Annotated in this window: 50 protein-coding genes and 1 tRNA gene (1 of these 51 running past the window's edge); 27 read left to right on the top strand and 24 right to left on the bottom strand. The window is 71.1% G+C overall.

Annotated elements, in window-relative coordinates; genetic code table 11:
* Positions 1–156: hypothetical protein (locus tag ACZ4AA_RS29495; RefSeq protein ID WP_467609488.1), on the top strand; the 156-nt coding region annotated here is incomplete at its 5' end.
* Between the two features lie 296 nt (positions 157–452).
* Positions 453–5,471 carry a DUF3320 domain-containing protein gene (locus tag ACZ4AA_RS29490; RefSeq protein WP_467609470.1) on the top strand — a complete coding sequence of 1,673 codons (5,019 nt, stop codon included), beginning with the start codon at positions 453–455 and terminating at the stop codon, positions 5,469–5,471.
* Between the two features lie 304 nt (positions 5,472–5,775).
* On the opposite strand, the gene pgl is transcribed toward ACZ4AA_RS29490, so the two are convergent.
* Genes pgl through tkt form a run of 5 tightly spaced genes read right to left on the bottom strand, consistent with a single transcriptional unit; the run spans position 5,776 to position 12,381 of the window.
* Entirely contained in the window at positions 5,776–6,558 is a 783-nt protein-coding gene (gene pgl / locus ACZ4AA_RS29485) for a 6-phosphogluconolactonase (protein WP_467609468.1), read from the bottom strand.
* Positions 6,555–7,616 carry a glucose-6-phosphate dehydrogenase assembly protein OpcA gene (gene opcA / locus ACZ4AA_RS29480; RefSeq protein ID WP_467609466.1) on the bottom strand — a complete coding sequence of 354 codons (1,062 nt, stop codon included), beginning with the start codon at positions 7,614–7,616 and terminating at the stop codon, positions 6,555–6,557. Before opcA ends, pgl begins: the two co-directional genes overlap by 4 nt.
* On the bottom strand, positions 7,613–9,139 hold the full coding sequence (zwf, locus tag ACZ4AA_RS29475; protein WP_467609486.1) for a glucose-6-phosphate dehydrogenase: 1,527 nt from the start codon (positions 9,137–9,139) through the stop codon (positions 7,613–7,615). The genes opcA and zwf overlap by 4 nt, the downstream gene beginning before the upstream one ends.
* Before the next feature lies 1 nt (position 9,140).
* Positions 9,141–10,259, bottom strand: a complete 1,119-nt coding sequence (gene tal / locus ACZ4AA_RS29470) for a transaldolase (protein ID WP_467609464.1) — start codon at positions 10,257–10,259, stop codon at positions 9,141–9,143.
* Between the two features lie 34 nt (positions 10,260–10,293).
* Entirely contained in the window at positions 10,294–12,381 is a 2,088-nt protein-coding gene (gene tkt / locus ACZ4AA_RS29465; RefSeq protein WP_467609462.1) for a transketolase, read from the bottom strand.
* A gap of 353 nt (positions 12,382–12,734) precedes the next feature.
* Between tkt and ACZ4AA_RS29460 the strand changes: the two genes are divergently transcribed.
* From ACZ4AA_RS29460 to ACZ4AA_RS29450, 3 genes are all read left to right on the top strand, one after another.
* Entirely contained in the window at positions 12,735–13,688 is a 954-nt protein-coding gene (locus tag ACZ4AA_RS29460) for a heme o synthase (RefSeq protein WP_467609484.1), read from the top strand.
* A 93-nt stretch (positions 13,689–13,781) separates the two neighbouring features.
* Positions 13,782–14,138, top strand: coding sequence for a hypothetical protein (locus tag ACZ4AA_RS29455; protein WP_467609460.1), 357 nt, complete (start codon positions 13,782–13,784; stop codon positions 14,136–14,138).
* A gap of 128 nt (positions 14,139–14,266) precedes the next feature.
* On the top strand, positions 14,267–15,373 hold the full coding sequence (locus tag ACZ4AA_RS29450; protein ID WP_467609458.1) for an amidohydrolase family protein: 1,107 nt from the start codon (positions 14,267–14,269) through the stop codon (positions 15,371–15,373).
* 52 nt (positions 15,374–15,425) lie between these two features.
* Here ACZ4AA_RS29450 and ACZ4AA_RS29445 read toward each other — a convergent pair whose 3' ends face one another.
* The 4 genes from ACZ4AA_RS29445 to ACZ4AA_RS29430 are packed head-to-tail and all read right to left on the bottom strand — an operon-like array spanning position 15,426 to position 19,080.
* Positions 15,426–16,433 carry a COX15/CtaA family protein gene (locus ACZ4AA_RS29445; protein ID WP_467609456.1) on the bottom strand — a complete coding sequence of 336 codons (1,008 nt, stop codon included), beginning with the start codon at positions 16,431–16,433 and terminating at the stop codon, positions 15,426–15,428.
* Between the two features lie 57 nt (positions 16,434–16,490).
* Entirely contained in the window at positions 16,491–17,306 is an 816-nt protein-coding gene (locus ACZ4AA_RS29440) for an ABC transporter permease (protein ID WP_467609454.1), read from the bottom strand.
* Positions 17,303–18,226, bottom strand: a complete 924-nt coding sequence (locus ACZ4AA_RS29435) for an ABC transporter ATP-binding protein (RefSeq protein WP_467609452.1) — start codon at positions 18,224–18,226, stop codon at positions 17,303–17,305. The genes ACZ4AA_RS29440 and ACZ4AA_RS29435 overlap by 4 nt, the downstream gene beginning before the upstream one ends.
* Before the next feature lie 11 nt (positions 18,227–18,237).
* A complete protein-coding gene (locus ACZ4AA_RS29430) occupies positions 18,238–19,080 on the bottom strand; it encodes an AAC(3) family N-acetyltransferase (RefSeq protein WP_467609450.1) in 843 nt (280 codons plus the stop codon).
* Between the two features lie 161 nt (positions 19,081–19,241).
* On the opposite strand from ACZ4AA_RS29430, the gene ACZ4AA_RS29425 reads away from it, so the two are divergent.
* The 8 genes from ACZ4AA_RS29425 (at position 19,242) to ACZ4AA_RS29390 (ending at position 25,912) form a co-directional block, all read left to right on the top strand.
* Positions 19,242–19,985: a helix-turn-helix transcriptional regulator gene (locus ACZ4AA_RS29425; RefSeq protein WP_467609448.1), complete on the top strand. Its 744-nt coding sequence runs from the start codon at positions 19,242–19,244 to the stop codon at positions 19,983–19,985.
* Positions 19,982–21,403, top strand: coding sequence for a Fe-S cluster assembly protein SufB (sufB, locus tag ACZ4AA_RS29420; protein ID WP_467609446.1), 1,422 nt, complete (start codon positions 19,982–19,984; stop codon positions 21,401–21,403). The genes ACZ4AA_RS29425 and sufB overlap by 4 nt, the downstream gene beginning before the upstream one ends.
* Positions 21,404–21,466: 63 nt before the next feature.
* Positions 21,467–22,648, top strand: a complete 1,182-nt coding sequence (sufD, locus tag ACZ4AA_RS29415) for a Fe-S cluster assembly protein SufD (protein WP_467609444.1) — start codon at positions 21,467–21,469, stop codon at positions 22,646–22,648.
* Entirely contained in the window at positions 22,648–22,971 is a 324-nt protein-coding gene (locus tag ACZ4AA_RS29410; protein ID WP_467609442.1) for a bifunctional 3-phenylpropionate/cinnamic acid dioxygenase ferredoxin subunit, read from the top strand. Before sufD ends, ACZ4AA_RS29410 begins: the two co-directional genes overlap by 1 nt.
* 8 nt (positions 22,972–22,979) lie before the next feature.
* Complete coding sequence (sufC, locus tag ACZ4AA_RS29405; protein WP_467609440.1) at positions 22,980–23,765, top strand: Fe-S cluster assembly ATPase SufC; 786 nt, start codon at positions 22,980–22,982, stop codon at positions 23,763–23,765.
* Positions 23,762–25,018 carry a cysteine desulfurase gene (locus ACZ4AA_RS29400; protein WP_467609438.1) on the top strand — a complete coding sequence of 419 codons (1,257 nt, stop codon included), beginning with the start codon at positions 23,762–23,764 and terminating at the stop codon, positions 25,016–25,018. Before sufC ends, ACZ4AA_RS29400 begins: the two co-directional genes overlap by 4 nt.
* Before the next feature lie 16 nt (positions 25,019–25,034).
* On the top strand, positions 25,035–25,499 hold the full coding sequence (sufU, locus tag ACZ4AA_RS29395; RefSeq protein WP_451408222.1) for a Fe-S cluster assembly sulfur transfer protein SufU: 465 nt from the start codon (positions 25,035–25,037) through the stop codon (positions 25,497–25,499).
* A gap of 92 nt (positions 25,500–25,591) precedes the next feature.
* Entirely contained in the window at positions 25,592–25,912 is a 321-nt protein-coding gene (locus ACZ4AA_RS29390) for a metal-sulfur cluster assembly factor (protein WP_339135400.1), read from the top strand.
* Between the two features lie 88 nt (positions 25,913–26,000).
* Here the strand turns inward: ACZ4AA_RS29390 and ACZ4AA_RS29385 are convergent, their stop codons facing one another.
* Positions 26,001–26,963, bottom strand: a complete 963-nt coding sequence (locus ACZ4AA_RS29385; RefSeq protein ID WP_467609436.1) for an AbfB domain-containing protein — start codon at positions 26,961–26,963, stop codon at positions 26,001–26,003.
* Positions 26,964–27,350: 387 nt separating this feature from the next.
* On the opposite strand from ACZ4AA_RS29385, the gene ACZ4AA_RS29380 reads away from it, so the two are divergent.
* On the top strand, positions 27,351–27,716 hold the full coding sequence (locus ACZ4AA_RS29380; protein WP_467609433.1) for a VOC family protein: 366 nt from the start codon (positions 27,351–27,353) through the stop codon (positions 27,714–27,716).
* Here ACZ4AA_RS29380 and ACZ4AA_RS29375 read toward each other — a convergent pair.
* Positions 27,705–28,796: a DUF7847 domain-containing protein gene (locus ACZ4AA_RS29375; protein ID WP_467609430.1), complete on the bottom strand. Its 1,092-nt coding sequence runs from the start codon at positions 28,794–28,796 to the stop codon at positions 27,705–27,707. The two genes, ACZ4AA_RS29380 and ACZ4AA_RS29375, sit on opposite strands and share 12 nt — an antisense overlap.
* Positions 28,797–28,977: 181 nt before the next feature.
* Here ACZ4AA_RS29375 and ACZ4AA_RS29370 point away from each other — a divergent pair, with 181 nt between their 5' ends.
* From ACZ4AA_RS29370 to dapD, 3 genes are all read left to right on the top strand, one after another.
* The gene (locus ACZ4AA_RS29370) at positions 28,978–29,298 is read left to right on the top strand and encodes a DMT family transporter (protein WP_326788478.1); all 321 of its coding nucleotides are present in this window, start codon (positions 28,978–28,980) and stop codon (positions 29,296–29,298) included.
* Positions 29,299–29,329: 31 nt separating this feature from the next.
* Complete coding sequence (locus ACZ4AA_RS29365) at positions 29,330–29,893, top strand: TetR/AcrR family transcriptional regulator (protein ID WP_467609426.1); 564 nt, start codon at positions 29,330–29,332, stop codon at positions 29,891–29,893.
* Positions 29,894–30,009: 116 nt separating this feature from the next.
* Positions 30,010–30,999 (top strand): 2,3,4,5-tetrahydropyridine-2,6-dicarboxylate N-succinyltransferase, encoded by a 990-nt coding sequence (gene dapD, locus ACZ4AA_RS29360; protein WP_467609424.1) that lies wholly within the window; start codon positions 30,010–30,012, stop codon positions 30,997–30,999.
* An 88-nt stretch (positions 31,000–31,087) separates the two neighbouring features.
* Here the strand turns inward: dapD and ACZ4AA_RS29355 are convergent, their stop codons facing one another.
* Positions 31,088–31,585, bottom strand: coding sequence for an HAD domain-containing protein (locus ACZ4AA_RS29355; protein WP_467609422.1), 498 nt, complete (start codon positions 31,583–31,585; stop codon positions 31,088–31,090).
* A gap of 138 nt (positions 31,586–31,723) precedes the next feature.
* Between ACZ4AA_RS29355 and ACZ4AA_RS29350 the strand changes: the two genes are divergently transcribed.
* Positions 31,724–32,293 carry a SigE family RNA polymerase sigma factor gene (locus tag ACZ4AA_RS29350; RefSeq protein WP_467609420.1) on the top strand — a complete coding sequence of 190 codons (570 nt, stop codon included), beginning with the start codon at positions 31,724–31,726 and terminating at the stop codon, positions 32,291–32,293.
* Positions 32,290–33,528 (top strand): WD40 repeat domain-containing protein, encoded by a 1,239-nt coding sequence (locus tag ACZ4AA_RS29345; protein WP_467609418.1) that lies wholly within the window; start codon positions 32,290–32,292, stop codon positions 33,526–33,528. Before ACZ4AA_RS29350 ends, ACZ4AA_RS29345 begins: the two co-directional genes overlap by 4 nt.
* Positions 33,529–33,566: 38 nt before the next feature.
* Here the strand turns inward: ACZ4AA_RS29345 and dapA are convergent, their stop codons facing one another.
* Positions 33,567–34,550, bottom strand: a complete 984-nt coding sequence (gene dapA / locus ACZ4AA_RS29340; RefSeq protein WP_467609416.1) for a 4-hydroxy-tetrahydrodipicolinate synthase — start codon at positions 34,548–34,550, stop codon at positions 33,567–33,569.
* Between the two features lie 166 nt (positions 34,551–34,716).
* Positions 34,717–35,901 (bottom strand): YihY/virulence factor BrkB family protein, encoded by a 1,185-nt coding sequence (locus tag ACZ4AA_RS29335; protein WP_467609414.1) that lies wholly within the window; start codon positions 35,899–35,901, stop codon positions 34,717–34,719.
* A 136-nt stretch (positions 35,902–36,037) separates the two neighbouring features.
* On the opposite strand from ACZ4AA_RS29335, the gene ACZ4AA_RS29330 reads away from it, so the two are divergent.
* Together ACZ4AA_RS29330 and ACZ4AA_RS29325 are read left to right on the top strand one after the other, a co-directional pair.
* Positions 36,038–36,766, top strand: coding sequence for an ArsR/SmtB family transcription factor (locus ACZ4AA_RS29330; RefSeq protein WP_467609412.1), 729 nt, complete (start codon positions 36,038–36,040; stop codon positions 36,764–36,766).
* Positions 36,767–36,847: 81 nt separating this feature from the next.
* Entirely contained in the window at positions 36,848–37,579 is a 732-nt protein-coding gene (locus ACZ4AA_RS29325) for an SRPBCC family protein (protein WP_467609410.1), read from the top strand.
* Between the two features lie 61 nt (positions 37,580–37,640).
* Here ACZ4AA_RS29325 and ACZ4AA_RS29320 read toward each other — a convergent pair whose 3' ends face one another.
* Entirely contained in the window at positions 37,641–39,467 is a 1,827-nt protein-coding gene (locus ACZ4AA_RS29320) for an endonuclease/exonuclease/phosphatase family protein (RefSeq protein WP_467609408.1), read from the bottom strand.
* A 373-nt stretch (positions 39,468–39,840) separates the two neighbouring features.
* On the opposite strand from ACZ4AA_RS29320, the gene ACZ4AA_RS29315 reads away from it, so the two are divergent.
* The 4 genes from ACZ4AA_RS29315 (at position 39,841) to ACZ4AA_RS29300 (ending at position 45,078) form a co-directional block, all read left to right on the top strand.
* Positions 39,841–41,265, top strand: a complete 1,425-nt coding sequence (locus ACZ4AA_RS29315; RefSeq protein ID WP_467609406.1) for a hypothetical protein — start codon at positions 39,841–39,843, stop codon at positions 41,263–41,265.
* 261 nt (positions 41,266–41,526) lie between these two features.
* Positions 41,527–42,984, top strand: a complete 1,458-nt coding sequence (locus ACZ4AA_RS29310) for an alkaline phosphatase PhoX (protein WP_467609404.1) — start codon at positions 41,527–41,529, stop codon at positions 42,982–42,984.
* Between the two features lie 68 nt (positions 42,985–43,052).
* A tRNA-Ile gene (locus ACZ4AA_RS29305) sits at positions 43,053–43,122 on the top strand.
* Positions 43,123–43,488: 366 nt separating this feature from the next.
* Positions 43,489–45,078 carry a vWA domain-containing protein gene (locus tag ACZ4AA_RS29300; RefSeq protein WP_467609402.1) on the top strand — a complete coding sequence of 530 codons (1,590 nt, stop codon included), beginning with the start codon at positions 43,489–43,491 and terminating at the stop codon, positions 45,076–45,078.
* Between the two features lie 359 nt (positions 45,079–45,437).
* Here ACZ4AA_RS29300 and ACZ4AA_RS29295 read toward each other — a convergent pair whose 3' ends face one another.
* The 7 genes from ACZ4AA_RS29295 to ACZ4AA_RS29265 form a co-directional block, all read right to left on the bottom strand.
* Positions 45,438–46,634 carry a TerD family protein gene (locus tag ACZ4AA_RS29295; RefSeq protein WP_467609480.1) on the bottom strand — a complete coding sequence of 399 codons (1,197 nt, stop codon included), beginning with the start codon at positions 46,632–46,634 and terminating at the stop codon, positions 45,438–45,440.
* 195 nt (positions 46,635–46,829) lie between these two features.
* Positions 46,830–47,819 carry a zinc-dependent alcohol dehydrogenase family protein gene (locus ACZ4AA_RS29290; RefSeq protein WP_467609400.1) on the bottom strand — a complete coding sequence of 330 codons (990 nt, stop codon included), beginning with the start codon at positions 47,817–47,819 and terminating at the stop codon, positions 46,830–46,832.
* Complete coding sequence (locus tag ACZ4AA_RS29285; RefSeq protein WP_467609398.1) at positions 47,816–48,667, bottom strand: carbohydrate ABC transporter permease; 852 nt, start codon at positions 48,665–48,667, stop codon at positions 47,816–47,818. The genes ACZ4AA_RS29290 and ACZ4AA_RS29285 overlap by 4 nt, the downstream gene beginning before the upstream one ends.
* Positions 48,664–49,602 (bottom strand): carbohydrate ABC transporter permease, encoded by a 939-nt coding sequence (locus ACZ4AA_RS29280; RefSeq protein WP_467609396.1) that lies wholly within the window; start codon positions 49,600–49,602, stop codon positions 48,664–48,666. Before ACZ4AA_RS29280 ends, ACZ4AA_RS29285 begins: the two co-directional genes overlap by 4 nt.
* Positions 49,599–50,969 carry an ABC transporter substrate-binding protein gene (locus tag ACZ4AA_RS29275; RefSeq protein WP_467609394.1) on the bottom strand — a complete coding sequence of 457 codons (1,371 nt, stop codon included), beginning with the start codon at positions 50,967–50,969 and terminating at the stop codon, positions 49,599–49,601. The genes ACZ4AA_RS29280 and ACZ4AA_RS29275 overlap by 4 nt, the downstream gene beginning before the upstream one ends.
* A 132-nt stretch (positions 50,970–51,101) precedes the next feature.
* Positions 51,102–51,872, bottom strand: coding sequence for a DeoR/GlpR family DNA-binding transcription regulator (locus ACZ4AA_RS29270; RefSeq protein ID WP_467609391.1), 771 nt, complete (start codon positions 51,870–51,872; stop codon positions 51,102–51,104).
* A gap of 336 nt (positions 51,873–52,208) precedes the next feature.
* Complete coding sequence (locus ACZ4AA_RS29265; RefSeq protein WP_467609387.1) at positions 52,209–53,018, bottom strand: NAD-dependent epimerase/dehydratase family protein; 810 nt, start codon at positions 53,016–53,018, stop codon at positions 52,209–52,211.
* A 254-nt stretch (positions 53,019–53,272) separates the two neighbouring features.
* On the opposite strand from ACZ4AA_RS29265, the gene ACZ4AA_RS29260 reads away from it, so the two are divergent.
* Together ACZ4AA_RS29260 and ACZ4AA_RS29255 are read left to right on the top strand one after the other, a co-directional pair.
* Positions 53,273–54,214: a 5-dehydro-4-deoxyglucarate dehydratase gene (locus tag ACZ4AA_RS29260; protein ID WP_467609383.1), complete on the top strand. Its 942-nt coding sequence runs from the start codon at positions 53,273–53,275 to the stop codon at positions 54,212–54,214.
* Positions 54,211–55,389 carry a hypothetical protein gene (locus ACZ4AA_RS29255; RefSeq protein WP_467609380.1) on the top strand — a complete coding sequence of 393 codons (1,179 nt, stop codon included), beginning with the start codon at positions 54,211–54,213 and terminating at the stop codon, positions 55,387–55,389. The genes ACZ4AA_RS29260 and ACZ4AA_RS29255 overlap by 4 nt, the downstream gene beginning before the upstream one ends.
* A gap of 15 nt (positions 55,390–55,404) precedes the next feature.
* On the opposite strand, the gene ACZ4AA_RS29250 is transcribed toward ACZ4AA_RS29255, so the two are convergent.
* Positions 55,405–56,076 carry a DUF4097 family beta strand repeat-containing protein gene (locus ACZ4AA_RS29250; RefSeq protein ID WP_467609378.1) on the bottom strand — a complete coding sequence of 224 codons (672 nt, stop codon included), beginning with the start codon at positions 56,074–56,076 and terminating at the stop codon, positions 55,405–55,407.
* A gap of 259 nt (positions 56,077–56,335) precedes the next feature.
* Positions 56,336–56,530: the end of a serine hydrolase domain-containing protein gene (locus tag ACZ4AA_RS29245; protein WP_467609376.1), read on the bottom strand. 1,029 nt of this gene lie beyond the right edge of the window; only the last 195 of its 1,224 coding nucleotides appear in the window; its start codon lies beyond the right edge, outside the window; it ends in the stop codon at positions 56,336–56,338.

Raw genomic sequence — 56,530 nt, 5'->3', positions numbered from 1 at the left:
TGGAACATCGACTCCTTCGACCAGTGGGGCGTCGAACTCGGCAAGGTGCTCGCCAAGCGCGTCGAGCCCGCCCTCACCGAGGGCGCGGACGTCCCAGGACTGGACGCGTCGACCCAGGCCCTCGTCGCCAAGTACCGCGCCCTGCGCGGTCGTTGAGCCTGTCTGAGGGGAAGCGGGCGGCGGGAGTCCGCCCGCTTCCCGTACCTCCCCGATCGCCGAGGCGGCGATCGCCCCAGGGGGCGGGGGCGGACGGGTCGGGTGAGCGATGTGTCAAGTGAATCGAACGTGAGGGCGTACACCCCCACATCATGTGTTCGATTTCTTCACAACGGGCGCATATCTTGTCGACGATCTCTGGCGTGCCGCTACGGGTGAGCTGATAGGGAGTTACCTCCAGGGGGGCCTGTGAGGTGGCGACCCCTGCGCACCGACGCCCAGGAGGTATTCGCCGTATGCCCGATCAGTCCCGCACCGTGTACGCCGCCGAGGATCCAGGTCTCGACCGGCTGAAGGCCGTTCTCGATGGATGGCGCAACTCTCTGCTGGACATGGGCGGGCGCAACCGGCTGCTGAACTTCAAGCACACCAGAACGGCGACCCTGGAGATCACCACGCCGTCCGCGGACGCGCTTCTCGCCGATCTCGCCAAGGGCTGGGAGTTCGCCCCCGTCGTCGAGACCGCTGACGCCGAGGAGCCGGGGGACGAGCGGACGGGTGGCGAGCAGACGGGTGGCGAAAGGCCCGTGTCCGGCGGGCGACGGCCCCGGGCCGGACTGGTCACGCAGAAGGCCACCCAGGCCTCACTGGACAGTTCGCTGTACCAACTGCGGCAGAAGTCCGGCCAGATGTACAACGACTACGGCCTGTGGGTGCTGTGGCTCGGCGTCGGCATGCTCGACTGGCGCGAGGCCGGCGCCGATCAGGGCAGCGCCGCCCCCCTGCTCCTCGTCCCGGTCGAACTGCGCAGGGACAGCAACCGGCGCTGCCGCCTCCACCTGGCCGACGACCAGGACCGTATCCACAATCCGGCGCTCGCCGTGAAACTGGAACGGCTCGGTGTCGACTGGAGCCGGGTCACCGCCGCCGACGTCACGGACCCGTCCGCCGTGATGGCCGCCGCCCGGTCGGCCGCGGTCGGCCAGAAGGACTGGTCCGTGGAGGAACGGGTGGTGCTCGGCCTGTTCGCCTCGCACCGGGAGGCCATGTACCAGGACCTCCAGCAGAACGAGGAGCAGGTGCTCGGCCATCCGCTGGTCCGTGCCGTCGCCCTCGGACCCGACTCCGGTCTGCCCGACGACCTGATCGCCTTCGAACCGGTCGACCTGGATCGCATCGACGACGTCCAACTGCCCGAGCGGACCCCTCTGGTCCTCGACGCCGACGCCTCACAGCGGCAGTGCATCGCCGCCGCCCTCGACCAGCGGTCCTTCGTGATGAGCGGCCCGCCCGGCACCGGCAAGAGCCAGACCATCACCAACATGATCGCCGCGCTCATGCACGCGGGGCGCAGCGTGCTGTTCGTCAGCGAGAAGGCCGCGGCGCTCGACGTCGTACGCAACCGGTTGCGCGGTGTGGGACTCGGGGACTTCGTGATGGCGCTGCACAGCGGTGACACCAGCAAGAAGGCGGTGGCCACCGAACTCGCGCGGGTGCTGACCACCGAGGTCCGGGTGACCGGCGCCGCGGAGCATGAACTGGAGCGGGCCCGCACCCTGCGCGAAGAGCTGTCCGCCTACGCCGCCGCCATGAACGAGACCCGCGAGCCCCTGGACCGCAGCCTGCACGACGTCCTCGGACGGCTCGTCCTGCTGGAGCGGTCCCACACGCCCCGGCTGCCGCTCGCCGCCGAGAACGCCGGAGCCGTCCGTGACCTGACCGCCGGTGCCCTCCAGGAACTCGCCACCGCCTCCCGGACGGTCGGCCGCGCCTGGCGTCCGGCCGTCGAGGGCGATTCCTTCCCCTGGCGCGGACTGACCGGCGCCTCCCCCCATCAGGTGGTCTCCGAGGCCGCCGACGCCCTCGACGCCCTGGTGACCGCGACGGGTCGGCGTCCCTTCGCGGCGACGCAGGACGAACCCCGCTCGGTCCACGAAGTCCGCGCCCTGGTCCGCTCCTTGCGGGCGGGGCTCCCGGACCCGGAGGGGACGGCGCCCGCGGACGGCGGCCTCCCGGACGACGTGTCGGCCCACGTCGCGCAGCTGGCCGACCTGTTCGGTCTGCCCAAGGCAGACCGGGCGGAGGCCGCGTTCGCCCTGTGCGAGCTCGCCGATCTGACGGACCACAGCCATCTGCCGCCACGCGGCTGGTTCGAACAGGACGCCCTGCACCGGGCGCACACGGCGGCGGCGGAGCTGCGCCGTGCCCTGGAAGCCGAGGCCACGGCCCGTGACCGGGCCTCGGACGTCTTCGGCGAGCAGGTGCTCGCCTGTGCCGAACTGCGGGAACTGGCGGACCGGTTCGCCGGTCGCCACCGCGGACTGATGGGGCGCTTCTCGGCCCAGTACAAGGAGGACCGCTCGGCCGTGGCCGCGCTCGCACGCGACAGCCTCTGGGACAGATCACTGCCCGGGCGACTGGAGGACGCGCTCGCCTGGCGCGGGGCCGCCGCCGAACTCTCCCGGCTGACCGAGCGCCACACCGCTCTCCTCGGCCGCTATCTTCCGCGCACGGGGGAGGCCCTGGCGGACCTCGGCCTCGCGCTGTCCACGGCCGACCGCATCGCCGTCCTCGGCCAGGACGCCGGCCACCGCGAGACGCTCGCCGAGCGGCTCTCCTGCGACGCCGACACGGACCGGCTCCCGCGGCTGCTCGCCGAGAACATCCGGCAGTCGCTCACCGCCTGGTGCGCCACGGTCGCCGCCCGGGCCGACCGCTGGACCCGGTCCGCCGAGGATCTGCTCGCTCTGTTCGACACCGCGCGCCGCACCCAGCTCTCGGCCGGTCTGCTGGGCCTCTTCGACCAGGCCCACCAGTCGATCGCGGTCCTGCGGGGCGACGAGCAGGGGCCGGAGATCTGGCACGCCCATGTCGACGGCCTCGCCGTGCTCGCCCGCCACGGTGCGGACGACCTCGTGAGGAGCGCGGCCGAGCGGGGTGTCGAACCCGGCCGGCTGTCCGATGTCGTCGAACAGGCGGTGCTGCGCGCCTGGGCCGACGGCATCCTCGCGAGCGACACCCGCCTGCGCCGATCCCGCTCCGACGACCTCGACGCGCGGGTGAGCGACTTCCAGGACGCCGACCGCCGGCTGATCGCCGCCGCGGGCGGCGCCGTCATCGAGGCCTGCAACAAGCGGCGCCCGCGCCGGTTCGCCGGGGGAGCGGGTGCCGTCATCGTCCGGGAGGCGGAGAAGAAGACCCGGCACATGCCGGTGCGGGAACTGCTCGGCAGGACCCGGGACGTGGTCCAGTCGATCAAGCCCTGCTTCATGATGAGCCCCTTGACGGTCAGTCAGTTCCTGCCTCCGGACTTCCACTTCGACGTCGTGGTCTTCGACGAGGCGTCCCAGGTCCGGCCCAGTGACGCGGTCAACTGCGTCTACCGGGGGCGCACGCTCGTCGTGGCCGGTGACGACAAACAGCTGCCGCCCACCTCGTTCTTCGACTCCTCGGTGGACGACGACTCGGACGAGTACACGCAGGACGTCCCGGACTCCTTCGAGTCCCTGCTGCACGCCTGCAAGGCCGGCGCCATGCGTGAACTGCCGCTCCGCTGGCACTACCGCAGCCGTCACGAGAACCTGATCACCTTCAGCAACCGGGAGTTCTACGGCAACGCGATGGTGACGTTCCCCGGAGCACTGGACGAGGGCAACGACGTCGGCGTGGCCTTCCTCCGGGCCGACGGCGTGTACGACCGCGGCGGGCGGAGCGACAACCGCCTGGAGGCGGACTTCGTCGCCCGGCGCGTCCTGCACCACTTCGACACCCGGCCCGGCAGGACGCTGGGCGTCGTCGCGCTCTCCCAGGCCCAGGCCTCGGCCATCGACCAGGCCGTGCAGCAGGCGAGGCTCGCGCGCCCCGATCTCGACCACTGCTTCACCGAGGACCGTCTCGACGGCTTCTTCGTGAAGAACCTGGAATCCGTCCAGGGCGACGAGCGCGACGTGATGATCATGTCCGTGGGGTACGGCCCCGATGAACACGGCAAGCTGGGACTGAACTTCGGGCCCGTCAACAAGGGCGGGGGCTGGCGCCGCCTCAATGTGGCGGTGACCCGCGCCCGTTACCGCATGGAGGTCGTCTCGTCCTTCCGGGGCACGAGCCTGTCCGACAGCTCCAACGAGAGCGTGCAGTACCTGAAGCGCTATCTCGAGTACGCGGAGAACGGGCCCTCCGTCCTCGCTCGCGACGTCGTCCAGGCGGACGCCGAGCCGGACAGCCCGTTCGAGGAGTCCGTCCTCGCCGTCCTGCGGGACTGGGGCCACCAGGTGCAGCCGCAGGTCGGCGTCGCCGGCTACCGCATCGACATCGGCCTGCGCCATCCACGACTGCCCGGTGCCTACGCGCTCGGCATCGAGTGCGACGGTGCCATGTACCACTCCTCCCGGGCGGCCAGGGACCGGGACCGGCTGCGGGAGCAGGTCCTGAACGGACTCGGCTGGCGGCTCCACCGGATCTGGGGCACCGACTGGTACCGCGGGCGCGCGGCCGCCGAGCTGCGACTGCGGGAGGCGGTCGACGGGGCGATCGCCCAGGGGCCTCTTCCCGCGTCCGTCCCGGCGCCGGCCGCGCCGCCGTCGTTGTCGGCGGGGGAACGGACGAGGGCCGGCTCCCCGGAGGGGCCGTCCTCCGGGGAACCGGCCGATGATCCGGCCGCGCCGATGCCGGTGGCCGGTGTGGGTGTGCCGGCCACCGCGCCGATCCTGCCGGGGCCGGCGGAGCCTGCGTACGAGCGGGTGCCGGTCGACGGTGACGCGGAACGTGACTGGAGCACGGTGTACCGGACCGAGACGGTGGTGCTGCGGCCGAGCCACGAACTGCACACGCCCGAGGCCCGCCCCGCGTTGCGCAGGCTCCTGGCACGGGTCATCGAGGTCGAGGGGCCCATCCACGAGGACCTGCTGGTGCAGCGGGCGCGCGAGGCGTGGGGGGTCGCCAGGGCGGGCAGCCGTATCCGGGACAACGTCCGGGAGGTGGCGCGCACGCTGGTGTCCTCGGGGCGCGTGGCCGTGGACGGGGCGTTCTTCGCCACGGAGGGCCACGCCGTCGTCGGCGCCCGGCGTCCGGAGGGCGGTGACTCGGCCCGCAAGGTCCTGCACATCGCCCCCGCGGAGCGGTACGTGGCGCTGTGCGAGCTGGCCGCCGAGTGCCCCGGCATGTCCGAGGACGAGCTGATCAAGCAGGCCTGCGAGTTCTTCGGATGGCGCCGTACGGGCAAGGACATCCGCGACCGCCTCGCGGCCGACATCGCGGAACTGCGCCGACGGGGCCGGCTGGAGGGCGACCTCGGCCGCGTCAACTCGGCCCGCTGACGGGGCCGTTGTGGCGGGGCACGGCCACTCGGTCAACTGGCGGGGGCCGTTGTGGCGGGGCACGGCCACTTGGTCGGCTGACAGGGGCCGTTGGGGCGGGGTGCAGCCGCCGGACCCCCACCCGCCCGGCGGCGGGACCCGCCCCGCCCGCGGGCGGGGAGGCCGCGTCGCGAGCCGTGCGGTGGGGTGGAACGTGCCGGGGCGGCAGGGTCTCGTGACCCTGCCGCCCCGTTCAGCGGTTCCGTGGCTCAGCCGCTCAGCCGCTCAGCCGCTCAGCCGCTCAGCCGCTCAGCCGTTCAGCCGTTCAGGCGGACGCCGGTGGATACAGCGCCCGCGGCAGCTGGGACGCCGCCGCCGCGTCCAGGAGCCACAGGGTGCGGGAGCGGCCGTACGCCCCGGCGGCCGGGGCCTGGATCTCGCCCGCGCCCGACAGGGCGATCGCGGCCGCCTCCGCCTTGTCCTCCCCGGCCGCGAGCAGCCACACCTCACGGGCGGAGCGGATCGCGGGCAGGGTCAGCGAGATCCGGGTCGGCGGCGGCTTGGGCGCGCCGTGCACGCCCACCACCGTCCGCTCCGTCTCCCGCACCGCGGGCAGCTCCGGGAAGAGCGAGGCCACGTGCGTGTCCGGGCCGACGCCCAGCATCAGCACGTCGAAGGCCGGGACCGGACCGTGGTTCTCGGGCCCGGCGGCCTTCGCGAGCTCCGCCGCGTACGACTCCGCCGCCGCCTCGACGTCGGCGCCGTAGGGACCGTCGGACGCGGGCATCGTGTGCACCCGCGCCGGGTCCAGCGGCACCGCGTCGAGCAGGGCCGCGCGGGCCTGCGTGTCGTTGCGGTCGGGGTCGCCCTCGGGGAGGTAGCGCTCGTCGCCCCACCACAGGTCCAGACGCGCCCAGTCGACGGCGTCCCGGGCGGGCGCGGACGCGAGCGCCGCGAGGAGCCCGTTGCCGTTGCGCCCGCCGGTGAGCACGATCGACGCGGAGCCGCGCGAGGCCTGCGCGTCCACGATCTTCGTGATCAGCCGTGCCGCCGCGGCCTCGGCCATCAGTTCCTTGTCGCGGTGGACGACGAGCTGCGGAGTGTTCACTCGGCGGCCGCCTTGCCCGCCGCCTTCTTGGCGAGCCTCTCGGCCACCCCGGCGGGGGAGTCCTTGGCGACCGGGGCCGCCTTCGTGGCGGTCGCGGTGCCGCCCGAGGACGTGGACCCGGCGGTGTCCGCCGGGGCGTTCAGCCGGTCCACGCCGAAGCGCAGCGCCGAGGCGTAGGTGTCGTCCGGGTCGAGGCGGCGCAGCTCCTCCGCCATCAGCTCGGCCGTCTCCCGGCGCTTGAGCGCCACCGCGCGGTCGGGCTGCCCCTGGATGGACAGCGTGGCGAGGGTGCCGTCGGCGCGGTCCAGGACGATCGGGCCGCAGCTCGTGTCCAGCCGGACCGCGGTGAGGCCGGGACCCGAGGACAGCGACCGCTTGACGGGGACCTCCAGCCGGTCCGCGAGCCACATCGCGAGCAGCTCGCAGCTCGGGTTGAACTCCTCGCCCTCCACCTCGACCGCGTCCACGTCGCAGGTGACCTGGTCCAGGGCCGCGGCCAGCATCGAACGCCACGGCGTGATGCGGGTCCACGACAGGTCCGTGTCGCCCGGGGTGTAGGCCTCGGCGCGGGCGTTGAGCTCCCGTACCGGGGCCTCGGCCGCGTAGGTGTCGGTCACCCGGCGCTGCGCGAGCGCGCCGAGCGGGTCCTTCGCCGGGTCGAGCGGCGCGTTGACCGGCCACCAGACGACGACGGGGGCGTCCGGCAGCAGCAGCGGCAGCACGACCGACTGGGCGTGGTTGATCACCTCGCCGTACAGGCGCAGCACCACCGTCTCGCCGGTGCCCGCCTCCGCCCCGAGCCGCACCTCGGCGTCGAGCCGCGACGTCGTGCGGTCGCGGGGCGAGCGGGAGACGCGCTTGATGACCACGAGGGTACGCGAGGGGTGCTCGCGCGAGGCCTCGTTGGCGGCCTTCAGGGCGTCGTAGGCGTTCTCCTCGTCGGTGACGATGACGAGGGTGAGCACCATGCCGACGGCGGGTGTGCCGATGGCGCGGCGGCCCTGGACGAGCGCCTTGTTGACCTTGCTGGCCGTGGTGTCCGTGAGATCGGTCTTCATGGGCGACGCCAGCTCCGTCCGTCTCGTTCGAGCATCTCGTCCGCCTCGACGGGTCCCCAGGTGCCCGAGGGGTACTGCGCGGGCTTGCCGTGCTTGTCCCAGTACCGCTCGATCGGGTCGAGGATCTTCCAGGACAGCTCGACCTCCTCCGTGCGCGGGAAGAGGTTCGAGTCACCGAGCAGCACGTCGAGGATCAGACGTTCGTACGCCTCCGGGCTCGACTCCGTGAAGGACTCGCCGTACGCGAAGTCCATCGAGACGTCCCGGATCTCCATGGAGGTGCCGGGGACCTTGGAGCCGAAGCGGACCGTGACGCCCTCGTCGGGCTGGACGCGGAAGACGATCGCGTTCTGGCCCAGCTCCTCCGTCGCCGTGTGGTCGAAGGGGGAGTGCGGGGCGCGCTGGAAGACGACCGCGATCTCGGTGACGCGCCGGCCGAGCCGCTTGCCGGTACGCAGGTAGAACGGGACGCCCGCCCAGCGGCGGTTGTCCACCTCCACCTTGATCGCGGCGAAGGTGTCGGTCTTCGACTTGGGGTCGATGCCGTCCTCCTGGAGGTAGCCGACGACCTTCTCGCCGCCCTGCCACCCCGCCGCGTACTGGCCCCGGACCGTGCTCTTGCCCAGGTCTTTCGGGAGCCTGGTCGCGCTGAGCACCTTGGTCTTCTCCGCCGCGAGCGCGTCCGCGTCGAAGGAGGAGGGCTCCTCCATGGCGGTCAGCGCCATCAGCTGGAGCAGGTGGTTCTGGATGACGTCACGGGCGGCGCCGATGCCGTCGTAGTAGCCGGCGCGGCCGCCGATGCCGATGTCCTCGGCCATCGTGATCTGCACGTGGTCGACGAACGACCGGTTCCAGATCGGCTCGAACATCGTGTTGGCGAAGCGGAGCGCCAGGATGTTCTGGACGGTCTCCTTGCCGAGGTAGTGGTCGATGCGGAAGACCTGGTCAGGGGCGAATACCTCGTGCACGATCGCGTTGAGGTCCTCGGCGGACGCGAGGTCGTGGCCGAAGGGCTTCTCGATGACGGCGCGGCGCCAGGAGCCGCCCGACTGCTCCGCCAGCTTGTGCTTCTTCAGCTGCTGGATGACCACCGGGAACGCGGACGGCGGCACGGACAGGTAGAAGGCGAAGTTGCCGCCCGTGCCCTGCGCCTTGTCCAGTTCCTCGATGGTGGAGCGCAGCCGGTCGAAGGCGTCGTCGTCGTCGAAGGTGCCCTGGACGAAGCGCATCCCCTGGACGAGCTGCTGCCAGACCTCCTCGCGGAAGGGGGTGCGGGAGTGCTCCTTGACCGCGTCGTGGACCTCCTGGGCGAAGTCCTCGTGGGCCCACTCGCGGCGGGCGAACCCGACGAGCGAGAAGCCCGGCGGCAGCAGACCCCGGTTGGCGAGGTCGTACACCGCGGGCATCAGCTTTTTACGTGACAAATCGCCCGTGACGCCGAAGATGACCAGGCCCGACGGCCCCGCGATACGCGGGAGCCGTCGGTCTGCGGGGTCACGCAGCGGGTTGCTGCTCGACAAGATTTCAGCCCTCCGAAGGGGCGAGGCGCCGGAGCTCCGCCTCGGTCGACTTGAGCAGGTCGTTCCAGGCGGACTCGAACTTCTCGACGCCCTCGTCCTCAAGGAGCTGGACCACGTCGTCGTACGAGATCCCGAGCTTCTCGACGGCGTCGAGTTCGGCGCGGGACTGCTCGTACGTACCGGCGATGGTGTCGCCGGTGATCTGCCCGTGGTCCTCGGTGGCCTCCAGCGTGGCCTCCGGCATGGTGTTCACGGTGTTCGGTGCGACGAGCTCGTCGACGTACAGGGTGTCCTTGTACGCGGGGTCCTTGACGCCGGTCGAGGCCCACAGCGGACGCTGCTTGTTGGCCTGCGCCCGGTCGAGGACGGCCCAGCGGTCCGTCGAGAAGACCTCCTCGTACGCCTGGTAGGCGAGCCGGGCGTTGGCGACGCCCGCCTTGCCGCGGGCGGCCTTGGCCTCGGGGGTGCCCTGGGCGTCGAGGCGCTTGTCGATCTCGGTGTCCACGCGGGACACGAAGAAGGACGCCACGGAGTGGATCTTCGAGAGGTCCAGGCCGCGCTCCTTGGCCTTCTCCAGGCCCGCCAGATAGGCGTCCATGACCTCGCGGTAGCGCTCCAGCGAGAAGATCAGCGTGACGTTGACGCTGATGCCGAGGCCGATGACCTCGGTGATCGCCGGCAGACCCGCCTTGGTGGCCGGGATCTTGATGAGGGTGTTGGGGCGGTCGACCAGCCAGGCGAGCTGCTTGGCCTCGGCGATCGTCGCCGTGGTGTTGTGCGCCAGACGGGGGTCGACCTCGATGGAGACCCGGCCGTCCTGGCCGCCGGACGCGTCGAAGACGGGCCGCAGGATGTCGGCGGCGTCGCGGACGTCCGCCGTGGTGATCATGCGCAGGGCCTCTTCGACGGTGACCTTGCGGGCGGCGAGCTCGGTGACCTGCTGCTCGTAACCGTCTCCGCTGCTGATCGCCTTCTGGAAGATCGACGGGTTGGTGGTGACGCCGACGACGTGCTGCTGGTCGATCAGCTCGGCGAGATTGCCGGACGTGATCCGCTTGCGCGACAGGTCGTCCAGCCAGATCGCGACGCCTTCCTCGGAGAGGCGCTTGAGTGCGTCTGTCATGGAAATTGCATCTCCTACGTGTCGTATGTCGGCGTCAGCGCTGGGCTGCGGCGATCGATTCCCGGGCGGCTTCCGCGACGTTCTCGGCGGTGAAACCGAATTCGCGGAAGAGCACCTTGGCGTCGGCCGAAGCACCGAAGTGCTCCAGCGAGACAATGCGTCCGGCGTCTCCGACGAACCGGTGCCAGGTGAGACCGATTCCGGCCTCGACCGAGACACGGGCCTTCACGGAGGGCGGCAGGACGCTGTCCCGGTACCCCTGGTCCTGCTCGTCGAACCACTCCACACACGGCATGGAGACGACCCGCGTGGGGATGCCCGCGGCCTGGAGCTGCTCACGCGCCTCGACGGCCACGTGCACCTCGGAGCCGGTGCCGATCAGGATGACCTCGGGCGCGCCGCCCTCGGCCTCGAACAGCACGTAACCGCCCTTGGCGGCGTTCTCGTCCGCCTCGTACGTCGGCACGCCCTGCCGGGTCAGCGCCAGACCGTGCGGGGCGCCCTTGCCGAACACCTTGGTGTAGCGCCTGAGGATCTCGCGCCAGGCGATGGCCGTCTCGTTGGCGTCCGCGGGGCGGACGACGTTCAGGCCGGGGATGGCGCGCAGCGAGGCGAGGTGCTCGACCGGCTGGTGGGTGGGGCCGTCCTCGCCGAGGCCGATCGAGTCGTGCGTCCACACGTACGTCACCGGCAGGTGCATCAGGGCCGACAGGCGGACCGAGTTGCGCATGTAGTCGGAGAACACCAGGAAGGTGCCGCCGTAGATACGCGTGTTGCCGTGCAGCGCGATGCCGTTCATCTCCGCGGCCATGGAGTGCTCGCGGATGCCGAAGTGGATCGTGCGGCCGTACGGGTTCGCCTCCGGCAGCGGGTTGTCCGCCGGGAGGAACGAGCTGGTCTTGTCGATCGTGGTGTTGTTCGAGCCGGCAAGGTCGGCGGAGCCGCCCCACAGCTCGGGGATGACCGCGCCGAGGGCCTGGAGGACCTTGCCGGACGCGGCGCGGGTGGCCACACCCGTGCCCGCCTCGAAGACGGGGAGCTTCTCCTCCCAGCCGCTCGGCAGCTCCGCCGCCGCGATGCGGTCGTACTCCGCCGCGCGCTCCGGGCTGGCGGTACGCCAGGCGGCGTAGCCCTTCTCCCACTCGGCCTTGGCCTGGGCACCGCGGTCCAGCGCCTGGCGGGTGTGGGCCAGCACCTCGGCGGCGACGTCGAAGGACTTCTCCGGGTCGAAGCCGAGGACACGCTTGGTGGCGGCGACCTCGTCGTCGCCGAGCGCCGAGCCGTGGGCGGCCTCGGTGTTCTGCGCGTTCGGGGCGGGCCAGGCGATGATCGAGCGCATCGCGATGAAGGACGGCTTGTCCGTCACCTTCTTCGCGGCCTCGATCGCGTTGTAGATGGCGTGCGGGTCGAGGTCGCCGTCCGGCTTCGGGGCGATCCGCTGCACGTGCCAGCCGTACGCCTCGTAGCGCTTGACCGTGTCCTCGGAGACCGCGGTCTCGGTGTCGCCCTCGATCGAGATGTGGTTGTCGTCCCACAGCAGGATCAGATTGCCGAGCTCCTGGTGCCCGGCCATGGACGAGGCCTCCGCGGAGATGCCCTCCTGGAGGCAGCCGTCACCGGCGATCGCGTAGATGAAGTGGTCGAAGGGGGACTCGCCCTGGGGCGCGTCGGGGTCGAACAGACCGCGCTCGTAGCGGGCGGCCATCGCCATGCCCACCGCGTTGGCGACACCCTGGCCGAGCGGACCGGTCGTGGTCTCCACGCCCGGCGTGTGACCGTACTCGGGGTGTCCGGGGGTCCTGCTGCCCCAGGTCCTGAAGGACTCCAGGTCCGTCAGCTCCAGGCCGAAACCGGCCAGGTAGAGCTGGGTGTAGAGGGTCAGGGACGAATGGCCGGCGGACAGCACGAAGCGGTCGCGTCCAACCCAGTCGGTGTCCGACGGGTCGTGCCGCATCACCTTCTGGAAGAGGGTGTAGGCGGCGGGCGCCAGGCTCATGGCCGTACCGGGATGGCCGTTGCCGACCTTCTGTACGGCGTCGGCGGCTAGGACGCGGGCGGTGTCCACGGCCCGCTGGTCCAGCTCGGTCCACTCGAGGTCTGTGGTGGTCGGCTTGGTGCTCACCCTGGGTCAGGGCTCCTCTCCACATGTCACACATGTCGAATTGCCGGTGCACTGGGCGCCCCGGCCGTTGTCGAGCCTACCCCCGTGAGTACGCGCGTTTTTTCGAGTCATTCCAGACTGCCGGGACTCATCGGGATCCGCCTCCCGACTAGGCCGTTCCGTGTTCGGCACATGAATACGGAGCCGCTCGTCCGAGTGCTCAATCGAGTCTCGATCAGCTCTTCCGGCCGCACTGTTCAACACGGGCGCACCCCCGCGAATGCCGGGGTCTGGGCAACGTCTAGAGTGGCGTGGTACGCGCGGGCCTTTGCGGGGAATTCATCCCGGGGCCCGCTGGGATGTCTCTGTCAGGGGTGTGCGTGACGGCCGTCGAATCCCGTCCAGCGGGTGTTCTCGGGACGAGCAGCAGCCGGGGTCAGCGGCCGTTCGGGGCCCGTCTGAAGGCGTTCGTGGCGCTGACCAAGCCGCGGATCATCGAGCTGTTGCTGATCACCACCGTTCCGGTGATGTTCCTGGCCCAGCAGGGTGTGCCCGATCTGAAGCTGGTGCTCCTCACCTGCCTCGGCGGTTATCTGTCCGCGGGCGGCGCCAACGCGCTGAACATGTACATCGACCGCGACATCGACGCCCTCATGGAGCGCACCTCGCAGCGTCCGCTCGTCACCGGCATGGTCAGCCCCCGTGAGTGCCTCGCCTTCGGCATCGCGCTGGCGGTCGTGTCGACCCTGCTGTTCGGTCTCGCCGTCAACTGGCTGTCCGCCTGGCTGTCGCTCGGAGCGCTCCTCTTCTACGTCGTCGTCTATACGATGATCCTCAAACGGCGTACCTCCCAGAACATCGTCTGGGGCGGCATCGCCGGTTGTCTGCCCGTGCTCATCGGCTGGTCGTCCGTCACGGACTCGCTGTCCTGGGCGCCGGTCATCCTCTTCCTCGTCATGTTCTTCTGGACGCCGCCGCACTACTGGCCGCTGTCGATGAAGGTGAAGGACGACTACGCGCGCGTGGGCGTGCCGATGCTGCCGGTCGTCGCGAGCAACAAGGTGGTCGCCCGCCAGATCGTCCTCTACAGCTGGGTGATGGTCGCGGTCTCGCTGCTGCTGACCCCGCTCGGCTACACCGGCTGGTTCTACACCGTGGTCGCGCTGGGCGCGGGCGGGTTCTGGCTCTGGGAGGCGCACGGCCTCCAGAACCGCGCCAAGGCCGAGGTGTCGGGCGTCAAGCTGAAGGAGATGCGGCTGTTCCACTGGTCGATCACCTACGTGTCGATCCTCTTCGTGGCCGTCGCGGTGGACCCCTTCCTCCGCTAGACAGCCTGGAAAGCCTGGACGGGAGGGGTGCGTGGTCAAGGCCACGCACCCCTCCCGTCGCCGTTCGATCTACCCGTCGGTAGCATCCTGGCCATGGCAGACACCGAGCAGATCGACGAGACCCCCGGCACCGTCCAGGACCCCAGGGCCGACCGCGCCGCCGCCAAGCTCGCGCAGCGGATCACCGCCTTCTCCAAGGCGCACGGCGGCGCCGAGGCGCAGGTCGCGTACATCGGACAGCGCGGCGCCCGGATCGTCCTCGTGGGCGAGGACGGCGGCTGGGGCGACCTCGTGGCGACGAGCTACGAGATCGCCGAGAACGCCGTCAAGAAGGCCGGGATCACCGTCCACGAGACCTTCGACGGCGAATTTGCGGCCAAGGTGAAGACCGGCCCTTACGAGTGGAAGCGCATGGCCGGCATCCAGCTCGGCGGTCCCTCCGACGACTGACACCTGACCCCTCGCACGGACGGCCGGCCATCGTCGGCTGTTCGCACGGGGTGTGCGCGACCAACACCTGACACCCGGCTCGGCCGTTAGGACCTGAGAAACGACGGTCCATCTCGCGGGGAGTCCGGATGATCGAAACGCCGTCCCTCGTGGATCAGTACTGCCACGGCGTGCTGCGGACGGAGCTGGGCCTCGGCACGTTCGAGGCCCACCTCTCCAGAACCGGGGGCCCACCGGCCGCCGGCACCACCTTCTTCGACACCCAGACCGGTTTCGCCGTACGGCGCTGGTGCCCGCCCCTGCTCGGACTCGAACCGCACTGCACGCCGGCCCGCTATCTGGCCAGGCGCCGTGAACTGGGCGTCCTGGAATCGGGGCGAAGACTGCTGCGCGGCAGCGGCGTCACCACGTATCTCGTCGACACCGGGCTGCCCGGCGATCTGACCGGGCCGGGCGAGATGGCCTCCACCGGAGCCGCCAGCGCGCACGAGATCGTCCGGCTGGAACCGCTCGCCGAACAGGTCGCCGACACCTCGGGAACCGTCGAGGCCTTTCTCGCCAACCTCGCCGAATCCGTCCACGGAGCCGCCGCGAACGCCGTGGCCTTCACCTCCGTGGCGGGCGTGCGGCACGGTCTGGCCCTCGCGCCCGAACCGCCGGGACCCGGAGAGGTGCGGGGCGCGGCGGGACGCTGGCTCGCCGGCCGCCGGGTGGGCGGGACCCTCACCGACCCGGTCCTGCTCCGCCATCTGCTGTGGATCGCGGTCGCGTCGGGCCTGCCCCTGCAACTGCACGCCGGACTCGGCGAACCCGGGCAGCGCATCGACCGCACCGACCCCGTGCTGCTCACCGACTTCGCCCGCGCCACGGCGGGCCTGGGCACCGACCTGGTCCTGCTGCACGGCTACCCCTACCAACGGCACGCGGCCCACCTCGCCGAGGTCTTCCCGCACGTCTACGCCGACCTGGGCGCCGCCCTGGTGCGCACCGGCGCGCGGTCGGCCGCCGTCCTCGCCGAGATCCTGGAGCTGGCCCCCTTCGGCAAGCTCCTCTTCTCCAGCGGGGCGCGCGGCCTGCCCGAACTCCATGTGGTCGGAGCACACCTCTTCCGCGAGGCGCTCGCACGGGTGCTCGGCACCTGGGTCGCCGAGGGGGCCTGGTCACTGGCCGACGCCCAGCGGGTCGCGGCCCTGATCGCGGCGGGAAACGCCCGGCGGGTCTACGGGCTGGAGTGAGCGCCCGCGGGCCCCGGCGGTGCGAGGGCGCCCGGGAGGCACTCCGGTGCGCCTACGCGCGCGTGAGGGCCGACGCGGTCGCGGGACCGGGCAGGTCCGCCACGGTTTCCGGGCGCTCGCGCAGGGCCAGCAGGACCCGCAGCACACCGATCCACACCAGGCAGGAGCCGAGCATGTGGAGGGCGACCAGGGCCTCGGGCAGGTCGGTGAAGTACTGCACGTAGCCGATGACGCCCTGGGACAGCAGGATCAGGAACAGGTCGCGGGTGCGCCGCAACGGACCCTGGGGGGCGTCCACCGCCTTCAGGACGAACCAGAGGGCGAAGGTCAGCGTGACGACGATCCAGGCCAGCACGGCGTGCAGCTTGGCGATGTTCTCCCAGCCGACGGGGATGCGCTCGACCTCGCTGGAGTCACCCGCGTGCGGTCCGGCACCGGTGACGACCGTGCCGAGCGCGATCAGCAGGACCGCGGCCACCACCAGGAACCACACGAGCTGCTGCACCGACTTGCCGACGAGCGGACGCGGGGCCGCGTCACCCTCGCGGGTGCGCTGCCACATGAGCGCGGCCACCGTGATGAGCGCCGTGGAGAGCAGGAAGTGGGCGGCGACCGTGTACGGGTTCAGGCCGACCAGGACGACGATCCCGCCGAGGATCGCGTTGCTCATGACGATCCAGAACTGGGCCCAGCCGAGCCGGGTCAGACCACGCCGCCACGGCTTCTGCGAGCGTGCCGCGACGATGGCCCAGCCGACGGCGGCGCACAGCACGTACGTCAGCATGCGGTTGCCGAACTCGATGGCGCCGTGGAAGCCCATCGCGCTCGTCGCGGTCAGCGAGTCGTCGGTGCACTTGGGCCAGGTCGGGCAGCCGAGTCCGGAGCCGGTGAGCCGCACGGCACCGCCGGTCACCACGATCACGACCGACATGACGAGCGCGGCGAGGGCCGCGCGCCGCACCGTCCGGGAGGCCGGGGTCCAGCGTTCGGCGATGAAGGCGAGCGGGTTGCGCACCGCGCTGATGGCGTCGGCTCGGGTCAGGTTCTGCACGCGCACCATCGTAGGGGCCCGCTTGTGCACGCTTTCACGAGGGTCGCCCCGGGAGCGGGGACCCGCTCACTCCCAGCGGAAGAACCGGCCCGCCGCGCCCAGACCCACGACCGCCCAGACCGCCAGGACACCCAGGTCGCCCCACGGCATCGCGTCACCGTGCTGGAGCACCGCCCGCAGGCCGTCCGAGAGCGCCGAGATGGGCAGCAGACCCAGGACGTCCTGGGCGCCCGCGGGGAACTTGTCCATCGGCACGATCACCCCGCCGCCGACCAGGAACAGCAGGAAGACGAGGTTGGCGGCGGCCAGCGTCGCCTCGGCCTTGAGCGTGCCCGCCATGAGCAGGCCGAGTCCGGAGAACGCGGCCGTGCCGAGGATCAGCAGGAGCAGCACGGCGAGCGGGTTGCCGTGCGGCGACCAGCCCAGCGCGAAGGCGATCGCGGTGAGCAGGATCACCTGGAGGATCTCGGTCACCAGGACCGACGCGGTCTTGGCGGTCATCAGGCCCCAGCGCGGGAGCGGCGAGGCGGCCAGCCGCTTCAGGACGCCGTAGCGGCGCTCGAAGCCGGTGGCGATGGCCTGGCCGGTGAACGCCGTCGACATCACGGCCAGCGCCAGGATGCCCGGCGCCAGGAAGTCGACCGCCTCGCCCGGGCCCGTGTCGATGATGTCGGCCGAGCTGAACAGCACCAGCAGCAGCGTCGGGATCACCACCGTCAGCAGCAGCTGTTCGCCGTTGCGCAGCAGCATCCGCGTCTCCAGCGCGGCCTGCGCGCGGATCATGCGGGGCAGCGGGGCGGCGCCCGGCTTCGGGGTGTACGTGCCGGAGGTGGTCACGGACGCGGCTCCTTGCCGGTCGGCTCCAAGCTGTGCCTGGCTCATGAACGCAGCTCCTTGCCGGTCAGTTCCAAGAAGACGTCCTCCAGGGTGTGGCGTTCGACCGAGATCTTCTCCGGCATCACACCGTGCTGGGCGCACCAGGACGTCACGGTCGCCAGCAGCTGTGGGTCGACGGTGCCGCCGACCCGGTAGGACCCGGGCGTCAGCTCGGCCGCCGTGGAGTCCGTGGGCAGGGCCTTCAGCAGGGAACCCACGTCGAGTCCCGGGCGGCCGGTGAAGCGCAGGGTGTTCTCGGCGCCGCCGCGGCACAGCTCCTCGGGGGAGCCCTGGGCGACGACCCGGCCCGCGTCGATGATCGCGACGTCGTCGGCGAGCTGCTCGGCCTCGTCCATGTGGTGCGTGGTGAGGATCACCGAGACCCCGTCGGACCGCAGGTCGCGGACCAGGGCCCAGGTGGCGTGGCGGGCCTGCGGGTCGAGACCGGCGGTCGGCTCGTCCAGGAAGACCAGCTCGGGACGGCCGACGACCGCCATGGCGAGCGCGAGGCGCTGCTGCTGGCCGCCCGAGAGCCGCCGGTAGGTGGTGCGGCCGCAGCCGCCCAGGCCGAGCCGTTCGATGAGCGCGTCCACGTCCAGGGGGTCCGCGTGCAGCTTCGCCACATGACGGAGCATCTCGTCCGCGCGGGCGCCCGAGTAGACGCCGCCGGACTGGAGCATCACGCCGATGCGGGTGTGCAGCTCACCGGACTGTCTCGCCGGGTCGAGGCCCAGGACACGCACCGTGCCGGAGTCCGGCTTCCGGTATCCCTCGCAGGTCTCGACGGTCGTCGTCTTGCCCGCGCCGTTGGGTCCCAGTACGGCGGTGATGCCCGCCGCGGCCACCAGGTCGAGGCCGTTCACCGCGGTCTTCGTGCCGTACCGCTTCACCAGGGCCTGGACCTGGACCACGGGCTCGCTTCGCATGAGGAGCAAGTCTAGGGACGACGCGGCGGCCCGGAACCGCCGGGGGCGGCGGCGGTCCGCACGGCCAGGTCCCGCGGCCGGTGCACCGGCAGCCACCGCTGCGCGTACGCCACCGCGTCGGCCACCGGGAAGAGCCGAGCCCGGGCGGCTCCCACGGTGCCCCGTACGACGGGACGGTCCCGCTCGAAGTCGGAGCCCAGCTCCTCGAACATCTCGGAGGTGATCGACACCTCCCGCACCGTCTGCCAGCCGCTGGGGGACGGCCGTCCGACCTGCACGATCGGCGAGTCGACGCGGTACTCGGCCAGGTGGAAGCTGGTGCAGGTGCCGTAGCCCGCGCCGAGCAGCAGGACGCGAGCGCCACGGGCCTCGAGCCGGGCCAGCGGACTCCTCTCGCCCAGCCGGCAGTCGGTCGCGTGCCCGCCGACGATCGCCGCCGCGGCCGGGCCCACGGCCGCGAACGAGGTCTCCGGGTGGTCGCTGCGCAGGGCGCCGGGCCAGTTGCGGACCGTCTCGGGTATCACGCCGACCCCGCGGGAGGGCGTCACGCGGGGGTCGTAGGCGGGCATGGTCGCCCGGATCGCCGGCCACCACTCCTCGGGGACCGGCGGGCGGGCCCACAGCGCGGGGTCGGAGAGGTCGCCCGACTGGGTCGGGACCACCAGGGTGCCGTGCGGACCCAGGGCGTCGAGCAGTCCCTGCACGACGGCCACGGGGCCGCCGTTGACCCAGCCGAGGGCGCTCAGCGAGGAGTGCGCGAGAAGCGTTTCCCCCGCTCGGACGCCGAGCGCGCGCAGATCCGCCGTGAGGGTGTCCCGGGTGACGAGCGGGCCGGTCGGAGGGGGTGTCGACATGGTCCGGGAGTTTCCCCCAGAGAGTGCCCGCGTGCCACCGAATTGATCGATCAAAGATCGTTTCCCCAGGTCACCTTAGGTATACCTAAGTGACACAGCGCACCGCCCGCCCTGGAGGGCGCGGCTTGTCAGGCCCTGAGGAATTACGCAACAATGGTGTTGTGAAAAACGTTGGCGAGGCTCGGGAGACCCCCGCGGGGGCCCCGCAGGAGGAACTCGCGACCGGTGAGCGCTCGACGCGCAACCGGGTCGTGCGCTCCATCCTGGACCACGGCCCGTCGACCGTCGCCGACCTGGCGGGCCGACTGGGCCTGACCCACGCCGCCGTACGCCGTCATCTGGACGCGCTGGCCGCCGACGACGTCGTGGAGGCCCGTGAGCAGCGGGTCTACGGAGCGCGCACGCGCGGCCGCCCCGCCAAGGTGTTCGCCCTGACCGACTGCGGCCGCGACGCCTTCGACCAGTCCTACGACAAGCTCGCCGAGGACGCCCTGCGCTGGATCGCCGAGCGCGAGGGCGGGGACGAGGCGATCCTCTCCTTCGCCCGCGCCCGGATCGCCGCGCAGGCCGGGGCGTACCGCGAGGCCATAGAGGCCGCGACCCCCGAGGAGCGCACGGAAGCCCTGGCGAAGGCCCTGAGCGCGGACGGGTACGCTGCCACGGCGCGCAGCGCACCGGTCGGCGAGCAGCTCTGCCAGCACCACTGCCCGGTCGCGCATGTCGCCGAGCGCTTCCCGCAGCTCTGCGAGGCGGAGACGGAGTTCTTCTCCCAGCTGCTCGGCACGCATGTGCAGCGACTGGCCACCATCGCCCACGGCGACGGGGTGTGCACGACATACATCCCCAAGATCTCGCACGACACTCAGAACGCATCCGCAAGCACGGCCGGGAGGAACCCCGCATGACGCTCCCCACGGAGACTGCCCACCCCGAACTCGAGGGCCTGGGCAAGTACGAATACGGCTGGGCCGACTCCGACACGGCCGGCGCCTCTGCCAAGCGCGGCATCAACGAGGACGTCGTCCGTGACATCTCCTCGAAGAAGAACGAGCCGGAGTGGATGACCAAGCTCCGTCTCAAGGGCCTGCGCCTCTTCGAGAAGAAGCCCATGCCCAACTGGGGTTCCGACCTGTCGGGCATCGACTTCGACAACATCAAGTACTTCGTGCGTTCCACGGAGAAGCAGGCGGAGTCCTGGGAGGACCTGCCCGAGGACATCAAGAACACGTACGACAAGCTCGGCATCCCCGAGGCGGAGAAGCAGCGCCTCGTCGCCGGTGTCGCGGCCCAGTACGAGTCCGAGGTCGTCTACCACCAGATCAACGAAGAGCTCGAGGCGCAGGGTGTCATCTTCATGGACACCGACACGGCGCTGAAGGAGCACCCGGAGCTCTTCAAGGAGTACTTCGGCACCGTCATCCCGGTGGGCGACAACAAGTTCGCGTCGCTGAACTCCGCAGTGTGGTCCGGCGGCTCGTTCATCTACGTGCCGAAGGGCGTGCACGTCGAGATCCCGCTCCAGGCCTACTTCCGTATCAACACGGAGAACATGGGCCAGTTCGAGCGGACCCTGATCATCGTCGACGAGGGCGCCTACGTGCACTACGTCGAGGGCTGCACGGCGCCGATCTACTCCTCGGACTCCCTGCACTCCGCCGTGGTCGAGATCATCGTGAAGAAGGGCGGCCGCTGCCGCTACACGACGATCCAGAACTGGTCGAACAACGTCTACAACCTGGTCACCAAGCGCGCCGTGGCGTACGAGGGCGCGACCATGGAGTGGATCGACGGCAACATCGGCTCCAAGGTCACGATGAAGTACCCGGCCGTCTACCTGATGGGCGAGCACGCCAAGGGCGAGACCCTGTCCATCGCCTTCGCGGGCGAGGGCCAGCACCAGGACGCCGGCTCCAAGATGGTCCACATGGCGCCGAACACCTCCTCGAACATCGTGTCGAAGTCGGTGGCGCGCGGTGGCGGCCGTACGTCCTACCGCGGTCTCGTCGAGATCGGCGAGGGCGCCCACGGCTCCAAGTCGAACGTCCTGTGCGACGCGCTGCTCGTCGACACCATCTCCCGTTCGGACACCTACCCCTACGTGGACGTCCGCGAGGACGACGTGTCCATGGGCCACGAGGCGACCGTCTCCAAGGTCTCCGAGGACCAGCTCTTCTACCTGATGAGCCGCGGTCTGACCGAGTTCGAGGCGATGGCCATGATCGTGCGCGGCTTCGTCGAGCCGATCGCCAAGGAACTGCCCATGGAGTACGCCCTCGAGCTCAACCGGCTGATCGAGCTCCAGATGGAGGGCGCGGTCGGCTGACCCCGGCCTCCGCACCAGCAGCTAGCGAACTTCTGACGCAGGAAAGAGAGCAGACCGACAGCCATGGCTGAGGCTCAGAACATCCCCGGCGGCTCGACCACCGCGGGCCAGATCGCGGTGGCCGCCGAGTCGACCGTCGCCACGCGCATGAGCGCGCCCCCGTCCTTCGACGTGGCGGACTTCCCCGTCCCCCACGGCCGCGAGGAGGAGTGGCGGTTCACCCCACTGGAGCGCCTGCGCGGGCTGCACGACGGCACCGCCGTCGCGACCGGCGAGGGCGTACGGGTCGACGTGCACGCCCCCGAGGGCGTCTCCGTCGAGACGGTCGCGCGCGACGACGCCCGGATCGGCCGCGCCGGTACCCCGGTGGACCGTGTCGCCGCCCAGGCGTTCTCCGCGTTCGAGAAGGCCGGTGTCGTCACCGTCCCCAAGGAGACGGTGCTCACCGAGCCCATCCGGATCGCCGTGCACGGCGAGGGCGGTGTCGCCTACGGCCACCAGGTCGTCGAGCTGGGAGCCTTCGCCGAGGCCGTCGTCGTCATCGACCACACCGGTGACGCGGTCCTCGCCGCCAACGTCGACTTCGTCCTCGGTGACGGCGCCAAGCTGACCGTCGTCTCCGTCCAGGACTGGGACGACACGGCCGTCCACGTCGGCCAGCACAACGCGCTGATCGGCCGCGACGCCACCTTCAAGTCCTTCGTGGTCACCTTCGGCGGCGACGTCGTACGCCTCCACCCCCGTGTCGCGTACGCGGGCACCGGCGGCGAGGCCGAGCTGTTCGGCCTGTACTTCACGGACGCCGGTCAGCACCAGGAGCACCGCCTCCTGGTCGACCACAACACCCCGCACTGCAAGTCCAACGTCATGTACAAGGGCGCGTTGCAGGGCGAGGGGGCGCACGCGGTCTGGATCGGCGACGTCCTCATCGAGGCCAAGGCCGAGGGCACGGACACCTACGAGATGAACCGCAACCTGGTTCTGACCGACGGCGCCCGCGTCGACTCCGTGCCGAACCTGGAGATCGAGACCGGTGAGATCGTCGGCGCCGGCCACGCCTCCGCGACCGGCCGCTTCGACGACGAGCAGCTCTTCTACCTGATGGCCCGCGGCATCCCGGCCGACGAGGCCCGCCGTCTGGTGGTCCGCGGCTTCTTCGCCGAGCTGGTCCAGCAGATCGGTGTCGACGACATCGAAGAGCGCCTTCTCGTGAAGATCGACGAGGAGCTGGAGGCGTCGCTCTGATGCCCGGCTCCTTCGTGCGCGTCTGTGGGCTGAGCGAGCTGGAGGAGGACACCCCGAAGCGGGTGGAACTCGACGGCACGCCGGTCTCGGTCGTGAAGACCGAGGGGGAGGTGTTCGCGATCAACGACATCTGCTCGCACGCGAACGTCTCGCTCTCCGAGGGCGAGGTGGAGGACTGTCAGATCGAATGCTGGCTGCACGGCTCCGCGTTCGACCTCCGCACCGGCAAGCCGTCCGGCCTTCCCGCGACGCGCCCCGTCCCCGTATATCCCGTTCAGATCGAAGGGGACGACGTGCTCGTCTCCCTCAACCAGGAGTCCTGAGGCAACCCATGGCAACGCTTGAAATCCACGACCTGCACGTCACCGTCGAGGCCGACAACGCCACGAAGGAGATCCTCAAGGGCGTCGACCTGACCGTGAAGCAGGGCGAGACGCACGCCATCATGGGCCCCAACGGCTCCGGCAAGTCGACCCTCGCCTACTCGCTCGCGGGCCACCCCAAGTACACGATCACCGGCGGCACCGTCACCCTCGACGGCGAGGACGTCCTCGCGATGTCCGTCGACGAGCGCGCCCGCGCCGGCCTGTTCCTCGCGATGCAGTACCCGGTCGAGATCCCCGGCGTCTCGGTCTCCAACTTCCTGCGCACCTCCGCCACCGCCGTCCGCGGCGAGGCACCCAAGCTGCGTACGTGGGTCAAGGAGGTCAAGGAGACCATGGAGCGCCTCTCCATGGACCCCTCCTTCGCCGAGCGCAACGTCAACGAGGGCTTCTCCGGCGGTGAGAAGAAGCGCCACGAGATCCTTCAGCTCGAACTGCTCAAGCCGAAGATGGCGATCCTCGACGAGACCGACTCCGGTCTGGACGTCGACGCCCTGCGCGTCGTCTCCGAGGGCGTCAACCGCGTCCGCGAGACCGGCGAGGTGGGCACCCTGCTCATCACGCACTACACGCGCATCCTGCGCTACATCAAGCCCGACTTCGTCCACGTCTTCTCCGGCGGCCGCATCGTCGAGTCCGGCGGCGCCGAGCTCGCCGACAAGCTGGAGAACGAGGGCTACGAGGCTTACGCGAAGCACGACGCAGTCGACACGAAGGGTGGCGTATCCGCGTGACGCAGCTGCCGGGCCTCCTCGACACCGAGGCGATCCGCAAGGACTTCCCCATCCTGGATCGCCAGATCCACGACGGCAAGAAGCTCGTATACCTGGACAACGCGGCGACCTCGCAGAAGCCGCGCCAGGTCCTGGACGCCCTGAACGAGTACTACGAGCGCTACAACGCCAACGTCCACCGCGGTGTGCATGTGCTCGCCGAGGAGGCCACGGCGCTGTACGAGGGCGCGCGCGACAAGGTCGCCGCGTTCATCAACGCGCCGAGCCGCGACGAGGTGATCTTCACCAAGAACGCCTCCGAGTCGCTCAACCTCGTGGCCAACATGCTCGGCTGGGCCGACGAGCCCTACCGGGTCGACCACGAGACCGAGATCGTCATCACGGAGATGGAGCACCACTCCAACATCGTTCCGTGGCAGCTGCTCGCGCAGCGCACCGGCGCGAAGCTGAAGTGGTTCGGCCTCACCGACGACGGCCGTCTCGACCTGTCGAACATCGACGAGATCATCACGGAGAAGACGAAGATCGTCTCCTTCGTGCTGGTGTCGAACATCCTGGGCACCGTGAACCCGGTCGAGGCGATAGTGCGCCGCGCCCAGGAGGTCGGCGCCCTGGTCCTGATCGACGCGTCCCAGGCCGCGCCGCACATGCCGCTCGACGTGCAGGCCCTCCAGGCCGACTTCGTGGCCTTCACCGGTCACAAGATGTGCGGCCCGACGGGCATCGGCGTCCTGTGGGGCCGCCAGGAACTCCTGGAGGACCTCCCGCCGTTCCTCGGCGGCGGCGAGATGATCGAGACCGTGTCGATGCACTCGTCGACGTACGCTCCGGCCCCGCACAAGTTCGAGGCGGGCACGCCCCCGATCGCGCAGGCGGTCGGACTCGGCGCGGCGATCGACTATCTGTCGGCCATCGGCATGGACAAGATCCTCGCCCACGAGCACGCGCTCACCGAGTACGCGGTGAAGCGGCTCACGGAGGTCCCCGACCTGAGGATCATCGGCCCCAGCACGGCGGAGGACCGCGGCGCGGCGATCTCGTTCACGCTGGGCGACATCCACCCGCACGACGTGGGCCAGGTTCTGGACGAACAGGGCATCGCGGTCCGGGTCGGCCACCACTGTGCCCGTCCGGTCTGCCTGCGGTACGGAATTCCCGCGACCACGCGGGCGTCGTTCTATCTGTACTCCACGCCGTCCGAGATCGACGCTCTGGTCGACGGCCTGGAGCATGTACGGAACTTCTTCGGCTGAGGGGCTGGCTGGGAACGTGAAGCTGGATTCGATGTACCAGGAAGTCATCCTGGACCACTACAAGCACCCGCACGGGCGCGGTCTGAGGGACGGCGACGCCGAGGTGCACCACGTCAATCCCACGTGCGGTGACGAGATCACCCTGCGGGTGAAGTACGACGGCGATCGGATCGAGGACATCTCGTACGAGGGCCAGGGCTGCTCGATCAGCCAGGCCTCCGCCTCCGTACTGAACGACCTCCTGGTCGGCAAGGACGTGTCCGACGCGCAGAAGATCCAGGAGACCTTCCTGGAACTGATGCAGTCCAAGGGCCGGATCGAGCCCGACGACGCGATGGAGGAGGTGCTGGAGGACGCGGTCGCGTTCGCCGGTGTCTCCAAGTACCCGGCCCGGGTCAAGTGCGCCCTCCTCAGCTGGATGGCGTGGAAGGACGCGACAGCCCAGGCCCTGGGCGAGAGCGCCGAGAGGAAGACGGCATGAGCGAGAACACTGTGACATCGGACGAGACCGCCGTGACGTCGGAGGAGTCCGCGGTCGCGCCCGCCGAGGCCGCCGCGGCACCGGCCGGGGGCCTGACGACCAAGCCCGCTTCGGAGGAGGAGGTCCGCGAGGCCCTCTACGACGTCGTCGACCCCGAGCTCGGCATCGACGTCGTCAACCTCGGCCTCATCTACGGCATTCACATCGACGACGCGAACATCGCGACGATCGACATGACCCTGACGTCCGCGGCCTGTCCGCTCACCGACGTCATCGAGGACCAGGCCAAGTCCGCGACGGACGGCCTCGTCAACGAGCTGCGCATCAACTGGGTCTGGATGCCGCCGTGGGGCCCGGACAAGATCACGGACGACGGCCGCGAGCAGCTTCGCGCGCTCGGCTTCAACGTCTGATCGTCTCGCTCCGGGGCCTTGGCCCCTGAGTACCGCGTAAGGGGCGGCACCTTCGGGTGCCGCCCCTTACGCGCTGTCGCCCCGGAACTCAGGCCAGGCCCCGCACCAGCCGGAACGCCGAGTCCTGCCCGTAGAGCCGGCCGCGCTCGTGACGCCCCAGGACGAGCTGGAAGTCGCGGTGGCGCAGGAAACGGCCCGGGTAGTTGACCGATTCCAGCATGACGGCGTCCGAGCGGGAGGCCGTACGGGGGCAGAAGGTGGCGTCCTCGCGGAAGAGGGCGGAGCCGTCGTCGCGGTCCGCGCGCAGGACGAAGTCGCGGTGGCGCAGATAGGAGCCGTCGGTGGTGGCGAAGGAGTAGCAGGAGGACCTCGCCAGTCCCGGAACCATCGTGAAGCTGGCGGCCCGCCGGGTCGAGGCCGTGCTGGACGGGCTCACCGGGTCGAGCCGGACCTGACCGCCGCTCAGATGCCAGTACCGGTCCGGGTAGTTGACCGACCGGACCGATGTCAGCCCCGAGGACGTCCGGGGTCCGGAAGCGGTGCCGGACGCGGCGGGCGCCGGCTTCCCGGAGGCGGATCGGCCGCCCGACCCCTGGTCGGACGGCTTCGGGGACACGGAGCTCGGCGTCGAGGAATCCGGTGACGCCGAGGGTGAACTCCCCGGTGAGGACAGGGCGTTCTTGCCGGCCGGGGCCGTCGTCGCACCCGTCGCCGCGACGGGGGCGCCGGGAAGGAAGGGGTTCGCCGTGTCGGCCGTGGTCCTGTTGCCCGCCTGATGTGACGAGGCGTCGGAAGGGCGTGCCTGTACGGAGATCACGGCGATGGCGGCGATGGTGACGGCCACCGCGAGCCCGCCGGCCAGCCAGAGCCGCCGCGTTCCCGGCATCCGGCCCTCGTCGTCCGCGCCGACGGCCTCCCAGGGCCTCGGCGACACCGGAACGAGGCCGGCGGACACCGGGTAGGGGGCGCCGTGCGCGGTGGGGCGCCAGGGAACGATCTCCCTGGAGGAGGTGGATCCGTCGGGACCGGATCCCGGCGTCACTTCTGGCATGCGCGTTCCTAAGCGGGGGAGGGCGAGCGCGTGAAGGGGTGAAGCGAAAGGCGGAGGGTGCGCGCGGCGCGCGAAGCGGGGTGATCATGGAGGCCCGGTGTGCGGCTGGTGAAACAGTAGTGGAGCCGGTGACTGCCGAGCAGTCGTTTCCCGCGGCGGTGCAGGTATTTACCAGCGGTTCTTTTCGGGCAATCGACCACAGAGATACGGGAGTTGGGCAGGGAGGAGAGTCAGCTGAGCGCTGGGGGCTTCGTGGGGGAGCGCCCCGGCGGCCGACAGGGGGCGCCTGGTGGCGCGGCAGGTGGCGTGTGCCCGAGGGCGGGCCGGGCGCGCGAGGTGTGTCGGACGCGGTGGCGGAGCGTTCGTCGCCGGGGGAGACTGCCGTTCATGGCTGTCTCTTTCTACCAACTGGTCGTCGACGCCCACGACCTGCCGGCCCTCGCCCGCTTCTGGTGCCAAGTCCTCGACTGGCAGGTGCTGTTCGAGGACGACGACGAGATCGTCATCGGCGCCGACGCGCACGCGCTCCCCGGAATCTGCTTCGTCCCGGCGGGTGAGCGCAAGACCGTCAACAACCGGCTGCACATCGATCTCGCACCGGACGACCGGGAGGCCGAGGTCGAGCGGATCCTCGCCCTCGGGGCGCGCCGGGCCGACGTGGGGCAGGGCGAGGACGTCACCTGGACCGTCCTCGCCGATCCCGAGGGCAACGAGTTCTGTGTGCTGCGGCCGAAGAAGTCCCTACTCGACTGAGCCGGGCCGCTCCCCGGCGGACGCGCGCGTCAGCACGTCCGCCAGCCCCTCCCTGCGGATGCGCTGGTCGATGTACAGCAGGCTGCCCACCAGCGGCATGAAGACCAGGGAGAAGAGCTGGACGAAGATGCCCGCGATCGTCGAGAACACCAGGGAACGCCCCATGGCGGGCAGCATCCGGGCGTAGATCTCGGTCACGCTCACGGGTTCCCGCGCCGACGAGAGGTCGTACGGCTGCGGGGCCGGCATCGCGAACTGGAACGGCAGATCGACCACCAGGGAGACGATGAACGTGATCAGGCCGGCCAGCAGCAGGATGCCGAACGTGCGCCACCACGCGCCGCGGACCAGCCGCGCCGACCGGCGCATCGCCGTCACCGGGGACGCCCCTTCCAGGACGGCGGCGGCCGGGGCGAAGCTGAACCGGACGAACAGCCAGACCATGAGGGGTACCGCGAGCAGCAGGAGCAGGGGGACGAGGCCGAGCACCGCGAACGGGTCGTCGCTCGCGGCCGCCAGCCAGAACAGCCCGACGAGGACAAGCACCGGTACCGCCACGACCAGGACCAGCAGCAGCGTCACCCCGAGCACGGACGGGGTGCGTGACCAGGCGCGCCTCCACACGGCCCCGGCCGGGGCCCGGCGTCCGAGCACGGCGTCGTGCAGGGTCGCCGCGGACGAGGCCTGGATGAAGGAGCTCGCGAACAGGGAGAGCACCGTGCCCACGGCCCACACGCCGCTGAACGCGATGAGGACCGCGCGCAGATCGGCCCAGTCGGCGGACCCGGGCGCCGAGGTCATCCGGTGCAGCTGTGTCCTCACCGAGAGATAGGCGACGTAGTCGAGGCCCAGGGTCAGGGCCGCCAGGATCGCGACGCCCACGAAGGTGAGCCCGAACAACGGCTTCGCGTAACGGCGCATCGTGACGAAGGCGCCGCCGAGGATGTGGTCCACGCCGAGCGGGGCCAGCGGGATCACACCCGGCCTGGGCGGTGGGGGTGGCATCCAGCCCCAGCCGCCCGGAGCGCCCCCGTACGGTCCCGACGGCCCGTACGGTCCCCACCCAGAACTGTCCGACATGCCTCTCGCGCTCCATATGTCCTAGGGAGTCTGTTCGACTCCGGCCCCCTGTGATCGCGAACGATATCCGCTGGGGCGGGTGGTGCCCACGGCATATACGGGATCCGTACGCCGCCGGTCGCGTTCATCGGATCCACACGTCTGTTCCTGTCCGGGGGACGCGATGTGTACAGTCGTACATATGGGATACGTACTGCTCGCCGGTGCCATCGCGGCGGAGGTCGGCGCGACCACCGCGATGAAGTACACGGAGGGTTTCAGCAGGCTGTGGCCGTCCCTGCTGACCGTCCTCGGATACGTCGTCGCCTTCGCTCTGCTGGCGCAGACCCTGAAGACCGTCTCGGTCGGCACGGCCTACGCGATCTGGGCCGGCGTCGGCACCGCGGCCATCGCCGCGATCGGCATGCTCTTCCTCGGCGAGGGACTCACGGCCGCGAAGGCCGCCGGAATCGTGCTGATCATCGGTGGAGTCGTCCTGCTGAACCTGGGCGGGGCGCACTGATGGCCCGGCCCGGCACCCCGGGCGGGGGACCGTGACGGCGCGGCGGTACGACCCCGGGCGGCGCCAGCGGATCATCGACGCGGCGATCCGGGTCGTCGGCGCCAAGGGCATCGCGGGCCTCGGCCATCGCTCCGTCGCGGCCGAGGCCGATGTGCCGCTCGGCTCCACCACGTACCACTTCAAGACCCTCGACGAACTCATGGTCGCGGCCCTCCGCCAGGCCAACGAGGGCTTCGCCGAGGTGCTCGCCGCCCGCGGCACCCTGGAGGACACCCGCACGGACCTGGCAGCCGAACTCGCCGGGCTGATGGGCGAATGGCTGGCCGGCGACCCCACGGGCGTGGAGCTGGAGTACGAGCTCTACCTCGCCGCCCTCCGCAGGCCCGCGCTGCGCCCGGTGGCCGCCGAGTGGATCGACAGCCTCGTCGGACCGCTGACCCGCCGCACGGACGCGGTCACCGCGCGGGCGCTCGTCGCCCTGCTGGACGGGATCTGCCTCCAGGTGCTGCTCACGGGGACGTCGTACGACGAGGGGTACGCGCGCGAGGTGTTGGGCCGGATCCTGCGGGGCGCGGCGGACGCCTCGCCGCGGTGATCCGACCGGGTCCCGCGGCCGGCCGGGTGGTCCGGCGAGGTGACCCGGTGCCCGTCCGGCGAGACGCCCCGCGCACCGGTTCGCCCGCGCGGCCCCCGCCAAGTTAGGTTGCACTCATGACCGACACGACTGCTTCTCGTACCACCGGCGCCGTCGCCGCCGGGCTCGCCACCCTCACCGCCGACGGCACCGTTCTCGACACCTGGTTCCCGGCCCCCGAACTGTCCGCAGAGCCCGGCCCCGCCGGCACCGAGCGCCTGTCCGCCGAGCGGGCCGTGGAACTGCTCGGCGAGGGCGCCGCGCAGGCCATCGGCCCCGACGCCCGCCGGGGCGTCGAGGTGGTCGCGGTCCGTACGGTCATCGCGTCGCTGGACGACAAGCCGCTCGACGCGCACGATGCCTACCTGCGCCTGCACCTCCTCTCGCACCGGCTGGTCAAGCCGCACGGCCAGAACCTGGACGGCCTGTTCGGGCTGCTCACCAACGTCGCCTGGACCTCGCTCGGACCGGTCGCGGTCGACGACGTCGAGAAGGTCCGGCTGAACGCGCGCGCCGCGGGCCTGCACCTCCAGGTGACCTCCGTCGACAAGTTCCCGCGCATGACGGACTACGTCGCCCCCAAGGGCGTCCGCATCGCGGACGCCGACCGGGTCCGCCTCGGCGCGCACCTCGCCGAGGGCACGACCGTCATGCACGAGGGCTTCGTGAACTTCAACGCCGGCACGCTCGGCACCTCCATGGTCGAGGGCCGCATCTCCGCCGGTGTCGTCGTCGGCGACGGCTCGGACATCGGCGGCGGCGCGTCCACCATGGGCACCCTCTCGGGCGGCGGCAACGTCCGCATCACCATCGGCGAGCGCTGCCTCGTCGGCGCGGAGGCGGGCGTCGGCATCGCGCTCGGCGACGAGTGCGTGGTCGAGGCCGGGCTGTACGTCACCGCCGGCACGCGCGTGACGATGCCGGACGGCGAGATCGTCAAGGCCCGTGACCTGTCCGGGGCTTCGAACATCCTCTTCCGCCGCAACTCGGTCACCGGCACGGTCGAGGCCCGCCCGAACAACGCGGTCTGGGGCGGCCTGAACGAGATCCTCCACAGCCACAACTGACCGCAGGGGGCCGCGGCGTAGGGCCTCCGAGCGGTGAACGCCCCGGCCCGCCGTCGAGTTGTCGGCAGCGGGACGGGGCGTCGCTGTCTCACCGCCGGGACGCGAACTCCGCCAGTGCCTCGAAGTCGGGCTCGCGCAGGCCGAGTCGGGGGTCGACGTGGCGCAGGAGCGCAGGGGCCGGGTGGCGGGCGGCCACGAACAGGTCGTCGGCCGGACTCTGTTCGTCGTCCACCCAGGCGAACGGGCGGCCCTCGGCGTGGGCCATGATGCGTTCCGTCTTCCAGTGGACCCCGTCGGGGCGCTCCACGAAGAGGGCGCCGGTGAAGTCGACCCAGGGAAGTTCGGGCAGGCCGATCACGGGTGCGATCCAGCGGTTCGCGGCGTCCATCCACGTGGTGGCCCAGCACAGCTCGTAGCCGAGGTCGAGGAGAGCGCGGCCGTGGCCGGGGTGGAGCCAGACGCGCAGCGGACGGCCGGGCTCCAGGGCGACCCGGATCGTCGTGTACCCCGCGGGCCGGCGTTCCTTCTGGGCCGCGTACGGATTGAGCGGGCCGTCGACGTCGAGGAACAGGAGGGGTCGGCTCATCGGGTCACGGTAGAGGACACCGGCGGCGGGAGCGGGCGTAATTTTTCTCGGCCCGGAGGCATAGCGTGGCGTGGCGGCGCGCGTCACCAGGGGCACAGGGGTGTGTCACAAGGGGCCACCGGGGACGAGAAGGTGACGATGGATGCCGAAGCGGATGAGACCTTCCGGGACTTCGTGGCGAACCGGTCGTCGGCACTGCTGAAGACGGCGGTGCTGCTGAGCGGGGGAGACCGGCACGCGGCCGAGGACCTGCTCCAGAACGCGCTGATCAAGGTGGCGGGCCGCTGGAACCGCGTCGACGAACCCGAGGCGTACGTACGGCGGATCCTGTACCGGCAGCAGGTGAGCCGCTGGCGGCTGAAGTGGCCCGGAAGGGAACTGAGCGTCGCCGAACCGCCCGAGAGGTCCGGCCGCGCGGTCCAGGGCGCGGACACCTCGTCGGCCGCCGAACTGCGGGTCGTCATGCGGGGCGCGCTGGCCCGGCTCACGGCTCGGCAGCGCACCGTGCTGGTGCTGCGCTACTTCGAGGACCTGCCCGAGAGCGAGGTGGCCCGCCTCCTCGGCTGCTCCGTCGGAACCGTCCGCTCCACGACCCACCGCTCGCTCGCCCGGCTGCGCACCCTCGCCCCCGAACTGGCCGCGCTCGGCGCGGGGAACGAGCCCCGGCCGCCGGCCCGTGACTTCTCGCCCGTGGAGGTACACCGGTGAACGTCGAAGAACTTCTGCGCGACACGCTCCGCGAGCAGTCCGAGGACGACCAGCGCACTCCGCCGGGATTCGCCGACCGGGTGTTCGCCGTCCGCCGGCGCCGGCGGACCCGGCGCATCGCGTCCGTCGCGGTCGCCGCGGCCGCGGTGCTCACCGCCGCGATCGCGATGCCCGGCCTGGACTCCGGCGGGCACGACGTACGGCCCCTGGGCGGGGTGCATCCCAAGCCGGCCGTCACCCATCCGGCGCCCTCGGCGCACCCGGCACAGTCACCGGTGCACTCGCTGGTCGCGGCCGGGAGAACGGCGCTGGCCGCGTACTACACCCAGAAGACCGACTGGCGGAGCGCCCACGACGGCATCCACAAGGGCGTCAGGGTGCGTACCTACTGGCTGCTCGACCCGAGGTCCGGCCACTACGAGAAGGACACCCGGTGGTCGTGGGTCGCCGTGGCCCCCGGCCTGCGGACCGTGGCCGTGCTGGAGCGGCACCTGCCCGCGCGCCGGATCGGGCTGCTCGACCTCGCGAGCGGCAAGGTCGAGCGGTGGCTCCCGGTCGACCACCCGGTGGGCGGGCTTGAGTTCTCGCACGACGGCACGCGCCTCGTGGCGACGACGTACAGCGATGATCCCGACCGGCAGATCAAGATGGACGACATCGACAGGATCCCCGTGTCGGTGAAGCCCTCCCGCACCGGCTTCTACGTCTTCGGCGTGGCGTCGGGCAAGGGCTCCTGGGCCGACGTGCGCATTGTCCAGGACGACCAGGGCAACGAGATCCAGGCCCGCCAGGACTTCGCGTTCTGCCGCGACGGGAAGACCGTCTGGGGCCGCCAGTCGGTCACACCCGGCGACCGCTTCTACGACCTGTCCGGCCGGGAGGTGAGCGTGCCCGGCGCGGAGCGGTACCTCACCTGGCCCATGGGGGCCGGCCTCTCGCCGGACGGCAACCGGCTCGCCGGGGAGTTCGCGGGCGAGAAGTGGCACACCTCCTCGTGGATCCTCGACCCGCGTACCGGCGAGCATCTGGCCGAGGTCCGTGGGCAGATGCTCCTCGCGTGGGCCGACGACAGGTCCCTGATCGCCTGGGACATCGCCGCGGGCGAGAAGAACGAGTTCCACAGCCGACTGGTGCTCGTCACCATCGGCAGCGACAAGGAGGTGCCGCTCAGCGGCTTCCTCAAGGGCACCGACGGCTCGGTGGGGCGCTGGGAGCCCCTCTTCGCCGAGCGCTGAGCCCCCGCGGTCCGCTCGGCCAGGGCCAGGGCCAGGGCCTAGGCCGGGGCGGCAGTGCCCGTGACCTGGGCGAGTACCGCCAGCAGCCCGTCGGCCGTCTTCCGGTCGGCGGGCCGCAGCGGTGCGCGGACCGGACCGGCGGGCAGTCCGAGCGAGTCGAGCAGCGCCTTCGCCGTGACCGCGCCGGGCAGACCGGCCGACATCATCGACTCCACCAGCGGAATCAGCCGCCGCTGGGCGAGAGCCGCCCCGGCGGTGTCCCCGGAGTCGAACGCGTCGAGAATCGCGCGGAACTGACGGGGCGCCACATTGGACACGGTACTGACGTATCCGGCCGCACCGATCGCGTACAGCGCGAGGACGTACTCGTCGCAGCCCGCGTAGTACGCCAACTCCGTCCGGGCCAGAACCTGTTGCGTACCGAGCAGGTCGTACGCGCAGTCCTTCACGGCCACGATCCGCGGATGCGCCGCGAGCCGGATCATCGTCTCCGGCTCGATCCGGGTCCCGGTGCGCCCCGGGATGTCGTACAGCATGAGCGGCAGCCCCGAGGCGTCCGCGATCTCCCGGAAGTGCGCCTCGACCGCGTCCTGAGGAGGCCTGCTGTAGTAGGGCGCGACCACCAGCAGCCCGTCCGCGCCCGCCTTCTCGGTCGCGACGGCCAGCTCCACGGTGTGCCGGGTGTCGGCCGTCCCCACCCCCGCCACGACCGGGACCCGGTCGCCCACGGCCTCCCGCACCACCCGCACCAGCGTGGCCTTCTCGGCGTCGGTCGTGGTGGGCGACTCGCCCGTCGTCCCGGAGAGCACCAGGCCGTCGCACCCCTCGGCCACGAGCAGTCCGGCGAGCCGCTGAGCGCCCTCGGTGTCCAGCGTGCCCGACTCCGTGAACGGCGTGACCATCGCGCAGAGGGCGCGGCCGAAGGGCGCGGGCGCTCGCGTCGGCGGGGCCCCGGCCGCGGTGCTCGCGGCGGGAGGGGCGGGCGGGACAGCGGTTGCGGGAGTGCTCCTCGGAACGGTCATGCCCGTAGTGTCGGCCACCCCACTGTGAAGCTCCACTTAAATTTTCTACGAGATATCGTCCAAGAGTGCTACGCATTCCTGGGTGTGGCGGTGAGCGAGGCGCGAGCGGGAGGGGTGACGGGCCGATCGCGGTCCGGACCGCGTCGTGAGCGGCCCCGCCCGCACGTCACACCCGTCCGGCGGTGTCCCCGCCGCGCTTCGCGCGCAGCGGCACGATCCCCGTCTCCACCTTCTCCCGGGCCGCGCGCAACGCCCGCAGCCGCGGAGGCCACGCGCGGGTGTCGCGTGGTTCGACGTACGGCTCCTCGGTCGGCGGCCGGCCGTGGGCGATGGCGCGCTGCCGGGCCAGCTCCGCGTCGAACTCCAGCCCCAGCAGGATGGCCAGGTTGGTGAGCCAGAGCCAGACGAGGAAGACGATGACGCCCGCGAGCGTGCCGTACGTCTTGTTGTACGAGCCGTAGCCGGCGACGTAGACGGCGAATCCCGCGGACGCGGTCAGCCAGATCAGGGTGGCGACGACGCTGCCCGGACTCGACCAGCGGAAGCCCCGGCCGGAGACGTTGGGAGCCGCCCAGTACAGCAGCGCGATCATCAGCTCGACGAACACCAGCAGGACGGGCCACTTGACGATCGACCACGCCGTGATCACGGCGCCGCCCAGCCCGAACGCGGACCCGGCACGCTCGGCCAGCGGCCCGGTGAACACCACGATGACCGCGCTCCCGGTGAGGAGCAGCATCAGCGCGACCGTGAGCGCGAGCCGCAGCGGCGTGATCTTCCAGACGGGACGGCCCTCCGGCAGGTCGTACACCGCGTTGGACGCGCGGATGAACGCGCCGACGTACCCAGACGCTGACCAGAGCGCCGCGAGCAGTCCGACGATCGCCAGCACCCCGCCCGTACCGCCGCTGTGCCCCAGCTGGGAGACCGCGTCGCGCAGGATGTCGCGGGCCGGGCCGGGCGCGAGGTCCCCGACGCTCTCCAGGAGCCGGTTCGTCACGCGCTCGCCCATGACACCCAGCACGGAGACCACCACCAGCAGGGCGGGGAACAGCGACATCACGCCGTAGTAGGTCAACGCCGCGGCCCGGTCGGCGAGTTCGTCGTCGCGGAACTCCTTCGCCGTGCGCCAGGCCACGGGCCACCAGGCTCGCGCGGGGAGTCCGGCGGAGGTGCCCTTCTCGGCCGGCCCCGCCGTACCCGAACCCGTACCCGTCTCGGTGTCGGCGGCCGTGGATCGGCCGACGGCCGCGTCGTCGGCCGTGCTCGTGGATCTGTCCGTGTCCCTGTCCGCGTTCGCGCCCGTGTCCGGAAGAGCTCTCCGCTTCGATTCCGGTCGCTTCTCGTCCATGACGGCCGTGTTGCCCGGATCCCGCTCCTGAAGCCCGTCGGCGGCGTCCGGGGGCTTGCGGACACCTGTCCGCCCGCGATTCACCGACGATTCGAACCGTCTGGACAATAAAAGTGTTCGGTGAGAGCCTGGAGTCATGTTGGACGTGACCGTGATCGAGGACGCCGAGGCCGCCGCCGTCTCGCTGGACCCCATACGGGCCCGGCTGCTCGCCGAACTGGCCGCAGGACCCGCGTCGGCCGCCATGCTGGCCGGAAAGGTCGGCCTGCCCCGGCAGAAGGTGAACTACCACCTCAAGACGCTGGAGCGGCACGGTCTGGTCGAGCTCGCGGGCGAACGACGCAAGGGGAACGTCACCGAGCGGATGATGCGCGCGACCGCGGCGTCGTACGTCATCTCGCCGAAGGCGCTGGCCGCCGTGCAGCCCGATCCGGACCGTTTCCGGGATCAGCTGTCCGCCCGCTGGCTCCTCGCGCTCGGTGCCCGGCTCGTCCGGGACGTCGGCTCGCTTCTCACCGGAGCCGCGAAGGCCCGCAAGCGGCTGGCGACGTACGCGCTCGACGGTGAGGTGACCTTCGCGTCGGCGGCCGACCGGGCCGCGTTCATCGAGGAGCTCACGGCCGGGGTGAGCGCGCTCATCCGCAAGTACCACGACGGGGACGCGGAGGACGGGCGTCCGCACCGGATCGTCGTCGCCGTCCATCCCACGCTCAAGCCCGAAGCCGAAGCCGAAGCCGAACTCGAACCCGAGGCCGAGGCCGAGGCTGAGGTCGGGGCAGGGCTCGAAGCCGTGGCGCCGTCCGGTGCCGGGGGCGGGCCCGAAGCGCTCGACCGGGCCGAAACCCAAGCCGAAGTCGAGGCTTGAGCCGGAGCCGGAGCCGGTCCGAGGCTTCGGGAGCCCTCGCGGGGGCCCCATCCACCCACTGATCATCCAGGAGTCGTCATCATGTCCAAGGAATTCGAGGTCGCCCGCGAGTACGAGGTCGCCGTCCCGCCCGCCCGGGTGTGGGACGCGATCACCAGCGGCAGCGGCGGCTGGCTGTGGCCGATGGAGTACGAGGCGCGCGAGGGCGGGGCCGGCCCGTTCGGCAGCGTCATCACCACCTGGGACCCGCCGCACCGGCTGACCGTGCGCACCGAGGACGTCGGGTTCCCGACGCAGAGCCTCAACCAGATCGACCACACCATCGAGGCCCGCGGCGACGGCCGGAGTTCCTGGGTCCGGTACGTGCACAGCGGTATCTTCACCGACGACTGGGACAACCAGTACGACGGCGCCGACAAGCACACCGACTTCTATCTGCACACCCTGCGCGAGTACGTGACCCACTTCGCGGGCCGCCCGGTGGCCTTCGCGACCTTCAACGGACCCGGCGCGTCCACCGGCACCGACGCCTTCGCGGCCGTCGGCCGGGCCCTCGGCCTCGCGGACGGCACCGCCGCGGGCGCGCGGATCGTGGCCACGGGCCCCGGCGGCGAGGACTTCGACGCCGTGCTCGACTACCGCGACCCGTACTTCCTCGGGCTGCGCACCGACGGCGCGCTCATCCGCTTCTTCGGGCGCGGCCGCTGGGGCGCGCCGGTCGGCATGAGCATCCACGACTTCGCCCCCGACGCCGACGCCAAGGGCAACGAGACCGCCTGGAAGGGCTGGCTCGACCAGGTCTTCCCGGGCTGACCCGGACAGCGAAGAGCCCGGCCCCCCGGACGACGGGGCCGGGCTCTTCGCCTGCGGGGGACTACGGACGGAACCGCAGCACCTGCGGGTCGTGGTCACTGATCTGGTCGGAGAACTCCGAGTTGATGTGCACGCTGTCGTAGTCCAGGTCGCAGCCCTTGCGGATCGAGGGACTGACCAGGATCTGGTCGAGTACCTGGGCGTTGCCCTGGTAGTCGTACGTGTAACGCTGGTTCTTCGGCAGCGACTTGATCGCCGACCAGAGCTCGCCGTGACCCTCCAGGATCTTGGCGGTCTCGGAGAACTCGAAGTCGTTCATGTCGCCGAGCGCGATGACGTCGGCGTTCTTCTGCGTCTTCAGGATCTCGTTGACGAACGCGTTCACCAGGGTCGCCTGGGCGTGCCGCTGGACCTCGGAGCTGCGGGCCGGGGGCTGGTACTGCGCGGTCAACCCCTGGTCACCACCCTTGGAGTTGAGGTGGTTGGCGATCACGAAGACCGTCTGCCCGCGGAAGACGAACTCGCCCGCGAGCGGCTTGCGGCTGCTCTTCCAGGCGTCGTTCGCCGGGTCGATGCGGCCGGGGGACGCGGTGAGCTGCGCCTTGCCGTGCACCTTCGTGACACCGACGGCGGTCGTCGAGTCACCGCCCGCGCGGTCGGTGAACGAGACCCGCTCGGGGTTGAACAGGAAGACCTGGCGGATGTTGCCGCCGGGCTCGCCGCCGTCCAGGTCGTTGACCGGGTCGATGGAGCGCCACTGGTACGTCGGGCCGCCCGCCGCGACGATCGCGTCGATCAGCTTGTTCACCGTCTGGTCGGCGGCGACCGTGCCGTCGTCCGTCGCGCCGTTGTTGTCCTGGATCTCCTCCAGGGACACGATGTCGGGCGAGTTCAGGTTGTTCACGATCGCGGACGCGTGCGCGGCGAACGTACCGTCGCCCGGGTCCAGGTTCTCGACGTTGTACGTCGCCACGGCCAGCTCGCCGCGCGCCTGCTTGCGCGTCGTCTCGCGCTCCAGGCCGCCCTTCTGAAGGGTGCCCAGCTGGTTGGCGACCAGCGTGTAGCCGCCGAACTGGTTGTAGTCGAGCGGGCCCGCCGTGACACTGGTGAGCTTGTCGCCGACGTTCGCGGTCGGGAAGTCGGCGGTCGCGCCGAGCGACTGGATCTGTATGCGTCCCGTGTTCTGCGAGGTGTACGAGCCGTACACCGTGCCGCCGCGGCGCGTGGCGTGCTCGTGAGCCTTCACCGTGACCCACAGCTCGCTGTACTTGTCGGTGGCGGTGACCACGCGAGTGTTCGCGACCTGGACGTTCATGCCCTCGAGGGACTCGTAGTAGTCCAGGGCGTACTTCGCCGGCTCCAGGGGGAGGGCGTTGACCGAACCGGCCGCGGCGGTGTCGCCGGCCGGGGCGTAGACGTCCGGCACGGAACGGGAGTCGACGACCGTGGCGGCCGGGACGGCGTTGCCGCTGGAGACGACGGTGACCGTCGGCTTGGTGACCTCGGTGACCGACTGGTTTCCGGTCGAGACGCCACCCGGGACGTACTCGGAGACCGTGCCCGTCACCGTGACCGAGTCGCCGACGGCGACCTTGGGCGCGGAGCTGGTGAAGACGAAGACGCCCTCGCTGGTGGCGGGGTCGGCGTCCGGCGTGGGGTCCTGGTACCAGAAACCCTTGGACGAACCGTACGTCCGCACGCCGGTGACGACGCCGGGCACGTCGGTGACCTTCGTGCCCGCGAGGGGGGAGGTCCGGGTCGTGCCCTGGATGTCGTGGATGTGGACGGTGTCCGCCTGGGCCGGTGCGGTGAGCACGACGGCGGAGACGGTGGAACAGACCGCGGCGACGGTCAGCGCGCCGATGCGCGCGGTTCTCTTGCTCGGCAAGGGAATCCCTCCGGGGACGTTCATGAGCGTCGGGACGAGGGTGGACTGGTGGGGGGAGCGCGCCCTGCTTGCGGGCCAGTGACGCGCGTAGAGATGGTTCGGCCTCACGGCCGTTGAACTTCTACGCGCGTCAATCTCGTGTGTGACGAGGGGAGTTGTCAAGGTTTCGGTGGTGTACGAGACCTGTCGGACACATGAACCGGGCGGCATGGGTGGAAATCCGTCTAGGCTGAGCAGTTGGCACGGATCTCCCGGTCCGCCTCCGGGCTCTCGGGCCCGTCGGCGCCCCCGTCGGGATCCGCCGCGTGCTCCGCCCGCCTTGCCCGCCCCGCCCGCCCTGCCCGTCGTGGTTGTCCGGAGGAGAACCCAGCCGATGTCAGACAGCTCTTCCCTGCCGCCCGTGCGGCTGCATTCCGAGGCTCAGCTGGCGCGGGACGCTCTCGCCGCGCCGCTGCTCTCGCGCGCCGCCCGGCTGGCCCGTTGGGCAGGCCCCGCCACCCGCGTCGGCGCCGGGGGCGAACTCGACGAGGGACAGCTTCCCGAGGCGGCCGGCGTCCTCGGACTGTCCGGCGACGACGCGGCCGCCCTCGCCTCCGAGGCCTGGCGGGTGGCCGTCGACACCGGGCTCGTCGAGATCGTGGACGAGGAGGAGGGCACCGTCACCGCGGGCGAGGATCTCGCCCTGCTCACCTCGGGCGCCCCGCAGGACGTCCTCGGCGTCTGGCTCGGCGCGCTCGACGTCGTCCTGGCCGACGCGAGCGTGCCCGACCTCGGCGAACTCGTCGACGCCCTGGACGAGGAGGGCGAGATCGACCTGTCCGCGCTGGACTGGGACCCCGAGGCGGAGTCCGAGTTCCTCGACGGGGTGCTCGGCAACCTGTATCTGCTGACCGTCGGCGAGGACGCGCTCGGAGGGGTGTCGGTGCCGCTGCCCGCGCTCGCCGCCTCGGTGATCCTGCCCGACGACATGCAAGAGCCCACCAACGACGTCCTGGAGCAGGTCTCGGACGCCATGATGCGGCTCGACGACCAGTTCCGGCTGCTCGAGCCCATCGGACTAGTCGCCTTCCAGCCGGTCGACGAGGAGCTGATGGCGGACACCGCGGAGGAACCCGCCCCCGTCGACGACATGGACGTGTCGCGGTACGGAGTCGTGCGCCTGACGCCGCTCGGACTGTACGGACTGCGCGCCCGGCTCATCGAGGCCGGATTCACCGTCCCCGCGGTGGGCGAGCTGACCGACAAGGGCGCGGACACGCTGCTGGACGGCACCGCCGGTTTCCCGCCGACCGCCGCGCAGGCCGAGATCGAGCAGTGGCTAGCCCGGCGTGAACCACTGTCCGCCGCACAGGAGTTGCTTTCCGCGGCGCGCGGCGCCGACCCGGGTGCCCCGCTGCGCCGTCTGCACTGCCAGCAGGCCCTCGCACTCGTCGGCGCGGACGCCGAGCCCGCGCTGCGCGAGGTGCTGGACGACGCCGAACTCGGCGGTCTCGCCCGGGTCTGGCTGTCCGAGCGCGGCGCGCCCGATGTGCCTCCGCCGTCCGAGGCCATGGTCTTCTGGCTCACCATCGACACGGTGGCGGCCCAGCTCGCCGCCGAGGGGAACTCCGACGAGCTCCAGGCCCTGGTCGAGGGACTGGCCGAGCAGCACAGCGGCTTCTTCGACATGGCCTGGCGGGTCGAACACCCCGCCGCACCGGACGTCCTGGAGGCCATGGGCCGGCTGCACCCCGACAAGCGGGTGGCCAAGGAGGCCCGCAAGGCGGCGTTCAAGGCCCGGTCGCAGCAGGGAGCGTGACACGCCGGTGAGGTGACCCGGACGGGGGACGGTGACCTGGTGCGGGGCTCGGCGGCGCGGGGTGGTGCGGTGCGCGGGGTGCGGCGGGGCCCGGAGTGTCGTGTTCCGCTGCGCCGGTCGAGTGGATTCACGCAAGCGGGACCCCGGACGTCGGCGCGCGTTCAACTCGCGTTCAGACGGGGGCGACACGGTGTGGCCGCGAACCGAGATTGCCGGCCGCCCCCCACGACAGTCCGAGTCCACCGTCACAGGAGACATCACATGTCGCTCTCTCGCAGGGACTTCGCCAGGCAGTCCGCGATCACCGGTGCAGGCGTCGTCCTGATCGGCAGCGTGGGCGCGCTCGCCACCGCCCCGAACGCGCTCGCCGCCGTCGAGACGGAGACCGAGGGCGTGGGCGAGGACTCGGCGCGGGCCGGCCACGGTGGCGTCGGCTACGGCCCGCTCGTCACCGATCCCCAGGGCCTCCTCTCGCTCCCCGCCGGGTTCTCCTACCGCGTCATCACCTACAGCGGCCGTACGAAACTGGACTCGGGTGAGTTCACGCCGTCCAACCACGACGGCACCTCCACCTTCCAGGGCCCGCGCGGCGCCACCCTCCTCGTCAACAACCACGAGCTCAAGGGCCCCCGCTCCGGCTGGGCCCATCCCGTGCCGCTCACCGAGGGACTCGTCTACGACCCCGCCGCGTCCGGCGGCTGCACCGTCGTCGAGGTACGCCACGACCACGTCGCCGAGTGGGTCGGCATCGCCGGCACCTCCACCAACTGCGCGGGCGGCAACACCCCTTGGGGCACCTGGCTCACCTGCGAGGAGACCGAGGACAAGGCCGGCCAGAACGGCATGACCAAGGACCACGGCCATGTGTTCGAGGTCGACCCGCAGGACCGCCGCCGCAACAGGAACCCCAAGCCCCTGAAGGCCCTCGGCCGTTACGCCCACGAGGCCGTCGTCGTCGATCCCCGGCGTGGCCGGCTCTACCTCACCGAGGACGCCTCGGGACCCAACGGACTGCTGTACCGCTGGACGCCCCCGCAGGGCTTCGAGCACGGCCACGGACAGCTCGCCACGCTGGCCGACGACGCCGGCGCGCTCCAGGCCTTCAAGTGCTTCGACTCCGGCGGCAAGTTCGTGGACGACCTCTCCCGCGCCACCCGGATCGGCACGGTGTACGGCGTGGACTGGGTCGACGTCCCCGACCGCGACGCCAGGACCGTCTCCGTGCGCAAGCAGTTCACCGACGGCCAGGTCACCCGCGCCCGCAAGCTCGAAGGCATGTGGTGGGGCGACGGAGGTGTCTACATCGTCTCCTCCTACGCCCGCACCGAGAGCCCCGGCCAGGCCCACGACGGAGCGGTCTGGTTCTACGACCCGGGGCGCCGCACCCTGACGCTGAAGGTCCTCATCGGCGTGAACCCCGACCCGTCGGTGGACGGCGCCTTCGACGGGCCGGACAACATCACCGTCTCCCCGTACGGCGGCCTCGTCATCGCCGAGGACGGCGAGGGCGTCCAGCACCTCTTCGGCGCCACCGAGAGCGGCCGTACGTACCCGATCGCCCGCAACGAACTCAACATCGGCACCGCCGAGGCACCGGCCTACAGCGAGTTCACCGGCGTCACCTTCTCGCCCGACGGCCGCACCCTCTTCGCCAACATCCAGGAGCCGGGCATCATGCTCGCCGTCACCGGCCCCTGGAAGCGGCAGAAGCGCGGCTGAACTCCCGCCGCATTCCCCGCGGATTAATTCGCTCGCCGGGCTCGCGGCCGCCCTCCTACAGTGGTGCACGTCCAGGTGCGAAGGCAGGACCTACTTCCACTGATAATGGGGAGGTCGCGGGTTCGAGTCCCGCCATCGGCACAACGCGCCGATGTAGCTCAGAGGTGAGAGCACCTACGTCGGTTCCGCCGATCTCGATCTCTGGACACCACAACTTCACGCACCTCCCGGTGCGCGGGCCGCGGCTACTTCTCTTCCAAAGAATCCACGCCGCGGCCGACTTGATCTCGGGAGGCGCAGCTCATGGTGGGTGCCCGGTGCGAAGGCAGCGGATACTTCGGGACACGGTATGTTGCGGGTTCGAATCCCGTCATCGACTTCGGGTCGATGTGGCGGAACGGCAGACGCGCCGGGTTATAAGGACCGTCGCCATTTCCGACCTCGGGCACCCTCCAATTGCTGCGCCTCCCTCCTGAACACATATGAATTCGGGGGGAATTCACCATGGCACGCTTCAACAACAAGACGGCGAAGGCGCAGCCCGCCTCGCGCGTCACCTCCACCGGCCGTGTCCTGCGCACGCACCAGGGCGGCCTGGGCCGCGAGCGCGACGCGCGCTCCGAGCTCTTCCTGCTCGCGATCGCCAACTTCGTCTCGCAGCAGACCTTCTACGAGACCGGCCCGGCCCGCGACGACCGGTTCGCCGCGCTCGTGCGCGAGCTCGCCGTCACCGACCCGACCTGGACCGCCGGTCTGCTGGGCTGGCTGCGCGGCGAGGGAAGCCTGCGTACGGCCTCGCTCGTGGGCGCCGCCGAGTACGTGAAGGCGCGCCTCGACGCCGGCGCCACGGACGGTCCGGCCAACCGGCAGGTCGTCGCCTCCGTACTGCGCCGTCCGGACGAGCCGGGCGAGCTGCTCGCCTACTGGACCTCCCGGTTCGGCCGCAACGTGCCCAAGCCCGTCAAGCGAGGGATCGCCGACGCCGTACGACGTCTCTACGACGGCAAGTCGCTGCTCAAGTACGACACCGCGTCCAAGGGGTACCGCTTCGGCGACATCCTCAACCTCGTGCACGCGGCGCCGGACCCGGACAAGCCGTGGCAGGGCGACCTGTTCCAGTACGCCCTGGACCGGCGCCACCACCCGGACACGGCCGTCGCGCCCAAGTCGCTGCCCGTGCTCGCCGCCCATCGCGACCTGATGGCGCTGCGGCCCGCCAAGCGGCGCAAGGTCGTGACCGGCGCGCAGGGGTCGCGGCGTCTGGCCGACGCGGGAATGACGTGGGAGGCGCTGGCCGGCTGGCTCCAGGGGCCGATGGACAAGGCGGCCTGGGAGGCCGTCATCCCGTCCATGGGGACCATGGCGCTCGTCCGCAACCTGCGCAACTTCGACGAGGCCGGGGTCGGCGACGAGGTGGCGGCACGGGTCGCGGCGAAGATCAGCGACCCGGCGGAGGTCGCGCGCTCGCGGCAGTTCCCGTTCCGCTACCTCGCGGCCTACCAGCACGCGCCGTCGCTGCGCTGGTCGTACCCGCTGGAGCAGGCGCTCGGTCACTCGCTGGCCAACGTGCCCGCGCTGCCCGGGCGGACCCTGGTCCTCGTGGACCGTTCGGGCTCGATGTTCTACTCGCGACTCTCGGAGCGCTCCGAGCTCAACCGGGCCGACGCGGCGGCGATCTTCGGCACGGCGCTCGCGCTGCGGGCGGAGGACGCGGATCTCGTGGAGTTCGGCACGACCAGCGAGCGGGTGGATTTCAGCGCGGGCGAGTCCGTGCTGAAGGTCATCGGGCGGTTCGGCGACCTCGGCGGCACCAACACGACCGAGGCGGTCCGCGCGCACTACGCGAACCACGACCGGGTCCTGATCGTCACCGACGAGCAGGCCATGTACAGCCAGTACGGCGACCCGACCGAGCAGGTGCCGGCGCGTGTTCCGGTCTACACCTGGAACCTCGCCGGTCACGCGCCGGGCCACGGTCCCTCGGGGAAGGGCAACCGCCATACGTTCGGGGGGCTCTCGGACGCGGCGTTCCGGATGGTGCCGCTCCTGGAGGCGGCGCGGGACGCCGACTGGCCCTGGGCCCAGGCGGGCTGAGGCCGGGCGCGGGTCCCGTCCGGTGCGGTGCGGCTTCGGTCCGGTGGGTGGGTCGGGGCCGTGCCGGTGCATCAGCCCGTCGCCGTCGGGTGAGGGGTGACCGTCGGTGGCGACGGGCATCGAGGTACCGGCCCGTCCCCTCACGCCGGATTCCGGCTGCGGGTACGTCGCGGTTGCGGCCGTCCCGAACGATTCGGCCCCGGAAAGATTCAGCCCCTCCGGCGTTCGAGGAGCGGGGTCCGGGGCGGAGCCCCAGGTACGGGACGGGTAGGGGCGGAGGGGGCGAGGAACGGGTGGCGGCACCGGTGCCGATGCCGGACCCGCTCGCCCCCCGGCCGCAGGGGATCGCTCGCCTCGGGTCAGAGGGACTCGGCCGCCGGCTTCACCATGCCGCGGACCGTGCGGGACTTGACGAAGGTGCCGAGGGCCGTCATGTCCCACTCACCAGAGAACTGTTTGATCAGCTTGGCCATCATGACGCCCGTCTGGGCCTCGGCGTTGGTGAGGTCGAAGCGGACGAGTTCCTCGCCGCTGGCCGCGTCGATGAGACGGCAGTAGGCCTTGGCCACCTCGGTGAACTTCTGGCCCGAGAACGAGTTGACCGTGAAGACGAGGCCGGTGACCTCCTGAGGGAGTCGGCCGAGGTCGACGGTGATGACCTCGTCGTCCCCGCCGCCCTCGCCGGTGAGGTTGTCCCCGGAGTGCTTGATCGAGCCGTTCACGATGGAGAGCTTGCCGAAGTAGCAGCTGTCGATGTGGTTGCGCTGCGGTCCGTACGCGATGACCGAGGCGTCCAGGTCGATGTCCTTGCCGCGGAACGCGGGCTCCCAGCCCAGGCCCATCTGGACCCGGGACAGGAGCGGGGCGCCGCCCTTGACCAGGGACACCGTCTGGTTCTTCTGGAGGCTGACCCGGCCCTTGTCGAGGTTGATCTTGCCCGGGGCGGCGGGGGGCGCCGGGGGCACGGGCGGGACCGGGGGAGCGGCCGGTGACTGCGGGGCGGTGAGACGGGGGTCCGCGGCCGGGGGCTGCGCGACGGGGGCGGGCTGGGCTGCCGGGGCGGGTTCCTCCACGCTCACGCCGAAGTCGGTGGCGATGCCGGCCAGGCCGTTCGCGTAGCCCTGGCCGACCGCGCGAGCCTTCCAGGCGCCGCCTCGGAGGTAGACCTCGATGATCACCAGGGCCGTCTCCGTGCCCAGCCGGGGCGGGGTGAAGGTGGCCAGGACCGTGTTGTCGTCCGCGTTGCGGATCGTCGCCGTGGGTTCGATGCCCTGGAAGGACTGGCCCGCCGCGTCGGGGCTCGCCGTGACGACGATCTTCTCGATGCCCGGGGGGACCGCGGCCGTGTCGACCGTGATCGCGTCGGGGCCCGTGCCGCCGCCGGAGCGGTAGGTCACGCCGGGGCCGGCGGGCTGGTTGTAGAAGATGAAGTCGGCGTCGGAGCGCACCTTGCCGTCGGCGGTGAGCAGCAGGCTCGACACGTCGAGCCGCACCGGGGCGGTGACGTCCACCGTCACGCGGGAGACGGGGAGAGGGATGTTCGAGCCGGGCGTCATAGCTGTCATGAAGGGGGTAACGAGCGGAGGCGCTTTGCCGTTCCCTTACTCAAGGGTAGGGATGTGGGTCCGTATGGGTGGAGTCGCGGGCCCGGTCTCCCGGGGGCGGGAGCGGGGTGTGCGCGCCCGGAGGCGGCGACGAGGGCTCGCACCGGGTCCCGTGCCGGTGGTCCGGGACCCGGTGCGCGCGCTTGATCAGGGCACCACGACGATCTTGCGTCCCACCCCCGACGCGAACTGCTCCAGAGCCCGCGGGTAGTCGGCGAGGGGGAGGCGGTCGCTGATGAAGACGGACGGGTCGAGCACGCCCGCGGCGAAGAGCTCCGCGGCGCGTTCGAAGCTGTGCAGGACGGCCATCGAGCCGGTGATGGTGATCTCCTGGTTGTAGATGCGGTACGGGTCGACGGTGACCCGGGTCGCGTAGTCGGCGACACCGAACTGGAGGAAGGTGCCCGCCTTCGCCACCCGGTCCAGGCCGTCCTGGATCGCCGCCGCGTTGCCCGTGGCGTCGACGACCACGTCCCAGCCCTGCGGCCGGTCCAGCTCGTCGGGGTTCGCCGCCGCCCCGGAGACACCCAGCAGCCGGGCGGTGGCCAGCCGTTCGGGGTTCACGTCGACGACGTCCACGCTCGCCGCGCCGGTGCGCTTGGCGAGCTCCAGCATCATCAGGCCCATCGTCCCCGAACCGTAGACCAGGACGTGGGCGCCGAGCCGTGAGCGCAGCACGTCGTAGCCGCGGACGGCGCAGGAGAGCGGTTCGATCAGGGCCGCGTCCTGGGTGGCGACGTGCTCGGGGAGCTTCACGCAGTTGGCGACGGGGGCGGTCGCGTACTGCGCGGCGCCGCCCGCGGTGGTCACACCGATCGCCGCCCACCGCTCGCAGAGGTTGCCGTGGCCCGTACGGCAGTAGCGGCACTCGTGGCAGTACAGGGAGGGGTCGACGGCCACCCGGTCGCCGACCGCGAGCTCCGTGACCCGGGTGCCCACGCCGACCACCTCGCCGGCGAACTCGTGGCCCGGCACGATCGGCAGCCTGGGCGCGAACTCGCCCTGGAGGATGTGCAGATCGGTGCCGCACAGCCCGCAGGCGGCGACCTCGACCACGACCTCGCGGGGGCCCGGGGCCGGGTCGGGGACCTCGCTCACGACGGCTCGGCCCACGGACTCGATGACTGCGGCCTTCATTTGACGGCTCCGAGCGACAGGCCCTGGACCAACTTGTCCTGGGCGGCGAACCCCGCGCCGAGCACCGGCAGGGAGACGACGAGCGACGCGGCGCACACCTTCGCCAGGAACAGGCCCTGGCTGGTGATGAACCCGGTCAGGAAGACGGGGGCGGTCCCGGCGACCACACCGGTCAGGACCCGGGCGAAGAGCAGCTCGTTCCAGCTGAAGATGAAGCAGATCAGGGCCGTCGCCGCGATACCGGGGAGGGCGATCGGGGCCACGACCCTGGCCAGGACCGTGGGCAGCCGGGCGCCGTCGATCCGCGCCGCCTCGATCACCGCGACGGGGACCTCGGCGAGGAACGACTGCATCATCCACACCGCGATCGGCAGGTTCATCGAGGTGTAGAGGACGACCAGCAGCCAGATGTTGTCGAGCGTCCCGGTGTTCCTGGCGAAGAGATAGACCGGGAGGAGGCCCGCCACGACCGGCAGCATCTTCGTCGACAGGAAGAAGAACAGGACGTCCGTCCACTTCCTCACCGGCCGGATGGAGAGGGCGTACGCCGCCGGGAGGGCCAGCAGCAGGACGAGGAGGGTGGAGGTCACGGACGCGACCGTGGAGTTGACGAGCGCGGGCCAGGGGCTCGCGCCGCCGCCCGTGCCGAAGAAGTCACGGTAGCCGTCGAGGGTGAGGGCGGCGCCGAAGGCCGGCGGGTTCTTCGCCGCGTCCGGTTCGGAGTGGAAGGAGGTCAGGGCCATCCAGGCGATGGGCAGGAAGAACACGATGCCGAGCGCCCAGGCCGCCAGGCCCAGGCCGGCGCCCCTCGCACGGCGGGGGCGGGCGGGTGTCGCGGTGGCGCTCATGAGCGGGACCCTTCCTCGCGGAACAGGGACGACACCACGCGCAGGGCGAAGGTCGCGATGACGATGGAGCCGATGACCACCAGGACGCCGGCGGCGGACGCGAGGCCGTTCTCGTGGGCCTGGTAGAAGCTCTGGTACACGGTGTAGGGCAGGTTGGCGGTGCCCAGGCCGCCGGAGGTGATCGTGAAGACCGCGTCGAAGTTCTGGACGATGTAGATCGAGCCGAGCAGGGCCCCCAGTTCGAGATAGCGGCGCAGGTGGGGGAGGGTGAGATGGCGGAAGATCTGCCAGTCGCCCGCGCCGTCCACGCGGGCCGCCTCGATCTGCTGGTGGTCGCGGCTCTGGAGGCCGGCGAGCAGGATCAGCATCATGAACGGTGTCCACTGCCAGACCAGGGACGCCTCGACCGCGAGCAGCGGGGTGTTCGAGATCCAGTCGGGCTGAGGACCGCCGACGGCGTGCAACAGGCCGTTCAGCAGGCCGTATTCGGGGTTGTAGAGCACGTGTTTCCACAGCAGGGCCGCGGCGACCGGGACCACCAGGAACGGCGCGATCAGCAGGGTGCGGACGATGCCGCGGCCCCGGAACCTCCGGTCGAGGAGCAGGGCCAGGGCCAGCCCGAGGACCAGCGAGACGATGACGACGCCCGCGGTGAGCAGGATCGTCGTCCAGACGGAGTGCCGCAGGCCGGCGTCGGTCAGGACCTGCGCGTAGTTGCCGAAGCCGGTGAAGCGGCGGGCCTTCGGGTAGAGGGAGTTCCAGTCGAAGAACGAGATCACCAGCGTTGCCACGAAGGGCAGTTGGGTCACCGCGATCATGAAGATCAGGGCCGGGAGCAGGGGGCCGCGCCGGGCCCAGGCGCGGAGCCTGGCCGACGGTTGCCCGTGGGTGCGTACGGGAGGAGCGGCCACGCGGGCCGTCGTCGTGGCGGTCATCGTCCCTCGTACTCCTTGGAGATCTTCTCGGCGAGCTTCTGGGACGTGCTCAGGGCCGCGTCGACGGACTGGCGTCCGGCGATGGCCGCGCTGATCTCCTGCGAGACCTTGGTGCCGAGGTCGGTGAACTCGGGGATGCCGACGAACTGGATGCCGGGCGCGGGGCGCGGCTGGACGCCGGGGTCGCGCGGCCGGGCGTCCTCGATGGCGGCGCGGGTCATGTCCTGGAAGGCCGCGGCCTCTTTGACGTAGGCGGCGTTCGTGTACGTCGAGGCGCGTTTGCCCGCCGGGACGTTCGACCAGCCCGCGGTGTCGCCGACCAGTTGTTCGTAGCCCTTGCCGGAGGCCCAGGAGATGAACTTCCAGGCCTTGTCCGGGTTGTGCGAGGCCTTCTGGAGTCCCCAGGCCCAGGTGTAGAGCCAGCCGGAGGACGCGGTCCGCTCGACCGGAGCCGGGACGTAGCCGAGCTTCCCCCTGACCGGGGAGTCCTTGGCCTCCAGCAGTCCGGCGGCCGAGGTGGCGTCGTACCACATGGCCGTCTTGCCCTGGGTCATGTTGTTGAGGCACTCGGCGAAGCCCGACTGGGCGGCGCCGGACTCGCCGTGTTCGCGGACGAGGTCGACGTAGAAGCGGGTGGCCTTCTCGAACTCCGGTGCGTTCAGGCGTGCTTTCCAGTCCTTGTCGAACCAGGTGCCCCCGAAGGTGTTGACCACGGTGGTGAGGGGAGCCATGAGTTCGCCCCAGCCGGGGAGGCCGCGCAGACAGATGCCCTTCATACCGGGTTCGGCGCCGTCGGCCGCGGCGGCCAGTGTGCCCACCTGCTCCCAGGTGGGGTGCGCGGGCATGGTCAGGCCCTTCGCCGCGAACACGTCCTTGCGGTACATCAGGAAGGACGACTCGCCGTAGAACGGCTGTCCGTAGAGCTTTCCGTCGGCGGCGGTCAGCGACTGCCGCATGGGCCCGAGGATGTCGTGCTCGTCGAAGCCGCTGTCCTGGCGCACGTACGAGTCCATCTCGTGCAGCCAGCCGTTGCGGGCGTAGATCGGTATCTCGTAGTTGGAGAGGGTGGCGACGTCGTACTGGCCCGCCTGGTTGGCGAAGTCCTGGCTGATCTTGTCGCGGACGTCGTTCTCGGGCAGGACGGTGAAGTTCACCTTGATACCGGTCTCGCGGGTGAAGTGGGCCAGGGTGAGCTTCTGGAGCTCGACCATCTGCGGGTTGTTGACCATCAGGACGTTGATGGAGTTCCCGCCGGAGCCCGACCCGCCCGCTCCGGTCCAGCAGCCGGAGAGGAGCGGGGAGAGCAGCGTCCCTGCGGCGGCCGCTGCGATCAGCGCGCGCGGCCTCCGTCGGCTCGGGGTTCGCATGGATCACTCCTGGAGAGAGGGGAGTAAAAGGGGAGATAAGGGGTGGGGTGGGGCGTGGGGATGCCGCGGGCGGTCGCGGGAGCGGGCCGTCGGGGCGGTGGTGGGCGGTGGTGGCCTGGAGGCGGCGGACTTTCAGACGCGGATGACCTGGGGGCCGAGGAGTGAGTAGCGGTGCGCCTCGGAGGCCGGGAGCAGGGTGCTCGTGACGATCGTCTCCAGGGCGCCGATCCCGGCGAACCGGCAGAAGCTGACGGCGCCGAACTTGGTGTGCACCCCGGCGAAGACCGTGCGCCGGGAGGCCCTGATCGCCTGTGCCTTGACGTCGCTGACGGCCGGATCCGGGGTGGTGAGGCCGTGTTCGCGGGAGATGCCGTTGGCGCCGATGAACGCGAGGTCGATGACGAAACCGGCGAGCATCTTCGTCGTCCAGTGGTCGACGGTCGCGAGCGTGCCGGGGCGAACCCGGCCGCCGAGCAGCAGGACGCTGGTGTTGTCGGCCCCCGCCAGTGCCCCGGCGGTGGCGAGGGAGGCGGTCACCACCGTCAACGGCCGGTCCCTGGGCAGGGCTTCGGCGATGAGCTGCGGGGTGAACCCCTCGTCGACGAAGACGGTCTCGGCGTCACGGGCCAACTCGGCCGCCGCGGCGGCGATCCGGCGCTTCTCGGGCACATGGCTGGTGGTGCGGAAGGCGAGCGTGGTCTCGAAGCCGGCGCTCTCCACGGGATAGGCGCCGCCGTGGGTGCGGCGCACCAGTCCGTGGTCCTCCAGGGTGCGCAGATCGCGCCGTACGGTCTCCTTGGCGACGCCCAGTTCGACGGCGAGTCCGGTGACCTCGACCGAGCCCGTGCGGCGCGCGGTCCGGACGATCTCGCGCTGCCGTTCCTCCGCCGTCATGGCCGTCATCGCCGTCACCCGCTCCCTCGCGCTCCGTCGCGCACTGCCCGTTCGGACCCGGTGGGGCCCATGAGGGAAGTTCTACAGCGGGTGTCCGTCACTGACCAGGCCTGTTGCGGGCCCGATGCTGCCCGGCTGTGCCCGTTCGGCGCCGTCCGCGCCCGCGGCGGACCTGGGGCGGAGCGGGGGAGCCGGCGGAATCGGGCAGAGGCCGTGCCCGAACGCGGGGGTGGCCGGGCCCGTTCACTGCCCGACCTGCCCTTGCCCCCTGCCCGCCTTGCCCTGCCCCGCCTCGCGCCGAGCTGCCATGCCCCGCCCTGCCCGCGCCGGTGGTCGTCCGCCGCGTCAGTACGGCCAGATCGGCGGGCGCGTCGTGAAGTGCCCGCCCAGGTGGGCGTGTTCGGGGTTGTCGGGGTCCAGCTCCCCTTGTTCGGCGATCAGTTTCGCGGCGTACGGCTCGGAGTCGTCGCGGGGTGCGTAGCCAAGGGCCCGTGCGCTCGAAAGGTCCCACCACAAGCGGGTGTTGGCGGACGAGCCGTAGACGACCGAGTGCCCCACGTCCTTCGCGGTCAGGGCCGCGTGGAAGAGACGGGCGCCGTCCTCGGGGCTCATCCACACCGAGAGCATGCGCACACTGGTGGGCTCCGGGAAGCAGGACCCGATGCGCACCGAGACGGTCTCCAGGCCGTGCTTGTCCCAGTAGAGCTGTGCCAGGTCCTCGCCGAACGACTTCGACAGACCGTAGAAGGTGTCCGGACGGCGCGGGGTGTCCACGGGGATCAGGGGGTCGTCCCCCCGCGGGCGCGGGGTGAAGCCCACCGCGTGGTTGGAGGAGGCGAAGACGACCCGGCGTACGCCCTCCTCGCGCGCCGCCTCGTACAGGTTGTACGTCCCCTCGATGTTCGCCTTGAGGATCTTGTCGAAGGAGGCCTCAAGGGAGATGCCCGCGAGGTGGACGATCGCGTCGACCCCCCGCACCGCCTCGCGCAGCGCCGCCCGGTCGGCGAGGTCCGCGGTGATCGCCGCCGGTTCGCCCTCGACCGGGAGCAGGTCGAGCAGGCGCAGCTCGTGGCCGTACTCCGGCAGCAGCCCGCGCATCAGGGTGCCGAGTCCGCCGGCGGCGCCGGTGAGCAGAACGGTGCGGGGAGCGGGCATGGGGGGTCTCCTCCGTGCGGGCCGGTGCGCCAGGGCCGAGCAGTCGTATTCGTGTATCACATTCACATCCATGGACAAGCTAAGGAGCGCCGGTGTGCCACGTCAAGTGGCGCACGGAGGGGCTGAAACAGCCTTCGTGTCGCGGGTCCGTGCGCTTGACCGGCCCCGCGGCGGCGGCTTAGCGTGAGCGGGTTCATGAATATGGACATGGATCAGAAACATGCACTCGATGGGCACCTTTCAAGGGAGAGTCCGTGACGTCAGCCCCTCTCGCCGCCCGGCTGAGCATCCCCAGCGGGCCGCTCTTCTTCCCCGTCACGGCGTACGGACCCGAAGGCGGCGTCGATCCCGGTGTCTGCGGGGAGCATGTGCGGCGCGGCGTCGAGGCCGGAGCCGCGGCGGTGTTCGTGTGCTGCGGTACCGGCGAGTTCCACGCGCTCGTGCCCGAGGAGTACGAGGCGTGCGTACGGGCGGCGGTGGAGGCGGCCGGGGGGCGGGTCCCGGTGGTCGCCGGCGCCGGATACGGGACGGCCCTCGCCGTGCGCCACGCGCGTCTCGCGGAGGCCGCCGGGGCCGACGGACTGCTCGCCATGCCGCCGTATCTGGTCAACGCCGGACAGGAGGGGCTGCTCCGGCACTACCGCGACATCGCCGCCGCCACCTCCCTGGACGTCATCGTCTACCAGCGCGACAACGCGGTCTTCACCCCCGCGAGCGTGGTCGAACTCGCCCGTACCGAGGGGATCATCGGCTTCAAGGACGGGCTCGGCGACCTGGACCTGATGCAGCGGATCGTCAGCGCCGTACGGAGCGAGACGCCCGGCGGCTTCCTCTACTTCAACGGCCTGCCGACGGCCGAACTGACCGGGCTCGCCTACCGGGGGCTGGGGATCACGCTCTACTCCTCCGCGGTCTTCTGCTTCGCCCCCGAGGTCGCGCTGGCCTTCCACCGGGCCCTGGGCACGGGGGACGACGCCACGGTGAACCGGCTGCTGGACGGCTTCTACCGGCCCTTCGCCGATCTGCGGGCGCGGGGACACGGCTACGCGGTCGCCCTCGTCAAGGCGGGTGTCCGGCTGCGCGGACTGGACGTCGGCGAGGTCAGGTCCCCGCTGAGCGAACCGGCAGAGAACCACGTCAAACAGCTCGCGCAGCTGATCGACCGCGGGTACGCGCTCATCGAGGAGGGCCGGTGAAGGCGTCCGCGTTCCTCTATCCCTGGGACGTCGAAGGGGATCCGGGGGCCGCCGCCAGGACCGCCGCCCTCGGCGTCCGCCAGGTGACTCTCGCGTCCGCCTACCACTCCACGCGCGCGCTGACCCCCCGCCACCCCCGGCACCGGATCGTCACGGCCGCGCACGCCGCCGTGCTGTATCCGGTGGACGAGGCGCGGTGGCGGGGCCGGGCCCTTCGCCCGTACCCGGCCGGTGACTGGGCTCCCGGTGACGCGTACGGAGAGGCCGCCGCCGCGCTCGCCGGCGCGGGCCTCGACGTCCACACCTGGGTGGTGCTCGCGCACAACTCCCGTATGGGCGAGGACCATCCGGCGACCTCGGTCGTCAACGCCCACGGCGACCGCTACCCCTGGGCCCCCTGCGTCGCCCAGCCCGCCACCCGCGCCTATCTGGCCGACCTCGCGGCGGAGGCGGCGGTACGGCCCGGCGCGGCGGGCACGGAACTGGAGTCGCTCGGCTGGTACGGGCTCGCCCATCTGCACGCCCACGACAAGACCGGCGGGGTGGCGCTCGGGGACGCCGGTCAGTATCTGATGTCCCTCTGCTTCTGCGCCTCGTGCGCGGACGGCTACGGCCGACAGGGCCTCGACGCCGAGGAGTTGGCGTCCTTCGTGCGTGCGGCGCTGGAGCCGGTGTGGCGGGGGGAGCCGTCCGGCGGGGGCTGGGCCGGAGTGGAGAAGCTCCTCGGCGCGGGGACCGCTGCGGCCACCCGTGTCTGGCGCGAGCAGGTGGCCCGTTCGCTCCAGGAGGAGACGGTCTCGGCGGTCCGCTCCGCCGCGCCGGACGGGTTCCAGGTCCTGCTGCACGCCGACCCCGTCTCCTTCCACTGCGGCGCCAACGCCGGGGTGGATCCCGGGCACATCCTGTCCGTGGCCGACGGCGTGGTCGTGCCGTGCACGGGAGGCGCGGGACTGCTGACACCGTTCGCGGAGGCGATGCGGACGGGCGCGCGGAGCGGGGTCCTGGCCGCCAACCTCACCGTGGTGTCCGGGATGGGAGGCCGGCCGGAGGCGCTGGCGGCCGACGCGGCCCGCGCAGCCGAGCTCGGGGCGACCGAACTGCGGCTGTATCACGCGGGGTTGGCCTCGGACGCCGATCTGGAGGCCGTGCGGCGGGCGTTGGCGGAGCTGGGGTAGGGCCCCGCCGCGTCTTCAGCCGGCCACCGTCCGGGCGGTGATGTCGCCCTGAGTGGTGGTGGCGTGGATGGTCAGGCCGGGAGTGCCGGTGTTCTTGAGGGTGTTGCTGATCCGGCCCTGGGTGGTGCCGGCGTCCAGGGCGGCGGAGACGCCGGGGGCGGCGCCGACGGTGATGTCGCCCATCAGGGTGCTCAGCGTGAGGGTTCCGCGGGCGGCCTCGCCGATCGTCAGGTCGCCCTTCTGGGTGCTGATCTCGGCCGGGCCGTTCAGACGGCCGATCGTGATGTCCGCGTCCAGACCGGTCAGGCGCACGGTGTCGGCCTCGTCGAGCTCGACCGAGCGGTGGCCGCCCTCGAAGGTGACGTCGCCGAGCCGCCCCACACCCCGGAGCTCGGCGGCGGCCGCCTTCGCCTCCACACGGGAACCGGACGGCACCCGCACGGTCACCTCGACGGACCCCGAAGACCCGAGGCCCCGGTTCCTGGCCCCGGGGATCTCGACGCGCAGGACACCGTCCCCGTAGGAGACCTCGGTCTGCTCCGCCGCCTTCACGTCCCGGCCCTTGGAGGCGTCCGCGGGCAGGACCTCGACGGTGGTGTCCGTGCGGTCGGCGGCGACGAACCGGATGAGTCCCGCGGGGATGTCGACGATCGCGGAGACGGGGGCGGGGGTGTCGAACTTCTGCATGATGCTCTCCTTGGTCTGCTTCACCTGCGGTGTCGTGCTGCTTTCTGATAGTGGAAACGCTACGTTGCGTTCATGGATCGGACAACATACTTGTTGCGCAATGCTGTAGTTATCGCAGGTGAAAGCCAAGAATTCATTGCAATGGTCTTGAATCGAATGCAATACTCTTTACCGGGGGTGTTGCAATGAATGAAGGTGAACGCACTGAGGGGCGCCCCGGACCGGTCCGGGGCGCCCCTCAGTGGATCCGCTCGGTCCTTCAGTTCTTCAGCAGCGCGCAGACGAAGTTCTCCTCGACCTTGCGCAGCTCTTGGAGCAGCTCGGGCTTGTTCGTCTTGTTCACCTGGGTGGTGAGCGAGAAGGTCAGTGAACGCCGGCCGTCCGGTGTGGCCGCGATCAGCTGGGTGTAGCCGGGGAAGTTCCCGGTGTGGCCGAGGACCACTCCGCAGCGGGT

The sequence above is a fragment of the Streptomyces sp. NPDC024698 genome (assembly GCF_055559015.1).
Note: the sequence above shows the minus strand (reverse complement) of the source record. Positions and strands in the feature narration are given on the sequence as shown.

Bases quoted from the DNA above. Each gene is read 5' to 3' on its own strand.
- ACZ4AA_RS29380 (WP_467609433.1), top strand. From the start codon at position 27,351: ATGGCTGTCTCTTTCTACCAACTGGTCGTCGACGCCCACGACCTGCCG.
- ACZ4AA_RS29455 (WP_467609460.1), top strand. From the start codon at position 13,782: ATGGCAGACACCGAGCAGATCGACGAGACCCCCGGCACCGTCCAGGAC.
- ACZ4AA_RS29430 (WP_467609450.1), bottom strand. From the start codon at position 19,080: ATGTCGACACCCCCTCCGACCGGCCCGCTCGTCACCCGGGACACCCTC.
- ACZ4AA_RS29435 (WP_467609452.1), bottom strand. From the start codon at position 18,226: ATGCGAAGCGAGCCCGTGGTCCAGGTCCAGGCCCTGGTGAAGCGGTAC.
- ACZ4AA_RS29270 (WP_467609391.1), bottom strand. From the start codon at position 51,872: ATGACGGCCATGACGGCGGAGGAACGGCAGCGCGAGATCGTCCGGACC.
- ACZ4AA_RS29445 (WP_467609456.1), bottom strand. From the start codon at position 16,433: ATGGTGCGCGTGCAGAACCTGACCCGAGCCGACGCCATCAGCGCGGTG.
- opcA (WP_467609466.1), bottom strand. From the start codon at position 7,616: ATGAAGACCGATCTCACGGACACCACGGCCAGCAAGGTCAACAAGGCG.
- ACZ4AA_RS29450 (WP_467609458.1), top strand. From the start codon at position 14,267: ATGATCGAAACGCCGTCCCTCGTGGATCAGTACTGCCACGGCGTGCTG.
- ACZ4AA_RS29290 (WP_467609400.1), bottom strand. From the start codon at position 47,819: ATGAAGGCCGCAGTCATCGAGTCCGTGGGCCGAGCCGTCGTGAGCGAG.
- ACZ4AA_RS29315 (WP_467609406.1), top strand. From the start codon at position 39,841: ATGTCAGACAGCTCTTCCCTGCCGCCCGTGCGGCTGCATTCCGAGGCT.
- ACZ4AA_RS29310 (WP_467609404.1), top strand. From the start codon at position 41,527: ATGTCGCTCTCTCGCAGGGACTTCGCCAGGCAGTCCGCGATCACCGGT.
- ACZ4AA_RS29250 (WP_467609378.1), bottom strand. From the start codon at position 56,076: ATGCAGAAGTTCGACACCCCCGCCCCCGTCTCCGCGATCGTCGACATC.
- ACZ4AA_RS29350 (WP_467609420.1), top strand. From the start codon at position 31,724: ATGGATGCCGAAGCGGATGAGACCTTCCGGGACTTCGTGGCGAACCGG.
- ACZ4AA_RS29280 (WP_467609396.1), bottom strand. From the start codon at position 49,602: ATGACCGCCACGACGACGGCCCGCGTGGCCGCTCCTCCCGTACGCACC.
- dapD (WP_467609424.1), top strand. From the start codon at position 30,010: ATGACCGACACGACTGCTTCTCGTACCACCGGCGCCGTCGCCGCCGGG.
- tal (WP_467609464.1), bottom strand. From the start codon at position 10,259: ATGACAGACGCACTCAAGCGCCTCTCCGAGGAAGGCGTCGCGATCTGG.
- sufC (WP_467609440.1), top strand. From the start codon at position 22,980: ATGGCAACGCTTGAAATCCACGACCTGCACGTCACCGTCGAGGCCGAC.
- sufD (WP_467609444.1), top strand. From the start codon at position 21,467: ATGGCTGAGGCTCAGAACATCCCCGGCGGCTCGACCACCGCGGGCCAG.
- ACZ4AA_RS29295 (WP_467609480.1), bottom strand. From the start codon at position 46,634: ATGACGCCCGGCTCGAACATCCCTCTCCCCGTCTCCCGCGTGACGGTG.
- ACZ4AA_RS29285 (WP_467609398.1), bottom strand. From the start codon at position 48,667: ATGAGCGCCACCGCGACACCCGCCCGCCCCCGCCGTGCGAGGGGCGCC.
- ACZ4AA_RS29355 (WP_467609422.1), bottom strand. From the start codon at position 31,585: ATGAGCCGACCCCTCCTGTTCCTCGACGTCGACGGCCCGCTCAATCCG.
- ACZ4AA_RS29440 (WP_467609454.1), bottom strand. From the start codon at position 17,306: ATGAGCCAGGCACAGCTTGGAGCCGACCGGCAAGGAGCCGCGTCCGTG.
- ACZ4AA_RS29410 (WP_467609442.1), top strand. From the start codon at position 22,648: ATGCCCGGCTCCTTCGTGCGCGTCTGTGGGCTGAGCGAGCTGGAGGAG.
- ACZ4AA_RS29265 (WP_467609387.1), bottom strand. From the start codon at position 53,018: ATGCCCGCTCCCCGCACCGTTCTGCTCACCGGCGCCGCCGGCGGACTC.
- ACZ4AA_RS29335 (WP_467609414.1), bottom strand. From the start codon at position 35,901: ATGGACGAGAAGCGACCGGAATCGAAGCGGAGAGCTCTTCCGGACACG.
- ACZ4AA_RS29490 (WP_467609470.1), top strand. From the start codon at position 453: ATGCCCGATCAGTCCCGCACCGTGTACGCCGCCGAGGATCCAGGTCTC.
- ACZ4AA_RS29325 (WP_467609410.1), top strand. From the start codon at position 36,848: ATGTCCAAGGAATTCGAGGTCGCCCGCGAGTACGAGGTCGCCGTCCCG.
- ACZ4AA_RS29275 (WP_467609394.1), bottom strand. From the start codon at position 50,969: ATGCGAACCCCGAGCCGACGGAGGCCGCGCGCGCTGATCGCAGCGGCC.
- sufB (WP_467609446.1), top strand. From the start codon at position 19,982: ATGACGCTCCCCACGGAGACTGCCCACCCCGAACTCGAGGGCCTGGGC.
- ACZ4AA_RS29330 (WP_467609412.1), top strand. From the start codon at position 36,038: ATGTTGGACGTGACCGTGATCGAGGACGCCGAGGCCGCCGCCGTCTCG.
- ACZ4AA_RS29300 (WP_467609402.1), top strand. From the start codon at position 43,489: ATGGCACGCTTCAACAACAAGACGGCGAAGGCGCAGCCCGCCTCGCGC.
- dapA (WP_467609416.1), bottom strand. From the start codon at position 34,550: ATGACCGTTCCGAGGAGCACTCCCGCAACCGCTGTCCCGCCCGCCCCT.
- ACZ4AA_RS29375 (WP_467609430.1), bottom strand. From the start codon at position 28,796: ATGTCGGACAGTTCTGGGTGGGGACCGTACGGGCCGTCGGGACCGTAC.
- ACZ4AA_RS29370 (WP_326788478.1), top strand. From the start codon at position 28,978: ATGGGATACGTACTGCTCGCCGGTGCCATCGCGGCGGAGGTCGGCGCG.
- ACZ4AA_RS29385 (WP_467609436.1), bottom strand. From the start codon at position 26,963: ATGCCAGAAGTGACGCCGGGATCCGGTCCCGACGGATCCACCTCCTCC.